The organism is Flavobacterium sp. B330r, from assembly GCF_056824325.1.
In genome coordinates this window covers 2,479,873-2,537,543 of record NZ_CP124860.1, presented here as the reverse complement: position 1 = coordinate 2,537,543, position 57,671 = coordinate 2,479,873, and the positions used below count along the sequence as shown (strand labels likewise).

Sequence of the window (57,671 nt, the reverse complement as noted above, 5' to 3'; positions counted from 1 at the left end):
ATGTGGGGAAATACACGAAAAACAGCCATTATTGGCTGGGAAGGTGCTCAAATAAAACCATAAAAACAAAATTCCAAATTTCGAATCCCAAATTCCAAATTTCAATGATTGATCTTCATTGAAAATTTCATAAAATATAATTGCCATGCAAACTATACAATCAAAAATCGCTTCTCAAGACTGGGAAAGCATCACCAAATCTATGCACGAAAACGGCTTTGCCATTATTCCAAAAGTGCTTAATAACGAACAATGCGAAGATTTAAAATTCGATTATGATAATCCGAATTTATATAGAAAAACCGTTGTTATGGAACGCTATCGATTTGGTTTAGGCGAGTACAAATATTTCAATTATCCGTTGCCTGATTTAATTCAAGATATTCGTTCTTCAATTTATCCGAAACTAGCTTCGATTGCTAATTCTTGGATGAAAGCATTGAACATCGATACCGTTTTCCCTAACAAACACGAAGAATTATTGAAAAAATGTCACGACAATAATCAGCTGAAAGCGACTGTTTTAATTTTAAAATATGGAAAAAGCGGATTCAATACTTTACATCAGGATTTATATGGAGATGTATATTTTCCTATTCAAATTGTGCTTTTTCTAAACGAACCTGATGAAGATTTTACTGGCGGAGAATTTGTGCTTACGCAACAAACTCCACGAGCACAATCGAAAGCCATTGTCTTAAAACCTAAAAAGGGAGATATTCTTGTTTTTACAACTAATTTCAGGCCAGTAAAAGGCACAAAAGGATATTATCGCGTGAATATGAAACATGGGGTAAGCGAAGTCCTTTCTGGCGAAAGATACACGTTGGGAATTATTTTTCATGATGCGTTAAATTAAGGTTCAAAGGTACAGAGGCGCAAAGTTTTTTCTCATTTTATGTCATTTCGACGAAGGAGAAATCTTCGCGAGAAGCTCGACAAAGATTGGACATTCGTTTCGGAGTTACTTGCGAAGATTTCTCCTTCGTCGAAATGACAAACTTTATAGAAACTGTATCTAAAAACTTTGCGTTTTCGCGACTTTGCGAGAAATTTATCCACTCAAAAGACGCATTGCAATGCGTCTGCACAACGTTAATCCACAAAGACATTTTTCTCGCAGATACCGCAGATTTAAACAGATTTTTAATCTTAATAATTCTTCTAATCTGTGGCAGATTAAAAACCAATCTTTGTGTAGACGCACTGCAGCGCGTCTCTACAATACAAAACTTATAACTTCATGATTAATCATCAAAAAATAACCGATTCTGAATTGCTTCGTAAAATTAAAAAAGGCGAAATTTGTTTCGGTGGCAATCAAAAACTAAAAATCTACGGAACGCTCAAATGCTCTTCGGGAAAAAGAATGAAAAGAGAAAATCGTGTTTTTTTTTTATCTGAAAATGACGCCAAACAAAATAGTTTCAGGCCTTGCGGGCATTGTATGAAATCGGAATATCAAAAATGGAAAAATGGACTTATTTAATCCTCAAACAGACGAAACAACCAATCTGCTTCCGAAAGATGGAACGGTGAATTATTATGGAAAATGCTTCTCCAGACAGGAAGCCGATTTCTATCGCGATGTCTTATTAAATACAATTGAATGGAAAAATGACGAAGCGGTGATCTTCGGAAAATTAATTTTAACCAAACGAAAAGTGGCTTGGTACGGCGATCAGGAATTTGAATATACGTATTCGAATACGACCAAAAAAGCGTTGCCTTGGACTCCTGAACTTTTAAAGTTAAAGAAAATCATTGAAGAGAAAACGGGAGAAACTTTCAATTCTTGCTTACTGAATTTATATCATACTGGCGAAGAAGGAATGGCGTGGCACAGCGATGCTGAGAAAGATTTGAAAAAAAATGGCGCAATCGGATCGGTAAGTTTTGGTGCCGAACGCAAATTTGCCTTCAAACATAAAGAATCTAAAGAAACCGTTTCTCTAATTCTGGAACACGGAAGTTTATTGGTTATGAAAGACGAAACACAAACGCATTGGCTGCATCGATTACCTCCAACAAAAACAACTCAAAAACCTCGAGTAAATTTGACTTTTAGAACTATTGTGAGATAAAATATTACTTCTTTTTTGTAGCAACATTTTCGTACGAACGTATTAAAGCGTCCTCGAACATTTCGGGTCTTACTCTTAAAAGCTCAACAATAGTCCAGCCTTGCGCTCCCCATTTATTTGGAATTGGATAAAAAATCTTTTCGCTTGACGCACAAAAAACCGATTGATCTATTTCGTTTAGTTTTAAAACCGCATGATTATTCTTTTCGTCAAAAGTGGCAAAAATCTTTTTTTTGATTCGAAAGGAAGTTTTCTCAAAATGGGGTTCTTCAGTCGCATCTGGAAACGACATTGCTAATTTTCTAAATTCTTCAATTGAAATCATATCGGCTTTTTTAGTTAGACCTAACAGTTTTTAAAAACCTGTTCGGTCTTCGTTATGTAAAATTTACCACCCTTGATTCAGTCCGTTTTTAAGCACCTCATCATATTTTTCTTTATCAAAAGAATATAAGTTTGGAGCTTTGTGTGCTACGTTACTTTTCTTTTCGTCCAATTTATTAAGAATTCCTATATTGGTGATTTTGCGTAAAAAATTTCGTCGGTCTAATTTTTTATCCAAAATCGTTTCGTACAATTTTTGCAGTTCTGGAATGGTAAATTTCTCTGGCAATAAATTGTAACCCACTGGCATTAAATTTAATTCTGTACGCAAAGTGTCTAAAGCTTTATCCAAAATTTCCTTATGATCTAGAATAAGCTCAGGAACTTCTTTATGATCAATCCATTCCACTATTTCGTATCTGCCTGTTGGATTTGGAAGAATTTTAGAAAAATCCACCAAAGCATAATATCCAATTGTAACAAAACGGCGTGTTAGCCATTTTCCTTTTTCTTCTTCAATTTGAAGATATTCCAAGATTTTTTTATCAAAATGCTGATGGTTACGATTTACTTTTCCAAACGTTGCAAATTGCCTTAAAAATACTCCATCAACACCTGTTCTGCCATTCAGAACCGTGATTGCAGCCGTATCAATATCCTGATCTACAGGAATAAAACCGCCGGGCAAAGACCATTTATTGGCACGTTCCACTTTAATCAATAAAACTTTTAACTGATTGTCATGAAAACCAAAAATAACACAGTCTATAGAAAGTCCTGGTTGATAATTTTCGTTATTATCTATAATGTCTTTTAACATCAGATTCGTATAAATTCTTTCTTTTAATAACACTGCAATTTACTTCATTTTTATAAAACTGAAATATATTAAAAAACAAAGCGCTGATTTTCATTAAAACAGAAGTGTTGAAACTACAATTTTAACGAAAATTTAAAATCAAATTTAAAAAAAATAAGTACATTGCGTCATAATAACACATTAATGATTTTAATTGTTAAAATTAGAATCAAATTCAAAGAAAAATAATACAAGCTGTTTCCATTTTTCTTCAAGTGAGCGTAGAAATTTAAACACAGAAGTTATGATTGCCAATCCTTTAAAAGACATCAATAAAAAAATTAGAACCAGAATCTGGTCTTCATTCGGATTTGTTTCGAAAACATATCTTCTGGAAGAATCTCTAAAATATAGCGAAGAACAGGAGAGAATTTTCAATGAAATGATCGTCGAAACTGATGCAAAAGATAAAAAAGCAAAGCGAGAAGCTTATGAAAAAGCTTTGTATGCATCTTATAAAGGAATTGGTGCAATGGATTTTATAAATAACGTTTTAAAATAAATACCTACACATTTTTATAATTTATAATGCTGGCCTCACTTCGGTGAGGTTTTTTATTATAAATTTTACACTAAAATGAAAGAAAATGGTCATTTATTAGTTATTTTAGCTGTTTTAAAAGTAAGAATATACCCCTACAGAACGAATACATGGAAAACATCATTGAATCAGAAAGTTACAAAATTCAAAAACCAGAAAACTGGGCTCCTACAATTAATGACGATCAACTTATTGACTATATAAAAGAATCCGATTTCTCAAAAAAGCAAGTTGAAGAAGGTCGTGATTTCTGCTACTTCTTAGATAAAATCTACTACACAAGCGATACTGAAAACAGCGAATATGCTTGCGTGGCCTACACTCTTAACGAGCCTTCAAATCTTGAAAACGCTTCGGTAAAAGATGTTGTTGTGGAAGAAAATGAAACTTATTTGATACACAGAATTAGTGTGCTGAGAGATGGTGTTTTGATTGATAAAATTCCTGATACTAAAATTAAAGTTTTAGATAGCGAAAATCAGAGTGAAGGCGGCATTTTAAGCAGTAACAAAAAAGTAAATATTACGATTAAAGATTTACGTCTTTATGATGTTTTAATTACTGAAGATTCGCGCACCAAGGTTTTTACTGATCGCGATTTTATGCGAAAAGAATTTCTTAAGTATGTGTACGTAACACCAAGCACTTATTGGGCTTATGGCAAATACAAGTTTTCTTTTATCAATGACAGAAAGGAAGCGATTACATACAAAAAAACATTCTTTAGAGATGAAGAAGGAAATGTTTTGGAACCAGAAATTAATTTCTTGAAAAAAGAAGAAAAGTTTGTAATCGAAAAAGAAGATTATATTAACTCTTTTGATTCAAACCGAGAAATTGCTCCTTTTATTGATTTTGCAACAGATCGCAACTGGGTTGACTTATCAAATTACATTTCTCCGCTTTACGAAGACATATACAGTAAAGCTTCTTTAACAGAATTTGCTCCAAAACTGGTAGAAAAATTGGATGCCATTGCAGATCAAGACGAAAAATTACAATTTGCAATTGATTACGTGCAGAACCATGTTTACTACATTTATAATGCGGATGAAATGAATGGCCATAAACCGCAAGAGCCATCAGTAACGTATGAAAATAAACAGGGAGATTGCAAGGCAAAATCGGTTTTACTTAAAGTGGTTTTAGATTATATCAATGTTGATGCTTCTGTAGTTTTGGTTAATTTCAATTCAGATCTTTACATTAAATATTACCTTCCGTCATTATTGACTTTTAATCATGTTATTGTAAAAATCAATTACAAAGGCGAAACTTATTTTGTTGATGCTACTTCAAGAGACGAATTCGGATTAATTGAAAATCGCGGCTATATCTATTTTATGCATTACTTGGAAGTAAAACCAAATCAGGAATTGCAGATTAAGGAGCCTTACAGATTTCCTTATTATGGAATAACTGAAAAAGCAGATTTTAGTGCTCAAAATAATATAGGAACGCTAAAATTGGTTTCGACTTACAAAGGAGGTCGTGCCAATTATATGCGTAAATATTTCAAAAACACAAACAAAAGAGAGATCATTGACAGCTGGAATAATTTCTTGTTCTATGCTTTAAATTATTCTAATGATCGAAACGGAACGGATATCAGAACCATTTTTAAAGATGCGACGATTGAACTTGTAAGTGATGATAAAAAGCTAAATGAATTTACGATTCAGTATAATGCTACAGTCGAAAATCCGTATTTTACAGATGCAGAAAAGAATCGCTTTTTAATGTATTTTGATCGCAATGTGGTTAAAAATGCTGCACGCGACTTTATGCACACGGATCTTTTGTTTTGGCATAATTTTGATAACGAGAAGTACGAAATCAATTTAACGACAGATCAAAAAATCGATACTCAGGAAAAATATACAATTCAGGAAAGTACGATCACAAATCCTTATTTTGATTTCACAAGCCGTAAAAAAGTAACCAAACATGGTGCTTCTATAATTGTTGATTATAAACCGTTAATCAACTTAGAAATTCCAAGTGAAGATTTTGAAGATTTTAGAAATGCACATCATGAAATTGCCGACAGTAATTATGGCGTTGGAATTGACATTATCGAACAAGGTTTAATGAATATGCTGAAATATAGTTTTAAAAAACGATTAAAATAATTTCGATATAAAAAAACGGGGCTCAAAAAGAAGCCCCGTTTTTTATTTAATTTACTAATTCAAAATCAGATCTTAATTTAATATCTGCTGATGAAGTTCCGATCATTACTTCAAAATCTCCTGGTTCAGCAACCCATTCTACTTTATCATTATAGAAAGAAAGTTTCTCTTTGTCAATTGTAAATTCGATTGTTTTAGATTCTCCTGCATTTAATTTCACTTTCTGGAAATCTCTTAATTCTAAAACTGGTCTTACAACAGATCCAAATTTATCTTTCAAATACAATTGAGCAACTTCTTCTCCAGCTACTTTTCCGCTATTTGTCAATTGGAAAGAAACTTTAATCGTTTCATTGCTTTTTATTTTAGTTGAAGATAATTTCAAACCTGAATAATCAAACGTTGTATAGCTCAAACCATATCCAAAAGGATATTTTGGAGAGTTTTTCAAATCGATATAAGCCGAAACATAGTTTGTTGCGTTTTCGTCTTTAGCAGGTCTTCCTGTACTAAAGTGATTGTAGTAAATTGGAATCTGCCCTACTTCTCTTGGAAAAGTCATTGGCAATTTTCCAGACGGATTGTAGTCTCCAAATAAAACATTTGCAATAGCATTTCCAGCTTCAGTTCCTAACCACCAAGTGTATAAAATTGCTGGAACATTATCTGCAGTCCAGTTGAAAACCAAAGGCCTTCCAGCATTTATTAAAACTACAACCGGTTTTCCTGTTGCCATAACTGCTTTTACTAAATCTTCTTGAACTCCTGGTAAATGCAAGTCGCTTCTACTTTTTGCCTCACCGCTCATGTCGCGTCTTTCACCAATACTCAAAATCACAACATCGGCTTGTTTAGCTGTCGCAACCGCTTCTGCAAAACCATCTTTGTTTGTTCCTTCTATTTCACAACCTTTTGCATACAATAATTTAGTGTTTTTGCCTACTTTATTTTGCAATCCATCCCATTGCGAAACGATCCATTTATTGTAATCAACTTCTGGAAGTTCTACAGACCAGAATCCCATATTTTCTTTATATTCTTTTACCATTGGACCAATAAATGCAATGGTTTTAACATTTTTTGAAATTGGCAAAGTTTGGTTTTCGTTCTTTAATAAAACGATACTTTTTTCAGCCATTTCTCTAGCTGCTTTTCTGTGCTCCGGATTGTTTAATGCTTTTTCAGCACGTTTTTCGTCTGAGTATCTGTAAGGATCATCAAATAATCCTAATTCGAATTTCTTACGAAGAATACGTTTTACAGCATCATCAATTAAATCAATAGAAACTCTACCTTCTTTTACCAAAGCTGCTAAATTGTAGCGATATGCATTACTTTCCATATCCATGTCGCTTCCTGCTGTAATCGCTGAATAAGCTGCTTCTTTAAGATCTTTAGAATAACCGTGTGCGACCATTTCTCCAATTGATCCCCAGTCTGAAACTACGAAACCTTGAAAGTTCCATTTCCCTTTTAAGATATCTCTTTGTAAATGTGCATTCCCAGTTGCTGGAATTCCGTTAATATCATTAAATGAATTCATAAATGTTGCAGCTCCTGCATCTAAAGCCGCTTTAAATGGCGGTAAATAGGTTTCCCATAACATTCTTTCGCTCATGTCTACAGAGTTGTAATCTCTTCCTCCAACTCCGGCTCCATAAGCCGCGAAATGTTTTACACAGGCCATAACAGAGTTTAAGTCTCCAAGTTTGTTTCCTTGAAAACCTTTTACTCTTGCGTAGGCAATTTTAGAACCCAAGTAAGTATCTTCTCCCGCGCCTTCCATTACACGTCCCCAGCGAGGATCACGACCAATATCTACCATTGGAGCAAATGTCCAATGAATTCCGCTTGCTGCTGCTTCTGTTGCCGCAACTCTTGCGCCTAATTCGATTGCTGCTAAATCCCAACTTGCCGCTTCCGCTAACGGAAGAGGAAAAGTCATTTTGTAACCGTGAATAACGTCTTGGCCAAACAACAACGGAATTTTAAGTCTTGACTGCATCGCCAATTCCTGATATCCTCTTGTGTATTTTGTTCCGATAACATTTAGCATCGAACCAATTAAACCTTGTTTGATTTCGTTTTGCTTGTTCGGATTAATCGTAATTGGTCCCGTTGCCTGATTGTCGCCAGTGTACTGATTTAGCTGGCCAATTTTTTCTTCAATTGTCATTTTTTTCAACAGATCATTGACTTTCTGATCTATTGACTGCTGCTGTGCCGTCGCAAAAAGCGAGAGCATAAACAGTGTAATTGTCGTTGCTTTTTTCATAGTTTAAGTGGTTTACCAAACGTAAGTAGCAACTGCTCCTGCGTTTAGTGTGGTTGTAGTTTGTTTGTCGTTGTATTTTATATTAAAAGTTTCTGCCGAAGTTCCGTCATTTTCTACAATTAAAACTGTTTGTCCTAACGGAGTCACGAAAGAAACATTGTGTAAATTTCCTACAATATTACTGCCGATTCTTACTGAACCTTCTGGAACAAATTTAGAAGCATGTCCGATAATATAATATCCTACTTCTCTTTTGATATTTTGATTTTGGTCAATCATCAAAGCACCTTTACAAGTTGAACATCCTCCTGGCGTGAAAGGTTTGTAAAACTCATCATTTGCTAATCCCCAAGAAAGTGCGTTTTTACTCCAGTTACGCATTGAACCAATTACTACATTTTTTACACTCCATTTCAAATCGGTTTCAAAATTAGTTCCGCTTCCGGTATATTGTTCTGTAAAATACAAATCCTTATTTGGAAATTCGTTATGAACAGTTGATAAAGCACTAATATCTCCTTCATACAAGTGAAAAGCTGATCCTGCTACAAACGGATTTGCTTTTGAATCTCTTAAAATCGTCAAAGGATATTCTGGTTTATTACAGTTGTGATCGTAAACAATAATTTTGGTTTTGATTCCTGCTTTCGCGAAAGCGGGACCCAAATTATTCCCAACAAAATCTGCTTGCTGTTCTGCCAACATTAGCAAACTTGGGTTATTTCCTGGGTGTAAAGGTTCATTTTGAGGCGTAATCGCATCAATTACAATTCCGTGCGATTTCATTGCTTGAATATATTTTACAAAATATTCCGCATAAACCTGATAGTATTTTGGCTGTAAACTACCGCCTTTTGAGCTTCCGTTATCTTTCATCCAAACTGGAGGCGACCACGGAGAACCCATTATTTTTATTTTAGGATTTATAGCTAAAATCTCTTTTAAAACCGGAATTACATCGTCTAAATCTGGACCAAGATTGAAATGTTCCAATTTTAAGTCGGTTTGACCTTCTGGCATATCATCATACGAAAAAACTTTTTCATTCAAATCTGATGCACCAATACTTATTCTTAAATAACTTAAACCAATGGCATCTTCTTTTCTAGAAAACAATTCCTGAAGCAAAGCTTCTCTTTTTGATTTGTCTAGCTTTTTAATGGCTTGCGCACTTCCTCCAGTTAATGAAAATCCGAAACCTTCAATAGTTTGGAATTTCTCTGAAGGATTTACTTCAATAGTTTGATTTGAATTTGTTTCTGAAGTGAAAACTAACTCAGGTTGTTTTTTAAGTTTTGAAGTTTCATCTGTTGTGGTAATCCAAGAAGAAACTTTTCCAGTATTTTTTACAGCATTTGTTGAAGATCCACAGTTGAACTGCATTGCAATTAATGGCAGCAAAACTAGGATCTGAAGTTTTTTGTTGATGTTTTTCATTTTTAATCTATTTCTATTAAGACAGGCAAATGATCTGACGGATATTTTAAATCTTTAGAATCACTTAACACTGCGTGTTTTTGAACTTTTAGACCACTATTTTTTGAAATAAAAATGTAGTCTAATAATAATGTTACGGGTTCATTGTGTTTGAAATCGTTGAAAGTTCCTGAAGGACCAAAAGGCTTTTCTATTGAAACATCTTTGGTATCATCCATCACTTTTTTGATTTCTCCAATTTGAGTTGTGTTTGGTTCAGAATTGAAATCACCCATTAAAAAAGCAGGATAATTTTTTGTGTTTAATTCTTTTATTTTAGAAAGAGCAAGCTGTACGCCTTTTACTCTTGCTTCTTCCCCCATGTGATCTAAATGCAAATTGAAAACCCAAAATATTTTTTTAGTTTTTAGATCTTTAAAAAGTCCGTATGTACAAACTCTATTGCAAGCAGCATCCCAACCTCTTGAAACCACATTTGGAGTTTCAGACAACCAGAAAGTATTAGATTGCTCTACTTTAAAACGGTCTTTTTTGTAGTAAATCGTACACGCTTCACCTAAACCTCCTTCTTCTCTTCCAACTCCGAATTTGTTATAATTTGGCAAAGCCGATGCAATATCTAACACTTGGTTTGGCGTTGCTTCCTGAACTCCGAAAATATCTGGACTGTAAAAACCAATTTGAGATGTAAAATAATCTTTTCGGTTTGTCCAAGCATTTTCTCCATCTGAGGCAACATCCAGACGGATATTATAAGTCATAATTTTTAAATTCTGACCATAAAATGAGTTCACGCTCAAAAGCAGGATTACTGCAAAAACAAGTTTGTTTATCTTTTTCATGTTAAAAAATTTTAATCTTGTAAAGCTAGTGTTTACGAGGCTTTAAAGAAAAAAATCTGTTTAAAAATTATGTTAATTATATACTCTTACATAATCAATTTCGTAGGTTGCTCTTTGAAAGTTTGGATCGACAGCTCCTCCAAAATTTCCTCCCATTGCAAAGTTTATAATCACAAAGAATTTATCATTAAATGGAGTTGTACTAGAGTTTTTGTAGCTATAAAATAAATTATCATCTACATAAAAATTGATGTTTTCTGCACTCCATTCGGCAGCATAGACATGAAACTCGGTTGTCGAATTTGGAGCCGTTGTTGTTTTAGTATCTGGCGTATTTCCTGAGCGTCCTGGTGAATGCAAGGACGAATGGATTACATTTGGATTATTACCAACTGATTCTAAAATATCTATTTCTCCGCATAACGGCCAACCTGCAGTATCTATATTATCTCCAAGCAACCAGAAAGCAGGCCAAGTACCGCCACCAGCTGGCAATTTTGCGCGAATCTCTGCTCTTCCGTATTTAAAAGAAAACTTCCCTTTGGTTAGCATTCTTGTAGAAGTGTATTGGCTTCCTTGGTAATTTTCTTTGATTGCCGTAATTTTCAAAAGACCTCCTTCGATTTTTACATTTTCAGAACGATTGGTGTAATATTCCAATTCGTTATTTCCCCAGCCATTTCCTGTTCCTAAATCATAACCCCATTTTGAACTATCAGGCGCTCCATCGGTATTGAATTCATCTGACCAAATTAATTTTCTGGCTACGAAAATATTTACTGTTGCAGAAGTATTCGTATACTTTATTCCGTTAAATGCTGTAACATCAATCGTATAGGTTTTGGTTCCTGGCTGCGTAAATTCATATGTAAAACTGCTAGTTGTAAACTCTTTTGTTTCGTTGTTTACCACTACCTTATATGACTTTGCATTAGGAGCTTCAATTTTTAAATTAATTTTTCCGCTTCCGTCTCCATTTGGCATTTCGGCGGTTTTGCCCACTACATCAACTTGTACAGAAATTTTATCGGGAGCTACAACAACAGGAGTATCTGTCGTATCGTTGTTACTGCTGCAAGACTGGAATACAAACAATAGGATTAAAGTAAGAACTCCAGCTCTATTTGCGAGATTAATCATTTTCATCTTTTTATTATTTAAATGGTTTAGTTAATAAATTGAATATCAAGATAAATATTATTTCTTCTACTTTTTGTTTTTGTTCATAACAAAGTCAAAATAGTTCAAATTAAAACCTCCTTTTTCAAATACAACTTTTACTTTATTTGAACCCGATTTTAATGCTACCGTAGATAAAACTACAGTCTTCCATTTGTTATCTCCAGCTGTTGCGGGAAGCGTGATTTCATTAGATTTTGTTCCATCAATTTCTAAGTGCAATTTTCCTTCAGCTTTCTCGCTAGAATAACGAATGGCAACATTGTAAGTTCCTTCTTTTGCATCAACCGTATATTGAATCCATTCTCCGTCTTCAATAAAAGAAACTTGATAACCGTTTGAATCTTTGTCTTGGCAAGGCAAAATATCAACTCCATCATTTCTCATACTGTTACCGCGATTCCATTGATCATCTTTTCCGGTAACGCTTCTATAATTTACAAAATCAGTATCTGAATAGGCTTTTCCATTGGTTCCTAAATCGTAATGCGTTGCGGCAATTTTTCCTGGAACAGTATTTTTCTTGTATGGTTTTGTATCATCTGTCTGAACTTGCCTAAACATGGCATCTACAACATCTGGCTTAACGGTTACATTTTCCATTTTGTAGTTGTCGGCCATTTTCATCAGCGCCTTTTTTGCAAATTCTGGAGATGGTTTTAGACCACCGTCTTTCCAGTATTTCAATAAAACATCATATTCGCGAGTTTTAGTAACAGAAGCTACTCCAGCAATGTTGTCTATTTTTTTCATTGGCCAGAATGCCCATCCGATATTATGGTTTTCTACTAAAGTCAGTACGTCTTTAAACCAGACATTCGAATTTTCTCCGCTTTCTCCCATCCAGATTGGTACATTGTATTTTTCTCTGTACTCTAACATCTTTTCGATAGAAGCTTTGTCGTTATAGTTCCAATATTTATGAAAACTTAAAGCCAAATTATCATCCCATAACGGAAAAATTCCGTTGTAGTTATTTCCCCAGCAATTTCCTTCAATAAAAATTAAATGATTGGTATCGACTTCGCGAATGGCTTTTGTAACTGCGACCATTAAATCTCTTAAAGGTCCGTTTGAATTTTCGTCACAACCATTCTTGTTTGATCCTGTAAAATTCCAGTTGGGTTCGTTGATAATATCATACGCTCCAATCCAAGGATTATCTCGGTAACGAGAAGCCAATTTCTTCCATAAAGCAATCATTTTTTTCTGATTGGCTTCGCTCTGCCAAAGCGCTGGTTTTGTAGTATCAAAATCTGAAATTGCAGCATCGTTTCCTTGTCCTCCAGGAGCTGCGTGCAAATCTAAAATCAGATATATTTTATTCTCTGCGCACCATTTCAACAAATTATCGGTCATGGTAAAACCTTCTTCTATCCAAGTGATTTCACCATTTTTTTCCTGCTCGATTGGCGGTGTGTACAGATTGTAATGCATTGGAAGACGAATCGAATTGAATCCCCATTTTGCCAAAGAATCAATATCTCGCTTTGTGATCCCGTTTGCTTTATAGGCTGCGTAGAATTCTTTTGTTCCCTCTACGCCTATTACATCTTCTATTTTTTGTTTTATCTGATATTGCGGACTAGCAAATGGCTGGGTCTTCAACATATAACCTTCCTGCACCATCCATCCGCCAAGACCTAAACCTCTTAAAAGAACATTTTTACCATTTCCGTCTACTATTTTTTGTCCGTCTCTATGCAAAAAACCTTGTCCAAAAGAGGCAATCGAAACAAAAAGCAGCGATGTTAAAAGTATTTTTTTCATATAAAATAGTTTTTCAATTATTTCCATGTATAAGTTCCGACAGATCCTCCTTCAAGTGAAGTGGTTACCCATTTTCCATTGAATTTAATATTGAAAGTTTCTGTTGCAGATCCATCATTTTCAACAATCAATACTTTTGAACCTGAAGGGGTGATAAAAGCGACATTTTGCAAGCTACCACCAGAATTGCTCTCGATTCTAGTAGATCCCATTGGAACAAATTTTGAAGCATGAGCAATAATATAATACGCCACATTACGCTGAAAACTATCGGCTGAAGTTATCGTGATAGCCCCTTTACACATTGTACAACCACCATCAGTATGCGGGCCAAAATTTTGATTGTTGGCCACATTCCATTCTAAAGCATTTTTACTGTAATTTCTCATTGATCCGATAATTACATTTCGAAGATGCCATTTTAAATCGCCATCAAAACTACCTTCAGAAGAAGTCCATTGTTCTGTAAAATATACGTTTTTGGTCGGATAAGAATTGTACACATTGGTTAGCGCACTAATATCTCCTGCATATAAATGAAAAGCCGATCCGTCTACAAAAGGAAAGGCATCTGCATCTGCCAAAATTGCTTTTGGATAATTTGGATTATCGCAATTGTGATCGTAAGCAATAATTTTTACATTTAGATTTGTGGCTTTAAATGCAGGCCCCAAACTATTTTTAATAAAACTTCCCTGATCAGCAGCAGACATATACATACTTGGGTTATTCCCGTCATGCAAAGGTTCGTTTTGAGGAGTTACAGCATCAATGGTAATTCCTTCTGCTTTCATTTGCTGAATGTATTTTACAAAATATTTAGCGTAAACATCATAGTATTCTGTTTTCAGTTTTCCGCCTTTAAAACTTGCTACATCTTTCATCCAAATAGGTGCAGACCAAGGTGTTGCTAAGATTAATATTTTAGGATTAATTGCCACAATTTCTTTCAGCATGGCAATTAGATTTTTGTCTTTTTCTAAACTGAATTTCTCTAGATTTAAATCTGTTTCTCCAGCTGCAAGATCGTTGTAAGTAAATGGTGTTGCATTTAAATCTGAAGCTCCGATACTGATTCTAATATAACTCACTCCAATTGAGTTTTCTCCATTACCGAATAATTCCTGCAAAAGAGCGGTTCTTTTAGCAGCGTTTAATTGGTTTATAACATCTACACTTCCTCCTGTCAAGGTATATCCGAAACCATCGATAGTCTGGTATTTTTGAGCAACATTCACTTCAATATTAGCATACCCATTTGCTGTTGTACCAAATCCTAATGTCCCTGATTGTTTTGCCAATAAAACACTTTGATTGCCTTTTGTAAGCCAAAAATCAACATCGTTTGTTACTACTACTGGAGGGTTTACAACCGGTGGATCTACCGGCGGATTTTCTACTGGATCACTTGAAGAAGAGCATTTTACTTGAGCCAATACGGCTGTAATAAAGAAAAATACTTTTATAGAGTTCTTTAAATTAAATTTCATATTTCGTGGTTATTTAGTTAGCTGACAATTAATATACAATTGTCTGTATAGCGTGTGCCGGAATTGTAATTGTTGTTTTTTCTTTTTGATTTTCTAAAGAATAAACAATCTCTTTTTCAGATTGATTCATTACGATCGTAATCAATTTTCCGTCAGAATTTTTAAAAGAAGTACTTAACAACGATGTATCGTTTACAGTTTCAAGTACTCTTTTTGCATTTGGTCTAATGAATTTTGAGAAATGTCCAATATAATAATACATTGGAGTATAGATTAATTCATCTTTTGTGGTGTCGGCATGAATAGGCGCAAAACAGAAATTACCAACATGGTTAGGCCCTCCGTTCTGGTCTAAAAGAATATTCCAGTCTGTCCAGCCCACAGTACCGTTATTAAAATCATGAATTATATTGGTTCCGTAACGTTCTGCATTTCCCCAAAACTGATATTTTGCAGCATCAAATTTCTCAATACATCCTTCGGTAAAAAGGAGATTTTTATTTGGAAATGCTTCATGAACTTTCGCTACAGATTCGAATTGAGGTGGGCCTCCATTCCAAGTTTCATACCAGTGAAATCCAATTCCCCAAGCATATTTAGAAACTTCTGGATCTGAGAAAACAAGATTGGCTCTTTTTTCCAACATATCTCCCCTATTATGATCCCAAATAATAACGTTTTTAGAACCCAGCCCTTCTTTTTCTAAAGTTGGACCAAGATGATTTTTAAGAAAATCTCTTTCTGCTTCTGGAGTGTAAATACAAGATTCCCATCTTTGTTTAGCCATTGGTTCGTTCTGAACCGTTAATCCCCAGATTGGAATTCCTTCTTTTTCGTATTCTTTTATAAACTTAGCATAATACAATGCCCAAGCAGGAGCAAATTCTGGCAACAAAACGCCGCCGTGCAAAATATCGTTATTGTCTTTCATGAAAGCTGGGGGACTCCAAGGGCTGACAAATAAGGTTAGTTTCCCGCCGGCTGTTTCAATTGCTTTTTTAATTAATGGAATTCTATATTTGCGATCGTGGTTTATATTAAAAGTCTTTAATTCTTTGTCTCCTTCTGAAACATAAGTATAGCTGTCACTGCTGAAATCACAGCTGTGAATGTTTGTTCTTGCTAAAGAATATCCAATGCCTTTGTTTTTATCGTAATAAGCAGTTAAGAATTCCTGCTGTTTTTTCGGCGATAATTTTGCGAAGACTTCTGCGCTTGCATCTGTAATTGCTCCTCCTATTCCAAGGAAAGTCTGGTCTGTTTTTTCAGTATTTATTCGAATAGATACTGTTGCTATTTTTTGTTGTGTAGTGTTGTTTTTTGAAATTAAATCGTTTGATAAAGTCAATTTCAAATTGGTGTTTTCGGCTGTAGTATAAACCTTTATTTTACTGTTTTTTTGAGCTGTTATTTTTGAGCTAAAACCGCTTAATTGTATTAAGACAAAGGCTGATAAAAATATTTGAGAGGTAACTTTCATGTTGCTTAAATAATCGTTTTAAAATTAAAAGCAAGAGAAGACTAAGATGGATGATTCAAATTAGTCCTCTTCATTACTTTACTGCAAAATATTAATAAACAAGTGTTTGTATAGCGTGTGGCGGAATTTTTACTTCTGCCTTTTTATCTCCAATAATCAAATTGTAGGTAAGGTCGTTTGCCGATTGGTTCATGACAATTGTTGCCATTGTTCCGTCAGCATTTAAAAAAGAGGTGCTTAATAAAGCGCTTTTGCTTACTGCAGTACTTACTCTAACTGCGTCTAAACGGATGAATTTTGAAAAGTGTCCGATATAATAATAAGATGGTGTGTAGATTAATTCTCCTGTTGTAGTATCTGCATGGATTGGTGCAAAACAGAAATTTCCAACATGATTAGGTCCTCCAAACTGGTCTAAAAGAATATTCCAGTCTGTCCAAGCTACTGTTCCATTATTAAAATCATTTATCATATTGATTCCGTAACGCTCTGCATTACCCCAAAATTGATATTTCGATGCGTCAAATTTTTCGATACATCCTTCGGTAAACATCAATTTTTTATCTGGATAAGCTTCGTTTACTTTTCCTACATTATCAAACATCGGCGCACCGCCCGACCAAGTTTCATACCAGTGAAATCCCATTCCCCAAACATATTTTGACGCTTCTGGATCTGAGTAAATTACGTTTGCACGATAGTTCATTAAATCGCGGTTATGATCCCAAACGATTATTTTTTTATTGCCAAGGTTCTCTTTTTTCAAAGTTGGTCCAAGGTAATTTTTGATAAAGTCTCTTTCAGCTTCAGCTGTGTAAATACAAGATTCCCAAGTCTGCACCGCCATTGGCTCATTTTGTGTAGAAGTTCCCCAAATTGGAATACCTTCTTTCTCGTAGGCTTTAATAAACTTTACATAGAAATTTGCCCAAGTCTGGTAGTATTCTGGAAGTAAAGTACCACCTTTCAATACATTTTTATTGCTTTTCATAAAAGCATTTGGAGACCAAGGCGCAACGTATGTTGTCAATTTTCCTCCCGCTTTCTGAATGGCTTGTTTGATTAAAGGAATACGATACTGTCTATCATGATCAATAGAAAAAGTCTTCAAATCTTTGTCACCTTCCTCGATGTAAGAATAGCTTCCACTGCTAAAATCAGAACTTTGAATTGTTGTTCTTAGCAAAGAATAGCCAATACCTTTTTGTTGATCGTAGTAGGCATTTAAAAATTCTGCTTGTTTTTCTTTTGAAAGTTTAGCAAATATTTCGGCGCTAGCATCTGTAATAGCACCTCCGATTCCCATAAATGTTTGAAATTTTTTAGCTGGCTGTACAAAAACAGAAGTTTCTATTTCTAAAGGCTGTTTTGCGGCAGAAAAAGTCAAATTGTCTGTGGTAGTTAATCGCAACTTAGAGTTCTCTGCGGTAGTGTAAACGGTTATTTTTTTGCCGTTGGTTGTAAACTCTTTTTTTGTTTTTGGCTGTTGTGCAAAAGCTGCAGCAGAAAACAAAAGGCATATAATTTTTAGGCTATTTTTTTTCATTCGCTTCCAATTATTGTGTGTTATTAAATTGAAGTTTAGAAGAAATCAAAAATCGAGTTCTACCCTTTGAAGGATTTAAAAAATAGCCCATACTCATAATGATTATGGGCTATTTACAACCAAACTTAAACTTAAACTTAACTTAACTTTTTATTTTCCTCTGAATTCAACCTTTGTGATAGTAATTGGCTCATTACCTGTAGCATTACATCCAGATCTAATTAAAAGGTAAATTGTTCCGCTTTCAGAGAATTTAACCACATTAGAAACTGTCTTAGTTACATCGTTTTTTACACATCCAATTCCAGATAATTTTCCTGAAAATTTAGATGTTCCGCAACCATCCCAAGTACTTAATCCCATCACTTTATTCTCTTTATACTCAACACCTGGTTGTGGTACCGATTTACCAGCATATACTTCAAAAAAAGTTTCTTTTAAACCGCTAGGGCAAGAGATTGACATGTCGATAGTATATTCTCTATCTTTTACAACCTCGATTGCTTGATAAATACCTTCCTGAGCCCATCCGCCTGGCGAATGAATTGTAGCACTGTTATTAGCATAAGACCAAAAAGCAGTACCAGATGGGCTTAATTTTGCACTTGTCCATTTAGCTTGATCTGCAGCTGTTGCAAAAGTTCCGCCTTGCACTAAGTTTCCTTTTGCAGGATCTGTCTGAGCAACCACAATCTGCTGAGAAGAAGTTCCCATAGCAGCTCCAGCTCCAATAGCAGTATGTGTAACTGTATACGTTCCTGCATCAGGTAAAGAAATCACTTGATTCATTTTTCCCGGACTAGCACCGTCTCCAGTATCCCATTTTGAAGAAATAACTCCTTTAGTCTGTGCCGTTAGAAGATACGTATTCATTGCGCCAGCAACTGGTGTAATAGTAAACGCAGCATCAACATTAGTAGCTACAAGAGGATTTTCATTAACTTCTTCGCTGCAGCTATTTAGTGTTCCTAATGCTAAAGCTAGCATTAGGTATACACTTTTTCTAAAATATATATTTAGGTTCATTTCTTTTTGTTTTGGTTAATTAGTAAATACTATTGGTAATTAGGATTTTGTTTCAATTTAGTACCGTTAAGTTCTGTGTACGGAATTGGGAAAATCTCATCTGTTCCAGCATCAAAACCTCTATCAGATAAAGCTGCCGCTGCATCTCCCCATCTTACTAAATCGAAGAATCTATGTCCTTCACCTGCTAACTCCATTCTTCTTTCATGCTTGATAGCTGCTAATGTTACAGGAACTGGATCTAGTCCTGCTCTTTTTCTAACTGCATCAAGTAATTGCTGTGCTCTTGTTCCAGATCCTAAAGCTTCTGCTTCCATTAAGTAAGTATCTGCAAGTCTGATTATATAAGAATTTTGTTTGTAGTTCAACTCTGAGTTACCTCCACCAGTACTAACATCTGACTGTCTTGGAAGGTATTTGTTCAAGAAATATCCAGTATCTTGGTAAGCTGGAATATAATCTGCTTTTCCTGCTGCTTTTAATGCTTTTAGATCAAGAATTGTAGCTTCTAAACGTGGATCACCTTGCATTGCATCATATAATTTTTGAGTTGCAACGTTAAATGCCCATCCCGCAGGAAGATTTGGTGCATCAGAACCTTCTGGTCTAGAATATCCTCTAGGTCCAACCATGATATTTAAAGAGTTACCTTCGTCTCTACCATTCCCCCAGAAAGTCCAATCAGAGTTTCCTGCACTACTGTGAGATACTTCGATTAATGATTCTGCGTTGAATTTGTTTGATGTAATCCATAAGTCACTAAATTTATCTAACAATTTATTGCCATATTGATTTACTCCTCCTGGAGTACCATTTACTTCTGCTAAAACAGCTGCTGCTTCAGCTTTTTTACCTTCAAATAAATATACTTTTCCTAATAGTGCTTGAGCTGCTCCTTTGTTAAATCTTCCAGCTTCAGTTTTTGCAACTACCGTATTTGGTAAAACTGCAATAGCCTCTGTTAAATCTTTTTCGATTTGAGCATAAATTACCTCTGGTGCAACTTGCTCAGGTGTAAAGATTGTTTCTGTTGTTAATGGCTCTAAAACTAATGCAATGTTTTTGAACAATCGTACTAAGTTAAAATAGTAAAATGCACGTAGTGTTTTAGCTTCTGCAGCAAATCTACTTCTAACTGCATCATTCATTGAAGCAGCTGGTAACTTAGCTAACAAAATATTTGCTCTAGAAATACCTTGATAGTGATCGTTCCAGTAGCTTCCTGGAATAGTGATTGAAGAAAGTGAGTGTGTAGAGAAATTTTGAATTCCTGTTCCATCTGTAGAACTACCTCCACCAGCATAAAAATCGTCAGAACCAGCATTCAACATTGCTACTAGGTTTTCAAAACCACCTGTGTTTTTTCTAATTGGATCGTAAACTCCAATTAAAGCCGCATAACATTGCTGCTCATTAGAAAAGTAGGTACTTGTATCAAATTTTCCTTGTGGATCGATGGTCACAAAATCTTCAGAACAAGATCCTAGAACAGCCATTGCCACAGCGATATATATATATTTAAATTTTATCGTTTTCATGATTCTTTAATTTTTTTAAAATTGAACGTTAGCTCCAAACAGAATAGATCTTGCTTGCGGATAAACTCCTTTATCTACACCATAAACCTGACCTCCAATTTCTGGATCAAATCCAGTATATTTTGTAAAAGTGATTAAGTTTTCTCCAGTTAAATAAAAACGTAATTTATCTGCTCCAATTTTAGATGATAAACTAGCTGGCATTGTGTAACCAAGAGTTACAACTTTTAGACGCAAGTAGTTTCCATTTTCAAGATAAAAATCAGACATGTTAGTGTAATTTTTATTTGGGTCATTATTTGTCAATCTTGGATAATCGTTTGAAGTTCCCTCTCCAACCCAACGCTCTAAAGCTTTAGTCTGATAGTTTGCATTAAGCACATCTAATCTTCTTAAACCTTGGAAAATTTTACTTCCCGCAGCTCCTTGAGTAAATGCCATAAAGTCAAAGTTTTTGTAATCTAAATTTACTGTAAAACCAAAAGTATATTTAGGCAAGTTTGTTCCTAAGAATTGTTTATCGTCCTCAGTAATATTTCCGTCACCATTTGTATCTACCCAACGGAAATCTCCAGGTCTTGCATTTGGTTGGATTAAACCACCTGCTGCATTTTTGTATGCTGCAACTTCAGCTTCATTTTGGAAAATACCTGCTGTTTTAAAACCATAGAATTCGTTAAATGAGTGCCCAACTTGTGTTCTAGTTACTGGCCCCATAGATTGGAAACTAGCATCTCCAACAATGAAATTAGTAGATGATCCTACATAAGTAATTTCGTTTTTCAGGTAAGCAACGTTGGCATTAACACCTAAGTTAAAATCGCCAAGTCTTTTCTTGTATCCTAATTCAAGCTCAAAACCGCTATTGTCCATATCTGCGATATTTGCAGAAGGCGCATCAACAACTCCTACATATCCAGGAATTACAATGTTTCTTAAGATTCCTTTTGTTGTTTTTTTGTAGTAATCAGCAGTAAAAGTAAAATCATTAAATAATTTTGCGTCAAGACCTACAGTTGTTTGAGAAGTTTCTTCCCATCCTAAGTTTGCATTTGGAAGAGTAGAGTTTCCGTATCCTGTTGTAATATCTCCTGTATTTCCTACAGCATAATTGTAACCTCCAACTACTAATGCTCTATATTTAAAATCATCAATATTATCGTTACCTACAACTCCATAACCTCCACGTATTTTTAAAGTATTAACTACATTGTTTTCTTTCCAGAAACCTTCTTTAGAAAGTACCCATCCAAGAGAGAATGAAGGGAAAACTCCCCATTTGTTATTTTCTCCAAAACGAGTTGAACCATCACGACGAACAATACCAGTGAAAAGATACTTTTCCATGTAATCGTAGTTTGCACGTAAGAATAGTGAAGATAATTTGTGCTCTACTTTATCGCTTGTTCTTGTTGATCTATCTGTTTGAGGAATATCAAAATTCCAAGAAGCATCTTTGTAGCTTGTAATTGGAAGACCAAACATTGTTGTTCCAAGTGTAGTACCAATATTCTCAACATAAGCACCTTGTCCTGCTAAAACACTAAAATTGTGATCTCCAAATTTGTTAGCGTATGTTAAGATATTTTCAAGAGTCCAAGAAAATGATTTCTCATTGTTTTGGTTATAGTTGTTTCTATCCGCTTTCATATTTGGGTTTAAGAAGTTAACCGGAGTAAACATCTCATCTCCCCAATATGCAATCTTACCACCAAGTGTAGTTCTAAATTTTAAATGACTTGTAATGTTCGCTTCTAAATAAGCATTACCAACAAAATCATCTGACCAGTTGTAACCTCCTAATCTTGTTTGAGTATATGCTAGAGGGTTTGTCATCTCTTGCTGCACTAAAGAAGAAATTCCGTAAGGATTTCCGTTTGCATCTCTAATAACATTTGGGTTTGTATAGAAACCTGTATTTGCTACAGCAGGATCAGTAACCACTAGTGGAGTAAGTGGATCTAAGTTAATTGCAGAGCTTAAAGGTCCACCAAACTCACTGTTTGTATTACCAATGCCTTTAGACTTTTGGTGTGTATATCCGAAAGTTTGTCCGAAAGTAAAGTAATCAGAAATTTTGTGTGTAGAGTTTAATCTGAAGTTTTTCTTTGTATAGTTAGAAATTTGAGTAGCTACGATACCTTCTTGATCTTGAATTCCAAAAGAAGCATAAAAAGTAGATTTTTCACCACCACCGCTAATGCTTAATTCATGTGTGTATCTGAAAGCAGAATCATTAAAAATGGCATCTTGCCAATCTGTACCTTTACCGAAAGAAGCTGGATTTGCATATTTAATAGCACCACCATCATTCAAAGATTTTTCATTCATAAGAGTTGCATACTGAGTAGCATTCAACATATCTAATCTTTTAGCTGGAGCAGAAATACCTGCAAAACCATTATAATTTACAGAAATTTTTCCTGATTTTCCTTTTTTAGTAGTAACTAAAATAACCCCAGTTGCAGCACGAGTACCGTAGATTGCAGCAGAAGCAGCATCTTTAAGCACCTCGATAGACTCGATGTCTGATTGATTGATGAAACCAATTGCACCAGCATCTACAGCAATACCGTCAACAACCCATAAAGGATCATTTCCGCCTTCTCTAAATGTAGTGATACCTCTTACACGAACTTTTGATGCCGCACCAGGCTGTCCAGAAGTTGCCGCTACAGAAACCCCTGCTACTCTACCTTGTAGCGTCTGCTCGACTCTTCCGTTTGGCACTTTTTCAAGATCAGCTGCTTTTACACTAGAGATTGCTCCAGTTACAACAGATTTCTTTTGAGTACCGTATCCAACAACAACAACTTCATTTAAAGATTGTGATTCTGGTTTTAATTGAATAGTAATTTTTGTTCTTCCGTTTACCGCTTCTGTTACTGTAGAGTAACCAATAAACGTAATTGTTAGTGATCCGTTTGAAGGTACCTGCATCTGGAATTTTCCGTCAAAGTCTGACGCAGTAGATTTAGTAGTACCTTTTAATAAAATTGTTGCACCTGGAACAGGCATACCAGTTTCATCTTTAATTATTCCATTTACTGTGACATCCTGAGCCACAGCGATAACCGAGAATAACAAAGATGAAATACAAAAAACAAGTAATTTTGTTAATTTCATTTTTCTAAAAATTTTGGTTAATTAATTAGTAATTTGATGCAATACTAAAACTAAATTTTTACTTTTCACATCTAAAAGTCATTACAAAAACACATCAAAAACAAAAAAATAATATTATAAAAACACATCAAAAAAAGTATAAATATTTGATTATTAATGTTTTGATAAAACAAAAAATAGTACTAAAAAAAAGTTAATATTAAAAAATAACACTACATCAACTTTTTAGCTGAATAGTTTATTAAAAAACATCAAAACTACAACGTGGTAGTGCCTACTATTACGTTGTAAATAGCTATTAAATAAACAATTAGAAGAATAAAACGTTCATTTTTACTAAAATCAAAAAAATAGAGAATATCGTTTTTTTACCCTACTTTTTTTACATTATCAGCAATAATTTTTATTATAAGAAAAAACTTATTTTACTAAATTTTACCAGAAATTACTTTCTTTTAAAAGGCTTTACGAATCAAAAAAATGAGAAATAACGCCTTAAAAAATGGGGAAAACATCATTTTTTAGCGCAAATGAGAAAAAGCTTGGTTTTTTCAATGAATTTTAATCTCGCAATTGGGCTTTCTATTAAGCCTTTTCAGGACAACTATAATTTTATTTTAAAGAAGACAGAAAAGAATCTTCCAGAAAAGCTTTAAAAAGCTTCAAAACACCATTTTTACATGCTTAAAACTATCCTATACTGCCTTAAATGAAAATAAAAAAGAGTTGTGTTGGAATACGGCCAAGAAATTGGATATAAAGAGCGTTTTTAAGGCATTAGAGAGCATATCAATCATAATCAAAGTGTATAAATTCTAGGAAAGTAATAAGCAAAAAAATAGCCCATAATCGAAATTATGGGCTAACCAGGCAATAAACTTAACTTAAACTAACCATAGTTTAAATCTTAAATACACTTCTTTCTTAGAATGAAGCATAAAAGGTTTGAAATTCGAAAAAGGAATCTTTTAGTCTTCCTTTTTCGAAATAACTAACACAAAATATTATTCAGGTCTGTATACAAATGTCCAACCAGTTCCAGCATCTTTTAAACTTCTTGGCACATATAAAACCAATTTATCTTCTGTAAGTGTAACAATAGAATATTCGTTAGCTGTATTTCCTGCCTCATATCCTAAAATTTTTGAATTAGTGATAAATAACTTTTTATTAGCAATATCCATAACAAAGCTTCCTTTTTCAGCTGTTGCAGAAGCCGTTTGATAATGATTGTAATTCGCAGCCCCATTTAAGTCAAAATGCATTTTGCCATCAACGTCTAAAGGAGGACAACAATCTCCCGCATTCCACCAAGCAGTCATGGCTGAATCAGGATTATCTGGAGGAGACATAAACCAATAAGCTTCACCTGTACCTGCAGCACCATCAAAAACCCATGTCTTACCTGCCGCAGTATTAGTACTAACTAAATCATACCAATCTTGATCTAATGGAGTATCAAGTTTGTCAACTTGTACATCTATCGTTTTTGTAAAAAATTCTCCTCCTAAAGTTCCTATGAATGTAAAAGTAGACTTACCAGGAATTGGATAAACAACAGTTACTTCATTTGTAAGCGCTTTTCCTAAATTATAGTCCCAATACCCCGTAACACCAGGCGTATCCATACTTAAAGTAATTTTATTTCCGCCAGGAGGGGTTTGCACACTTTTTAATTGAACACCTGCAACGTCTGTAGAATTCTGTAAATGCTGTTCATCTACAATTGGGTCACATGCCGAAAAGACCAGCATAAATGCAGCAATTAGTAAATATTTTATATTATGAATTTTCATCTTTCTAATTATTAATAGTTATTAAATATTACCAACCCGGATTTTGATTGTAAACTCCATTCAATAGTCTAATTTCAGTTTCAGGAATCGGAACCAACCCTTTAGTTTCGGTTCTGTATTTTACACTATAATTAGCATCAACACCAGAATTTCTAACTTGAGTTACATCATTAAAAGCGGTTTCAACATCTCCCCAACGAACTAAGTCAAACCAATGTAAACCTTCAAAAGCCAATTCATGCAAGCGTTCTGTTTTAATATTTTCAAGAGAATAGGCAACTGGTCCAAGATGAGCTCTTCCTCTTACTGCATTCATACCGTCAGCTGTTTTAGTAATTTCAGAGTGCATTAATAATACATCTGCAAAACGCATGAAAATAAAGTCTTGAGCGTGCATTAACTGCATATCTGTAATTGACCAAGCATACATTTGAACAAACATACCAACATATGATCCTTTACCATTGTCATGCTGTAATGAAACATATTTTTTATTAAAATACCCTGTTTCATGGTCCCCTTTATCTGCTGCATAGCCATCTGTTCCTTGATCCGCTTTACCCACTTCAAGTATAGAACCTCTTTTTCTTGGGTCAGCATCATCCCAGCCACTATACAATCTTGGGTTTACGGTACACCATCCCCAACCTTCTCCAAAAGGTGCCAGTGAGTTACCGCGTAATGAATTAAACAGGGCAAGTCTATTAGTATAGCTCTGACCATTTGTCCAATCCCAGTTACCAAAAGAATATCTTTGTACAAACATAGTCTCTAAATTTCCTGTGCCAAATGTTGGTGTAACGCCATCTTGGCCTACCCATGACAAACCTTCTGCAGCAGCCCAAGGCAATACACTATCGCTTTTTGCACTTTTATTCACATAAGAATACGGCCAAAGGTTTCTGAAATCAGATGCTAGCTTATGACCACTATTATTGATACAATCATCTAAATAAGAGGCAACCTGCGTTCCTGTTAAAGAACCGCCGCCCACAAGAGGTAAATCTGCGGTTGCTTTCTTTTCGATATTGCTCATGTATCCAGTATAAAACAAAAATACACGTCCTAAATAAGCTTCAGCAACCCATTTATTAGCATGTCCATATCTAGAAGTCGGAATACTTGTAAATGGCGTAGAAGGCAAGGTTTCAATAGACAATTTCAAGTCAGATGCAATTTGTGCAAAGGTCTCCTCATAAGTTGCTCTTGGCACTAATCTATCTGCATCATATGTTACAATCAATGGAACTCCTCCAAAGAATTTAGCTAATCTGAAATAAAAGAAAGCTCTCATAAATAAAGCCTCACCAAGCGCTTGCTTTTTAAAATCGTCTGCTTCTTGTGGTGTATTAAAATACTTAGAAAAATCTGCCGTTGGAACTTTTTCTATAATAGCATTTGCTCTAGAAATTCCATTGTACGATTGTTTCCACATGTCGCGATAAGTATCTTCAGCAGGGTCTTCAAAATTATCTACCCACTTTGCAGATTTATCATCAGGACCTCCTCCACCAAACATCATATTATCCATCAAGTTGGCAGCAACCTGTTCTTCACTATGAACATTCGCTGTATAGATGGCATTGTAAACACCTGCCATGGCTTCGTTTATATCAGTAGGGCTCTTATAAAAACTATTTAAACTCTTTTCTGAAAGGTTCTCGGTATCCAGATAATCATCACAGCTTGATACTGCAAAAATTGCTGAAATTGCTATTATATATCTTAGTTTTCTCATTGTCAATGTTTTAATATTAAAAATCTGCACTTAATCCAAACATTACTGTTCTCGATTGTGGATATAGACCAAGATCTACCCCAGAAGCCCATGAATAGTTTGTATTATCTCCTCCCCAGCGCACCTCTGGATCCATACCATCATATTTAGTAAATGTGTACAAGTTATTTACAGCAACATAAAATTTAAGATTCGAGATAAATTTAAAATCTTTCAGTATTTCATTAAAGTTATAACCTACAGTTAAATTATTAATTCTCAAATAATCAGCATTGTGCATGTATATATCAGAAATATAATTTGTATTTCTGTTTGATACAGAACTTAAACGAGGCATTTTGTTTGAAGTTCCTTCTCCGTGCCAACGATCAAAAACATCTGAAGTATAATTTTGTTTCGGGCTATCAGCAAATGATCTGTAAGATTGCATTACCTGCATTCCGTATTTCCCTGCCATTGTAGTGTTTAAATACACATTTTTATATTCGAAGTTTAACTGAATACCTAATTGGAAATCAGGATTTGGATCTCCTAACATTGTTTTATCCTTTTCGTCTATAACACCATCATTATTTAGATCGACAAAACGAACATCTCCAGGACGCTGATCATTAAAATATGGCTGACCTGTAGGACCTACGTAAGCCTCAACCTCTTGTTGGTTTTGCAAAATTCCTGCTGTTTTAAAGCCATAGAAAGAACCAATCGCGTAACCTACTTGTGCTCTTGAAATCTCTGAGGTTCCTTGAGATAGTACGTGCGATAAACCGTTAATGATACCATTACCGTTTGCAATTCTTGTAACTCTATTTTTATTGAAAGCTCCACTTACAGTAGCACCATATTTAAAACCACCAATTTTATCTTTCCAAGTAACAGAAAGCTCATAACCAGTATTTTCAATATCTCCTCCATTAATATAAGGATCATCGGCACCAGCAGTTCCAGGGTATTGTGCTTTAACCAACCAGTCTTTTGTTGTTTTCTTGTACCAGTCAAATGTTACTCCTAATCTTGAATCGAAAAAACTTGAATCAAATCCGAAATCTAACTGTTCTGACGTTTCCCAGCTAACATCTGGATTTGGCACTGTTGAAGGATATGCAGTCTGTCCAGAAACTGGTTTTGTATCTCCAAAGAAGTACCCAGGGAAAGCATATTTAATACTAGATGAGTAATAGAAAGCATAATCAGTATATTGATTACCGTTTTGCCCCCAGCTTGCTCTTAACTTCAAAAAATTAAGATATTTTGAAGTGCTTGCCATAAAATCTTCTTTTGTCACAACCCATCCTGCAGATACTGACGGGAAATTACCATACTTGTTTCCATCACCAAAGTTTGAAGATCCGTCACGACGTATAACTGCAGAAAGAAGATATTTCTCTTTATAATCGTATTGTGCACGTGCAAAATAAGACATAATAGCACCACCACCCGCTGCTTTATCAAAGCCTGTCGTATTAATATCGGCAACAGTTCCAGGGCTCTTAGTGTTATCTAAATAAGAATACTTTGGATCATTTGGAAACAATAAACCGTTTCTTGAACCATATACATTATTATCAACAATTCTTTGCCATAACTCTGTACCAATTACTGCATTAATATTATGATTACCAATTTGTTTCTGATACGCAGCTGTATTTGTCCATGTTGAGTTAGCACCAAAATACTGAGATTGCGTAGCGCCATCAATAGCATCATTGTACAGTACTCCCAAATGATAGGTTGGGTTCATTGTTCTATTGTATCCAAACCATGAATCGATTCCATAAACTGATTTAAATCTCAGGTTAGAAATTGGCTCAATCTCTACAAATACATTCCCAATAATTTTATGATCTTTTGGATAATTGTAATTACTTCTGTAATACATTACCGCCAAAGGGTTGGTTTGATTTGTATTTAATCCATCTAATGTAGGAGTAAATCCGTATTCGTTGATATTTCTATCAATCGCTGTCTGCCAATAAGCAGGCTGTAACGGGTTTTGTGTAAGAGCATTATGTAAGTCGTTTCCATAAATGTTTCCATTTGAAACATCTCTCTTTTGAATATTGGTATAAGTTAAATTCTCTCCAATAGTGATAATATTATGGCTTTCATTTTTTTTCAAAACCATTTGGGTATTCATCCTTGCGGTTAATCTTTTAAATCCAGCATCTACTATATTTCCACCTAGTATACCGTCTTGATCAAAATAAGAAACCCCAAATGAATACGTAATATCTTCAGTTCCTCCAGTAATATTAATCGAATGATTCACTACAGGAGCATCCTTTTTAGACATTTCATTGATCCAGTTCGTTCCTGTCCAACCATTTTGCAGTTTATTCCAGATCTCTTCTCCAAGCTGTGTTCCAGCTCCAGGATAATTTCTTTCTAACCAATCGTTGGTAGTTAACATTGTTTTCCAATCATTTGGAGCAAGACCATCATTTACTCTTCCTTCATCCATGATGTACATGTATTCTTGTGCATTTAAAGGATCCAGATTTTTGTAGATGTTCTGAATTCCAAAATAAGTGTCATAAGAAATTTTAGCTGGTCTTCCTTTACGTCCTTTCACTGTAGTTACCAAAACAACTCCATTTGCTGCCCTAGAACCATAGATCGCAGCAGAAGCCGCATCTTTAAGAACATCTATAGATTCGATATCTGAAGGGCTTAGATAATCAATATCTCCAACAGCAACTCCATCTACGATATACAAAGGATTTGAAGATCCAATGGTACCGATACCACGGATAACAACTTTTGTTCCAGCTCCCGGTGCACCACTATTTCTTGTAATGCTAATACCTGGCGCAATACCTTGAAGAGCTTCCATAGCCGATCCCGTATTCAATTCCTTTAGTGTTTCTCCTTTTAAGTTGGTAGAAGCACCCGTAATCAAAGCTTTCTTTTGCGTACCGTATCCGATAACTACAACTTCATTTAAACTTTGAGATACTGCTTTAAGAACAATAGTAAGTTTGGTTTTTCCTCCTATTACTTCATTTACAGTTTCAAAACCAACGAAACTAATAGTCAAAGTTCCGTTAGAGGGAGCACTAATCTGAAATTTCCCATCAAAGTCAGATGCAGTTGCTTTATTAGTCCCCTTTACTAAAACCGTCGCACCTGGGACGGGTAATCCACTTTCGTCATTAATGATTCCATTTATTGTCACATCCTGAGCTAATGCGACAACAGAAAACAGTAAAGACGAAACACAAAAAATAAATAATTTTGTCAATTTCATTTTTCTAAAAATTTTGGTTAATTAATTAGTAATTTAATGCAATGATAATGTTAAATTTGAATAAACTCTTATTAAAAATCTTTACAAAAACACTTCAAACTAAATATTAATACACTACAAAAACACAACATTTATCTTTTAAAAAATTGATTTACTGCGTTTTAATTTTTAAAAAAAATTGTTATAAAAATGTTAATTAAAAAAAACGTATATTACATGAGCAGAAGAGTAACTATTACGTTATAATTTATAAAAAAATCAAAAAACAAGATTTATCGTGATTGATAAATCAACAATTTAAAATCAAAATAAAGCATTTCTAATAAAAATATATTTAAAATTTTATGAAATACATAGTTCGAATTTTTACATTAATTTTGTTATTATTCTTACAAATTAAAGGTTTTTCGCAGGTAAAAAATATTGGAATTCCAGATATAAAAAATTATAAACGATCAGAATATAAAGGAGGAACTCAAAACTGGAGTATTGATCAGGATAAAAATGGAAATATTTATTTTGCAAACAACAGCGGTCTAATTCAATTTGACGGCTCCAACTGGCATAAATACTCTTTACCGAACAAATCTGAGATTAGAAGCTTAAAAATTGATGCTTTAGGAAGGATATTTGTCGGAGGAAATAACGAATTTGGCTATTTCAAAAACGACGAAAAAGGAATTTTAAAATACCATTCTCTTTACAATCTATTGAGCCCAATAGACAAAGAAAACATTAATCTAATATGGAGAATTCACATCTTTAATGGAGAAGTTATCTTTCAGTCTTTCAGCAAAGTATTTTTTCTGAAAAATGAAAAAGTCACCACACTTACAGCTCCTCATAAATTTCAATTTTCATTTTTAGTAAACAATCGACTTTATTTTCAAGACAAAACATTAGGCGTACTCGAATACAAAAACAGAAGACTTACTGCAATAAAAGGTACCACTGTGTTTAATGACAAAGAGATCTGGTCACTTTTCCCGTTGTCTAACAATAAGTTATTATATGCTACTTTAGAGAAAGGACTTTTTGTATCCGAAAATGGCATTATTAAACCTTGGGCAACTGAAGCCAATGAATTCATAAAGAAAAATACTTCGCTGGGTGGATCTATCATCAAAAATAAATTTATAATACTTAATTCGGTGTTAGACGGAGCGATTATCTGCGATCTAAACGGAAAAATAATCCAACATTTAAACCGCCAAAAAGGAATTCAGAACAATACAATTCTAGCTTCATTTGTTGACAACAAAAGTAATATTTGGCTCGGACTAGATAATGGTATCACTTTTATAAATGAAAATTCTCCATTCTCCTACTTTGATTACAGTTATAATATAGGTACCGTATACGCCTCTACGATGTATAACGGGAATCTGTATGTCGCAACCAATCAGGGTTTATTTTATCACAATTGGGGAGGTTCTTTTAAAGACAGTCCGTTTACAAGAGTAGAAGGAACAATCTCTCAAGTTTGGAACATTCAGGTTTTAAATAATGTATTAATATGCGCCAGTAATAGTGGAGCCTTAATTATTGAAAACAATAGGGTATCAAAAATACTGGACAATAAAGGATATTTTGGCTTCAAAAAAATACCTGATCATGAAAACTACATTATAGGTGAAAGTTATAATGGATTTTCAGTCTTTAAACGATCAGCAACTGGATACGATTATTTACATCAAGTAAAAGGATTTGATGAAACGACCAATAATTTTTCTATAGAAATTGATGCGAACTATCTATGGCTAAAGAAAAACCCTTTCTTGTACCAAGTAAAATTATCTGAAGACTTACAGCGCTTTGATTTCATAAAAAAGCACGTCAACATATCAGAAAAATACAAAGGAATAAACAGTCTGCAAAATATAAATGGCAGAGTCTATTTTCAGGTAAAAAATCATTTTTACAGATATTCTGTCGAGCAGGAAGCCTTTTTTGAAGATAAAAAAATAACAAACTTATTCAACGGAATTCCTACTATTAATACCTTAATTGAAGATTCTGCCGGAAACCTTTGGTATGCTTTTAACGAATCTCTTGGCGTATTAGTCAAAAACAAGAACGGAACTTTTACGAAAAAACAAGCTATTTTTTCAAATTTAACTGGGAATTTGGTTAACAATTACATATCTGTAAATGCAATAGATCCGCAAAATGTTTTTATAGGATTAACAGATCGTTTGGCTCACTATAACTCCATTATTCCAAACACTTTTATGACAAAGCCAAAAGCTTTTATTGAAAGCTTTACGAATCCTGGAGATACAATTTTGACTGGTAATTTGGCCAATAAACTAGAATCCTACAGCATACCGTATAAGTACAATCGTGTCAAATTTACTTTTGCGTCGCCAACGTATGAAAACCAAGAAAACGTAATGTACTCATACAAGTTAGAACCTTTTGAAGAAAATTGGCGCGGATGGTCATCGACAGCAATAAAAGAATATACCAATCTAAGAGAAGGCAATTATGTAATGAAACTAAAAACCAGAAATAGCTATGGTATAGAATCTAGTATCACAGAAGTAGAATTTACCGTATCTCCACCATGGTACAGACACTTTTTGGCTTACTTATTTTATTTAGTGCTCATTTTGCTTGGCGCGTATTTAATCTCTGTTAGAATTAAACTGAAGATTAGAAAAAACAGATATTATGAAACCATTGAACAAAGAAGACTATATCTTGAAAAGGAGTCTAAAATTAGACATGAACAACATGATTTGGAAAAAGAAATTGAAAAGCTAAAAAACGACAAGCTTCAAATCAAAATCTTAGCAAAAGATAAAGAACTGGTAAACAACTCTTTACAGGTTGTAAAAAAGAACAAAGTTTTAAACGGAATCATTCATAAACTGAAAGATATTGACACTGGAATTTTAGACGAAACAACCAAATCCGAGTTTAGCAAATTACATAAAAGCATTGTAAAAGAAGTAAATACCGACAAGAGCTGGAAAGACCTCGAAAAGCACATTAAAAACGTTCATTTTGAGTTTTTAAAGCGATTAAAAGGACAATATCCAACCATTTCTCCAAGAGAATTAGATTTATCTACCTATTTATTGATGAATATGTCTACCAAAGAAATAGCCGAAATTATGAACATTTCTACAGGTGGAGTCGAGTTAGCCCGTTATCGTTTAAGAAAGAAATTAGGCTTAAACAAAAAGGAAAACCTAATCGGATTCTTAATGAGTATATAAAAGAAAAGCCATTCAAATTTGAATGGCTTTTCTTTTATTAAATATAATCTAAAGTTCGTTCTAAGGCCATACCTCGTGAACCTTTTATCAATATCATATTATACTCAAAACGGAAGGTCTTTAAAAATTCGGCAAAAGTATCGAATGTTTCAAAAAATTGAATATTTTCACTCGAAATCTTATTCGCAAAAAAAGCTTTTCCTATTAGAAAACATAAAGCCTGTTTTTGATCTGCTAAAGAATCAATTATAACTTTATGCTCGTGAAGACTTTCATCTCCCAATTCGAACATATCGCCAAGAACCATAATCTTATTTTTCTTGTCCAATTGCAAAAAATTGGTAATCGCCACTGCCATACTACTCGGGTTAGCATTATAAGCATCTAAAATAATCTCATTTGAGCCTTTTTGCATCATTTGAGATCTATTGTTAGCCGGAATATAATTCTCAATAGCGCTCTTAATATCACTTTCTTTTACCTCAAAATATTTTCCGATTGCTGTAGCCGCATTTATATTATTGGCATTGTAAAGACCAATTAAATGAGATTCTATTGAAAAATCATTGTATTCAATAGCAACAAAAGGATTTGCCGTAATATTCTCGATATTTAAGTCTGCTTTTTCTTTTTTTAATCCAAAAGTAAAAGACTTTATACCTGCTGATTTCTCAATCTGAATCGGATCTTCTAAATTTACAAAAACAGTTTTCTGGTTTGCAGAAAGATATTGGTACATTTCGCTTTTACCTGCGATTACACCCTCAACTCCGCCAAAACCTTCCAAGTGCGCTTTTCCAAAATTGGTTATATAGCCAAAATCAGGCTGTGCAATCTGACATAAAAATTCAATTTCTTTTTGATGGTTGGCCCCCATTTCTACAATTCCGATTTCGGTTTCCTTTGTAAAAGAAAGCAATGTTAACGGAACACCAATGTGGTTATTTAAATTACCAACAGTCGCTTTTGTCTTGAACTTTTTTGACAAAACAACATTGATTAATTCTTTTGTTGTCGTTTTTCCGTTACTACCTGTTAAAGCAACAATTGGGAGCGCTAAATAAGTACGGTGAAACTTTGCCAGTTCCTGAAGCGTCTCCAGACTGTTTTTTACCAAAATAGTCCTATCGTCTATAAAATAAGATTCGTTGTCAATAACAACAAATAAAGCTCCTAAATCTAATGCTTCTTTCGCAAATGTATTAGCATCAAAATTCTCTCCTTTAATAGCAAAAAACATCGAGTCCTTTTCGATTTTTCTTGTATCGATAGACAAAGAACTGCACTTTAAATATAAGTTATGAATGTCTTGAATATTCATTTATAATTTTTTTAATATGTCATAAAAGTAGAAAAAAAACAATAAAAAAATTCCAAATTCCAGACTGAATATTCAGCTTTTGGAATTTGGAATTTTTATTATTTGAATTCCTAAATCTTAGTTTCTAGGAGATTTTCTTTTTTCAGCTTTAGAACCTACTCTAGACATTGCACATCTGAAACCAATGTAATCAGTTGCCATATCTTGTGGGAAGTATCTTCTTTGAGCTGGATCTAACCAGTAAGCTCTATCTCTCCAAGATCCTCCTTTGTAAACTCTTACTTTATCATCGATCAAAGTAGTACGCTTACTAGAGTTATCGTATTTTCTGATCATTTTTCCTAAACTGTCTGTTGTAACATTATGTTTAGGAGAGTTGTACATTGCCTGTTCTGTTTTAGATCCAGACTCTGAGTCACCAAAATCAAAATATCTAGAAGATTGTTTATCACCATCTCTGTAATTGATATTGTCGCTTGTGCTAAAGTTTTGTCTCAAATATGTTTCTTGTTCGTCAACTGGAATCTGAGCAATTTCTCCTGGAAGGTTTCTTGCAATAACTTTACCGTTACTTAAAGTATCATATTTAATATTAGCAGTAGAAACGATTTCAAGTTTACCATCTTTACCAATTTTGTTTTTAGCATATTGATTTCCTCTGTAGTAGTTAAAATCATTTGCTTCATTATCAATAATAGGTCTGTAAACGTCAGCTACCCATTCTGCAACGTTTCCTGCCATATCATAAAGACCGAAATCGTTTGGTGCGTAACTTTTTACTTCATTCGTAATATCAGCTCCATCATCAGACCAACCTGCAATTCCACCGTAATCACCGTTTCCTTGTTTAAAGTTAGCCAATTGATCACCTTTATTTTTACGTTTGTTAGAACGTGTATAATCTCCAGACCAAGGATATTTCTTTTGCCCTTTGTAGATGTTGTATTCTCTTTGTCCAACGTCTGCAGCAGCTGCATATTCCCATTCTGCTTCAGTAGGAAGTCTATATTCTGGTAAAATGATACCAGAAGAACGCTGAGCATAAACGTTTTTCTCTTCAGGAACTACACCGTCTTTACCAGCTCTAGGTTTTCTTCCTGTTGGATTTTTCTTCAATACTAACTCTTCGTTTCCACCATAAGTAGTAGATGGAGAAGCTAAATAAGCCTCAGTATTAAACAAGCTTTCTGCACTTACATCTGCAGTTTTAGCTCCTTTTTTAAGATAACCACTTTTTTCAAGAACAGCCTCATTAACACGGTCTGTTCTCCATTTACTAAACTCAACTGCTTGAATCCAGTTAACACCAACTACAGGATAGTTAGCATAAGATGGGTGTCTTAAATAGTTATTAGTCATCGTTTCGTTGTATCCTAAACGATTTCTCCAAACTAATGTATCAGGAGATGCTCCTTCATAAATATTCTTGTAATTTTCTTCTGTTGGTGGAAAAACTTTCTTTAACCACTCTAGGTATTCTAAGTACATACCGTTCGTAACTTCGGTTTCATCCATATAGAATGATTGAACGTGTTGTTGAGTCGGCGTGTTATTCCAATCATGCATAACATCATCCTGTACTTTACCCATAGTAAACGTACCTCCTTCAACAAAAACCAAACCAGGACCAGCCTGTTGTTTTTTACCTGCATTTCTGGCAGCAGTTCCATTCTGACTATCTACATCCCAGCCTGTAGCTCTAGAAGCATGGCTCGAACTCGATTTTTTGCTACAACTAGCCGTGCCCAACATCAATACCATTGACATCATTAACTGCAAGACTACAATTTTGTTTACTTTCATACTCATTCTTAGGTGATAAATTTAGGTGCTGCAATATAATAATTAACATTTAATTGGCAACATCTGTTCTAATAATTTTATTTAGCTGTTTTTTCCAGAAAATAACCTTTAGTTACGAACGCAAAAATATACTTTTTATTATTTACTGTAACATGAAATACTATATTTTTACTTACTAATTATTTTTTAATTAAATTTCGGTTTTTTAACTCATGAAACAAGCAATTCTTATCTCTCTTTTACTGATCCCAATTCTTTCGTTTTCCCAGATAAATGGGAGTATAACGATAGATTGGCAAAACAAAAAAGAGGTAAATTATGGCGAAAATAAAATTACAATTCCATTCTTCTCAGGAAGTAGTTTTCGCTTCGACACTACAAAAAAAAACATAATGTTCCTGCAAAATCTGAATCAACCTAACGCTTCAGGCAGTAGTTCGGCACAAATTAGTAATGTCATTTATGAGTCGGTTTCTAGAGCAGATTTAGGAGATTTAACACTTGAAAACATTCCAGAAAAACCAAATGAATCCTTAATAGTGACCAATGCAAGAGACATAAGATATACTTTTCTCTCCTTATCTCCTATAATTAAGGAAGGAAACAGCTACAAACGCATCAAATCTTTTTCTTACTTTATTAGTAACACAACAGGACGAACGGCGTCTACTTCTTCCTTTCAAAAATCGGCAGCAATTTCAAATTCGGTCTTAGCATCTGGAGATTGGTATCGCTTTTATATTCAGAAATCTGGTGTTTACAGAATAAACCGATCTTTTTTACAAAGCCTAGGATTTGACGCTTCTAAAGCTGACCCGAGAAAAATTAAAATCTATGGAAATGGCGGAAGAATGTTACCTCTTCCTAATGACAGTTATTATCCTGATGATTTAACAGAAAACACTATACAGGTAATAGGTGAAAATGATGGCGTTTTTAACAATGAAGATTACATTCTTTTTTATGCCGAAGGCCCCGACAATTGGAGTTCTGAAAACCAAACTAACTTAAATTTATACGACACCAAGTCCTATTATTATATTACAGCTTCTGGCGGAGACGGAAAAAGAATTCCAAACTTAAATCAGCCTTCAGGAAATAGCACCTTAGAGCTAAACACGTTTGATGACTATCAATATCATGAAATCGACCAAACCAACATTGTCCATCTTGGTCGTCAATGGGTCGGCGAATCGTTTGATATTAATCAGGAACAGGAATTTTCTTTTACTTTTCCAAACCTTGATACCACTGTGCCTGTAAAAATAGAAGTAAGTGCAGCATCTGCGTCTTTAACCAACACTTCTTTTTCAATAGCTGCAAACACACAAAATGCGGGATCTATAAGCTTTCCTGCTTTAATTGCAAACTCTGACACTAAATATAGGACGGGAAAACTTCCAGCTAATACCGAATTTACTGGAACAGACAATATCAAAATAAAGCTTACCTATAATAATAATGGTGTTCCGGGATCTAAAGGCTATTTAGATTATATCAATCTTACTGCCAAACGAAAACTTTTAGGAACAGGCAAACAATTTCATTTTCAATACAATGATGCTGGCTCTAAAGCAGGAATTGTCAATTACACCATCGGAAACGCATCTGGAATAACACAAATCTGGGACGTTACTGACCTATATAATGTATATAAAATCGAAAATGCCAATCAAACCTCTTTTAGCTTTAAGGCCAATTTGGGAGAAGTTAGAAAATATATCGCAATAGATGCTTCTGATTATTATACTCCATTAAAAGAAAATCAGTCAAAAGTTGCCAACCAGAATTTAAAAGGGACGATTTTCAGAAACAATCAAAGTTCTTTTCAAGATATTGACTATGTAATTATAACTCCAAAGGCATTAGCGTCACAGGCCGAAAGATTGGCAAGTTTTCACAGAACCAATTCCAATTTAAATGTAAAAGTGATTGCCTTAGAAAATATCTATCAAGAATTTTCTTCTGGCAAACAAGATATTGCCGCTATTCGAAATTGTATCAGATATATTTACAATAATGCTTCTTCTCCAGAAAAAAGATTACGTTACGTAAACTTATTTGGAGACGCTTCGTTTGATTATAAAGATCGTATCTCAAACAACACCAATATTGTACCTATATATCAATCTCTAATAAGCAATACAGTCGGAGAATCTTCATTTGCTTCTGATGATTTTTACGGATTAATGGACCCTAACGAAGGAATTATTATTCCGTCTCTTGCAGGAATAGACATAGCCGTAGGAAGAATGCTAGTTTCAGATAATGCCCAAGCACAGGAAATGGTGAACAAAGTCTTTGAATATTATGACACAAAATCATACGGGAATTGGAGAAATAATGTGGTTTTAATTAGCGACGATTCAGACAAAGCTGGCGATCAGACGTTACAAGCAAACCAAAATTCTCTTGCAGATCAAATTGCAACAGAAAAGCCTTTTTTTAATATCGATAAAATATTCTTAGACGCTTACACACAAGAAGCTTCTGCGGGTGGAGCGCGATATCCTAAAGCAAGAACCGACTTTTTTAATGCTTTTGAAAAAGGTGCTTTAATATTTAACTATTTAGGTCATGGTGGAGAGGACGGTCTGGCAAGCGAAAGAATCTGGGAGAAATCGGATGGGCAAAACTTGACCAATCAATACAAATACCCTTTATTTATTACCATTACCTGCGAATTTTCTCGTTTTGACGATCCGACGAGACCAACTGCTGGCGAATATGTTTTCTGGAATCCAAAAGGAGGAGCTATTTCAATGCTGACAACCATTCGCGAAATCGGGCAGGCAAACGCAGAAGAATTCAATAGAACACTCAGCAAAAACCTTCTTTCTTATGGCTCAAATCAATACAACACTATTGCAGAGTCTTTAAGAATATCCAAAAACGAAAACCCAAGCTCTTCCAGCAATGTGGTCTTTTATTTAGGAGACCCTGCTTTGATGCTTGCTATTGCAAAACCACGAATTAATTTAACTAAAGTAAATGATATTGTGATTTCGCAGGCAATTCCTGATTTAAAATCATTGTCAAAAATTAAAATTTCAGGAGAAATCACAGACGAAAACAATACGCTTTTAAGCAATTATAACGGAGAATTGGCAACGGCAATTTTCGATAAATTAATCACAAACACCACTTTAAACAACGACGGATTTAGCCCTCCAATGCAGTTTAAAACTTTGGGAGAAACCATTTTTAGAGGAAATGCATCTGTTACCAACGGACAATTCGAATTTAGTTTTGTTGTCCCTAGAGACATTAGAATTCCTGTTGACAACGGCAGAATCAGTTTTTATTCAAAGAAAAACGAATCGCTAGAAAACCAAACAGGATACAACAATACGATCAAAATTGGAGGAATTAACGAAAATGCACCTCAGGACAATATAAGTCCAAAAGTGAAGTTATATATGAACGACGAAACTTTTGTATCTGGTGGAATAACGAATGAATCGCCTTTTCTTTTGGCTTTTTTAGAAGATGAAAACGGAATTAATACAGCAAGTGGAATCGGACATGATATTGTCGCTATTTTAGACGGAGATGTGAGTAATCCTTATATTTTGAATGATTATTACCAAACAAAATTAGACGATTACACTAATGGAAATTTACGTTTTCCTTTCCGAAATTTAGCCCCTGGACTGCACACTATAAGCTTTACCGCTTGGGATGTTTACAATAATCCCGTAACGAGTGAAATCCAATTTACAGTGGTAGGAGACGATTCCTTGACACTATCACACGTTCTTAATTATCCAAATCCATTTTCAACTTATACCCAATTCTGGTTTTCACACAATAGGCCCTATGAACCATTAGACGTACAAGTACAAGTAATGACTATTACTGGAAAAGTAGTTTGGACAAAAAATCAAACGATTACAACAGAAGGTTTTTTATCTAGAGAAATAACATGGGACGGAAGAGACGATTTTGGTGACAAAATCGGAAAAGGAGTGTATATTTACAAACTGACTGTAAAATCTAATTTAACAAATAAAAAAGCAGAAAAATACGAAAAGCTTGTCATCCTATAATATTATATATATTTGCACCACCAAAAACATTAGTCCCATAAATGAAAAAACTATCACTTTTATTAATTTGTATTTTTAGCATTTACAATTCTAGGGCTCAGGAATCAAGACCTATTGTTACCGGAGTACCTTTTTTATTAGTCGCTGCTGATGCTAGAGCAGCAGGTTTGGCAGATCAAGGTGTCGCCACTTCTGCAGACGTTTTCTCTCAACAATGGAACCCTGCTAAGTATGCATTTTCTGAAGATGCACAAGGGCTTTCTATCAGTTACACTCCTTATTTAACAGATCTTGCCAATGATATCTCATTAGGCCAGATTACGTACTACAACAAAATCAACGAAAAAAGCGCCTTTGCAGGAAGTTTTCGCTATTTTGGTTTTGGAGGAATCGAATTAAGATACACTGGAGACCCAAATGAGGCCGTAAGAGAAGTAAATCCAAACGAATTTGCCTTAGACGGATCTTATTCATTAAAATTAAGCGAGAAATTCTCGATGGCTGTTGCCGGACGTTTCATCAGTTCAAACTTAAAAGTTGCTTCAGAAGAAGTTGATGCTACATCTGCAAGATCTTTTGCTGTTGATGTGGCAGCTTTTTACCAATCTGAAGAAATTGCTTATCAAGATTTCAATGGTAGATGGAGAGCCGGTGTTAACTTCCAAAACATGGGACCAAAAATCAGCTATGATAATGACGACGTAAGCACAAACTTCTTACCTGCAAATTTAAGATTAGGAGGAGGATTTGATTTTATCTTTGATGATTACAACAAACTTACTTTAAGTGCTGAGCTTACTAAACTTTTAGTTCCGACTCCTCCAGGAATTGGAACACCTGTAGACGTAAACGGCGATGGTGATTTTGACGATCCAGAAGATATTTCTCAACAAGAAGCAACAGACATTGGTTATAAAAATTATAACGACATTGGCTGGTTTCAAGGAATCTTTAAGTCTTTTGGAGATGCACCAGGCGGATTTAAAGAAGAAATAAAAGAAGTAACGTATAGCGTAGCTGCAGAGTATATGTATCAAGATGCTTTTGCAATGCGTTTAGGATATTACCATGAAAGCCCAGAAAAAGGTGCTAAACAATTTTTCTCTTTAGGAGCAGGATTCAAATACAACATTATGAAAATCGATGTGTCGTACTTATTCTCAGCATCTAAAATAAAAAATCCTTTAGAAAACACACTTCGTTTCTCTTTAACGTTTAACTTTGGAGACAAATACGAAACGTATTAATAGAGAAAGTTTAAAATAAAAATAATTCAATCCAAATTCCGGCATTTTAGGAATTTGGATTTTTTTTCCCTTAAAAACAGATGAAAGAAATCAATATAACAACGTCATTTACCATATTTGATACCCTAAATGAACTTCCAACTGAAATTCAGGATTTAATGCATCAAGCTATTGAGGTTAGAAAAAAAGCTTATGCACCCTATTCAAAATTTAAAGTTGGAGCCGCTTTGCTTTTAGATAACGGAAAAGTTATTTTAGGTTCTAATCAAGAAAATGCCGCTTATCCGTCTGGACTTTGTGCAGAAAGAACTGCGATTTTTTACGCAGGAAGTACGTATCCAGAAGCAAAAATCTTAAAAATGGCAATTACAGCAGCTTCAGACATCAATCAGACCACTGCCCCTATTCCGCCTTGTGGATCTTGTCGACAATCAATAGCAGAATACGAAATAAAACAAGACACCCCTATTGAAATCTATTTTATGGGAGAAATTGGTGAAATTTATAAATCATCATCCCTAAAAAATTTACTCCCATTGATGTTCGACAAAAAGTTCTTGTAAAAAAAAGCCAAAAAGTATCGTTTTAATTTTAGTTCTTAAATGTAATGTCTTATTTTTGCATCCCGACCTTTCGGGCGCAAATTTGTGGGAGGAAACTATTTTGCGTTACAGGCACAATAATCGATAACACAAACAACTTTAGCAAAAGAAAGAATTCAGATGAAAGAAGTTACAAAAGAGGTATATTTAAAGTGGTATGAGGACATGCTACTTTGGAGAAAGTTTGAAGACAAACTTGCAGCATTATACATTCAACAAAAAGTTAGAGGTTTTCTACACCTATATAATGGTCAAGAAGCTGTATTAGCTGGCGCACTGCACGCTATGGATTTGACCAAAGATAAAATGATTACTGCTTACAGAAACCACGTTCAGCCAATTGGTATGGGAGTTGATCCTAGAAACGTAATGGCAGAACTTTTAGGAAAAGCAACAGGAACTTCTAAAGGTATGGGAGGTTCTATGCACATTTTCTCTAAAGAACATGGTTTTTACGGAGGACACGGAATCGTAGGTGCTCAAATTCCTGTGGGAGCTGGTATTGCTTTTGCAGACAAATATTTCAACACTGGCGGTGTTACTATGACTTACTTTGGTGATGGTGCTGCTAGACAAGGTTCTCTTCACGAAGCTTTTAACATGGCTATGTTATGGAAACTTCCAGTTGTATTTATCGTTGAAAACAATGGTTACGCAATGGGAACTTCTGTAGAAAGAACTGCAAACCACACTGACATCTGGAAATTAGGTTTAGGTTATGAAATGCCTTGCGGACCTGTTGACGGAATGAACCCTGTAAAAGTTGCTGAAGCAATGCACGAAGCTATCGAAAGAGCACGTCGCGGAGATGGACCAACTTTCCTTGAAATGAAAACGTACCGTTACAGAGGACATTCTATGTCTGATGCTCAATTATACCGTTCTAAAGAAGAGGTTGAAGAGTATAAAAAAATCGACCCAATTACTCAAGTTCTTGACGTAATCTTGGATCAAAAATATGCTACACAAGAAGAAATTGAAGTAATTGACCAAAGAGTTAAAGACTTAGTTGAAGAGTGTGCGAAATTCGCTGAAGAATCTCCATACCCAGACTTACAACAATTATACGATGTAGTATACGCACAAGAAGACTATCCATTTACACCTCATAAATTATAATATCATGGCGATTAAAGTAACAATGCCTCGTTTGAGCGATACTATGACTGAAGGAACGGTAGCAACTTGGCTTAAAAAAGTAGGCGACAAAGTAAGCGAAGGTGATATCTTAGCTGAAATCGAAACAGACAAAGCAACAATGGAGTTCGAATCTTTTAACGAAGGAACTCTTTTACATATCGGAATTCAAGCTGGAGAAACTGCTCCAGTTGATTCATTATTAGCTATCATTGGTAAAGAGGGAGAAGATATATCTGCTCTTTTAGCTGGTGGTGATGCTCCTGCTGCTGAAGCTCCAAAAGCGGATGCTCCTGCTGCTGAAGCAAAAACTGAAACTGCTGCTCCTGCAAAAGCTGCTGAATTACCAAAAGGTGTTATAGTTGTAACTATGCCACGTTTGAGTGATACAATGACTGAAGGTACTGTAGCAACTTGGTTGAAAAAAGTTGGCGATACTGTAGCTGAAGGAGATATTTTAGCAGAAATTGAAACAGACAAAGCTACTATGGAGTTTGAGTCTTTCAATGCTGGTACATTATTATATATCGGAATTCAAGAAGGAAACACTGCTCCTGTTGACAGCTTATTAGCGATCATTGGACCTGCAGGAACTGATATTTCTGGAGTTGCTGATAACTTTACTGCTGGAGGCGCTGCAACTGCAAGTGCTCCTGCTGCAGAAGAAAAAGCTGCTCCTGCTGCTGAAAAAGCACCTGAAGCTGCTGCTGAAACTTCAAACGGAGGAAGAATTTTAGCTTCACCATTAGCTAAGAAAATTGCTTCTGACAAAGGAATCCAATTATCTCAAGTTAAAGGTTCTGGAGAAAACGGACGTATCGTGAAAAGCGATATCGAGAACTTTACTCCATCTGCTCAAGCGCAAACTGCTTCTGCACCTGCTGCTAAACAAGAAGCGTCTGCTCCTGCTGCACCAAAAGTTTTTGTTCCTGCTGGAGAAGTTTACACAGAAGAGATCAAAAATTCTCAAATGCGTAAAATCATTGCAAAACGTTTGGCAGAATCTTTATTTACTGCGCCTCACTACAACTTAGTGATCGAAGTAAGTATGGACGAAGCAATGCAAGCAAGAGCTGCTATCAATAGCGTTCCAGATACAAAAGTATCTTTCAACGATATGGTAATCAAAGCTTGTGCTTTAGCATTGAAAAAACATCCAAAAATCAACTCTCAGTGGAAAGAAGATGCTATCATCATCAACCACCACGTAAACATTGGTGTTGCTGTAGCAGTTGAAGACGGATTAGTAGTTCCTGTATTGAAATTTACAGATGCTATGAGTTTATCTCAAATTGGCGGTTCTGTAAGAGATCTTGCTGGAAGAGCTAAAAACAAAAAATTAGGACCACAAGAAATGGAAGGAAGTACTTTTACAGTATCTAACCTTGGAATGTTTGGTATTACTGAATTCAATTCAATTATCAACCAACCAAACTCTGCTATCCTTTCTGTAGGTGCAATTGTTGAGAAACCAGTAGTTAAAAACGGTCAAATCGTAGTTGGAAACACAATGATGTTATCATTAGCATGTGACCACAGAACAATTGACGGTGCAACTGGAGCTCAGTTCTTACAAACATTAAAACAATACATCGAAAGCCCAGTTACAATGTTGGCATAATTTCAAATTGCCAGCCTGAGCGAAGTCGAAGGTATCCATAATAAAATCCCGTCCCGAAGTTTTTCGGGACGGGATTTTTTGTTTAATTTTCATCCTCAAATTCAAAACCTCACAAAATGAAGAAACTAATTCTTGTTACTTTATTTCTGACAGCAATTGCCTGCCAGAAAAAAGAGCAAACAGAAAAACCAACCAACGTTGTAGACGAACACAGTTATTCTAAACCAGAACTTGCTGTTGTAAAACATCTTGATCTTGATATTAAAGTTGATTTTGATACACAGACAATTTCAGGAAAAGCATCTTGGACAATTGATAACATCTGCAAAGGGAACGAAATTATTTTCGACGAAAACACTTTAGACATCACAAAAGTAACTTTAGGCGATGACGAAAAAGAAACCAAATTCGAACTTGGGGCAGCCACTGAATTTCACGGAAAACCGCTTCATATTACAATCGAACCCAATACAACCAAAGTAAATATTTACTACAACACCACTAAAGATGCTGTGGCATTGCAATGGTTAAAACCAGAACAAACTGCAGACAAAAAGAAACCTTTTGTTTTCTCTCAAGGCGAAAGTGTTTGGTCACGCACATGGATTCCGTGTCAAGATTCACCTGGAATTCGTTTTACTTACAATGCAAAAGTTACGGTTCCTAAAGATTTATTAGCCGTAATGAGCGCTGTAAATCCGCAGAAGAAAAATGATACCGGAGTTTATACTTTCAAACAAGACAAAGCAATTCCTTCTTATTTAATGGCAATTGCCGTTGGAGATATTGATTTTCAAGCCATCGACAACAGAACTGGAGTTTACGCAGAACCATCTGTTCTAAAAAGCGCTGCTTATGAATTTGCTGAATTAGGAAAAATGGTAAATGCTGCCGAAAAACTATACGGACCATACCGCTGGGGACGTTACGATGTTCTAGTTTTACCTCCAAGTTTCCCTTATGGCGGAATGGAAAATCCAAACTTGACTTTCTTAACTCCGGGAGTAATTGCTGGAGATCGTTCTCTTACGAGTTTACTAGCACACGAATTGGGACACAGCTGGAGCGGAAACTTAGTTACAAACGCAACTTGGGATGATATTTGGTTAAACGAAGGTTTTACTACTTATGTTGAGCATAGAATTGGAGAAGCAATCTTCGGGAAGAAAGAATTTGACATGCAGAATGTTATCACCAATAAAGAATTGGTTGATAATGTTGCCGAATATGGAGATACAAATCCAGACACAAGATTAAAAGTTAGCTTGACAGGAAGAAACCCTGATGAAGGTATCAGTATGATTCCTTACGTAAAAGGATATGCTTTTTTAAGAGTTATTGAAAATGCTGTCGGGCGTGAAAAATTCGATCCGTTTATTAAAAATTATTTTGATTCTCACGCTTTTCAATCTATTACAACAGAAGATTTCGTTAAATACATCAACGAAAACCTTATTAAAGGCGACAAAGCTTTAGCAGATAAAATCCAATTAGACAACTGGATTTACAAACCAGGAATTCCGTCAAACATTCTTCCTGTAAGTTCTGCAGATTTTGATGCCATTGATGCTATTCAAAAAAGCTGGAGAGAAACTGGCGTTGCAGGTTTAAGCAAAAAAATCACAACTACAGCAGAAAAACAGCATTTTATTGATCATCTTCCTGTTGATATTACTGCAAAAGAAATGGAAGCAATTGATAAAGAATTCAACTTTACTAAAGGCGGTAATTTCATCATTAAACGCCAATGGTTTGTTCAGGCAATTCGTCATCAATATAAAGCAACAAATCCTGCAATTGAACAATTCCTAATTGGAAGCAGCAGAACTGGCTCTATTATGATGCTTTATAAAGAAATGGTTAAAACTCCAGAAGGAAAAATTTGGGCTAAACAAGTATTTGACAAAGCTAAATCTGGCTATCATGCAACTACAATTCAGGATGCTGAAGGTGTTTTGAAATAATTTTTTCAAGATTATAACTCTAAAAAGTGGCTGTTCTTTAGGAATAGCCACTTTTTTTTTACGCCTTATTTGTCATTTCGACGAAGGAGAAATCTTCACAAGAAGCTCGACAAAGATTGGATTCTCATTGCGGAGTTACTCGCGAAGATTTCTCCTTCGTCGAAATGACAAGATTGTGTTAATTGTTTGCAGAATTTCTAGTGCGATCCTTCCTTCATCAGGATGATAAATAAACGAAAACAATCTTATGAAAATGAGTGTTCTAGCCCCGATAGAAGTGAAAATCCTTTTGTACCGGGGTTCGGCACAAAAGATTGCAACGGATAGCGGGATTAGCTCCTGAAAACCACTGGGAAAAATTATCCATCACATAGCGTACATTCTCCATGTTTTAAAATCTGTAATCGTCGCAACTTTGTAATGTCAAAAGACAACAACAAATAATAGCAATTAAATATTAAATAAAATGACACGATTAACAGCTTTAAACCCAGAAGAAGTAACAGGAAAAACTAAAGATTTATTCAACGCAGTTCAGGCAAAATTAGGCGTTGTTCCAAACATGATGAGAACAATGGGAAATTCTCCAGCCGTTTTGGAAGGATATTTGAATTTGAGCGGTGCATTAAGCCACGGAAAATTAAGCGCAAAAACAGGTGAATTAATTGCATTGGCGGTTTCAGAAAGCAACTCTTGCGATTATTGTTTAGCAGCTCACACCTTTATTGGAGAAAAATTGGTAAAAGCAGATCCAGCAGTTTTAAAAGCAGCAAGATCTGGAAATTCTGATGATGCGAAAACAGAAGCGATTTTACAATTGGCTAAAACACTAATCAGCAAAGGCGGTCTAGTAAATGACGAAGATGTAAACAAAGCTAAAAACGCAGGAGTTTCTGATGCTGAAATTGCAGAAACTATCGCTCATGTAGCTTTGAATGTATTGACAAACTACTTTAACAATGTAGCAAATACCGAAATTGATTTTCCAGCAGTTTAATCAAGATTTGCACATTCACTATAACAAAAAACAATTTATAAAGATAGTTGTGAATTTATTTCATAACTATCTTTATATTTTCAAAAACAAGACCGAATATGAGCGCTCAAAATGTTTTCACTTTAATAAATCCGCAGAATGGAAATTTGGCCTTTAAAATCCTTCCTTTTGAAGACAACAGCTATTTTGATCATTTGCAGCGAAACAATTATTACTCTTTAATTTGGGTAACCAAAGGAAAAGGCAAAGTAAAAGCCGATTTTGCAGAACATCATTTTGAAGAAAATTCACTTCTCGCCTTTTCGCCTTACCAGCCTTTTATGCTTTGTGTAAGCGAACCAATTGAAGGAATCGCAATCCATTTTCATTCTGATTTCTATTGCATTCACATGCATCAAAAAGAAGTTTCTTGCAATGGCGTTTTATTCAATAATATTTATCAGCCTCCGTATGTTCAGGTTACAGAACAAGCTTCACAAACTTTTAATATGGTAATTGATCAGATGAAAGCTGAAATTCAAAATGCAGAATTGGCGCAGTATGAATTATTGATTTCTTATTTGAAAATATTTCTAATTACCGCTTCAAGATTAAAAACAGAACAATTGGAAGAAATGAAATCGGTTCCAGATTCTAAAGAACCCGTAATTCTCCAAAACTTAAAAGATGCCATTGAACTGAATTTTAAAACGAAACATTCTGCTGGAAACTATGCTGAATTATTGAACATTTCTCCAAAAGCCTTGGCAAAATTATCTAAGAATTATTTCAATAAAACCTTAACAGATTTAATTTCGGAAAGAATCATCATTGAAGCCAAAAGGGAATTATACATGACCAACAAAACGGTCAAAGAAATTGCATACGAATTAGGTTATGATGATGAACATTATTTCAGTCGTTTCTTTAAAACTAATGCCGATGTTTCCCCACAAATTTATCGCGAAACGGTAGGTTTTGGAAAAATGGATGCTTAGTTTAGAGCCGCAGTTTGCTGATTACTGTAAAACTGTTACTAATTACTTATTTTTCGCTTCTATCCATTTAGACATGTATCTCGTACTTGTATAAGCGTGATGCTGGAGCAGATTTCCCATGAAATTATGAAGACGATGGCTTTTAGAATCTATTAAAAGTGAATTTATCAATGAAATCAATTGACTTGAATAAGTGCCTTTCTGATAGCATTTATTAATGATTTCGATTCCGTTTTTTTGAGATTGTTTCCAAAGATTTTCGTCTTGATAAAGTGCAATTGCTTTTTTTGCAAACTCAACCGAATCATCTTCAATAAAACCATTCCAAGGCAAATTTTCATGCATTGCTTCAGAACCAATTGACGTTGTCGCACTTGGCGTTCCACATTGCATGGCTTCTAAAAGTTTACCTTTTAAACCCGCACCAAAACGAATTGGCGCTAGAACTACTCTAGCTTTTTTCACAACTTCATTGGCATCTTCAGCCCTTCCCATTATATAAAAACCATTTTTTGGCTGATGCAATTGCAGTACTTTTTGTGAGGGATATGCTCCGTAAACTTCCAAAATGGCTTCTGGAAAATCTCTTTTTATAGAAGGCCAGATTGCTTCTTTCAAATATTGAACGGTATTCCAATTTGGTTCATGAAGAAAGTTTCCAATGAAAATGAAATTTTTTCGTTCATCAAAAGAAGGCAATTTCAAAAGTTCTTCTTCTTTCATTTCATCCACCAAAAAAGGAAGATAAAAAAATAAGTCTTCATTAATTTTGAAAACATCTTTTAGAATATTCATTTCGAATTCAGAAATAATCAAAGACAGATCACATCTTAAAATACTGGCAATTTCTCGTTTTGCCACTTCTTCAGATAACAAATCTTGGATTTCAAAAATGCGATTTTCCTTGAAAGCTTTTTGCCTCGCCGTTCTTAAACAATGCACATCTTCTGTGTCTAAAATTCTAATCGCTTTTGGGCACTTTTCAATTACGCGCCACCCAAATTGTTCTTCAATCATAAAGCGATCAAACAAGACAACATCTGGATTTAATTCCAAGATAAAATCATCAAAAGTGGAAGAATTGAGCTCGATGTTCTTTTTTATTACTCCAAACTCAGACAAATCAACCATAAAATTACTATCCTGAGCCGCACTTGCAAAAGTAATTTCGAATCCATTTTCTTTGAAAATAGAAATCAATTGCATCATTCTTCCACCTGCTGCAGAAGACTTTGGCTCGGGCCAGACAAACCCTATAATTAAAAGTTTTTTGATTTGATTCATAATCTTTGTTTCATATTACAAAATAATACTATTTTCCGCGGATTTGCACCCAATTTCCTGAAATTCGGTCGTAAAAAAACACTAATTTTGCAAAATCTAAATGGTCGGAAATTATGTTGGGATTAAAATTAGCTACAGACCCTCGCTGGGTAAATATCGTTGAGTCAAATATCGAAGAAATTTTAACGGATCATGCCTGGTGCGAACAAAAAGCGGCTTCAAATGCGATTAGTATAGTTACTTACAACTCTGAACTCGAAGAATTGGTAACCGAAATGCTTGAAATTGCAAGAGAAGAACTGGAACATTTTCAGATGGTTCATAACATTATAAAGCAACGCGGACTTGCTTTAGGCCGCGAAAGAAAAGATCATTACGTAAATGTACTTTTTAAATTCATGAAAAAAGATGGTAGCCGTAGAGATGCACTTTGTGATCGATTATTGTTTTCTGCAATGATCGAAGCTAGAAGTTGCGAACGCTTTAAAGTACTTTCTGAAAACATTAAAGATGAAGAATTAGCAAAATTCTACCGCGATTTAATGATCTCTGAAGCTGGCCATTACACTACATTTTTAGGATTTGCCAGAAAATATCAAGATAATATTGATATCGATAAACGCTGGAAAGAATGGATTGAATATGAAGGTTCGATTATTACTAATTATGGTAAAAACGAAACCGTTCACGGATAAATTACGCTCTTTTTTATTACTCTATTTTCATATTTAAACACCACTATTCGCTATGCAGAAAAGTAAATCCAGATCAATCGTTTTTAAAATTGCGAAGTATTTCGGAATAACTTTCGCGGTTATTATAGGATTATTATTTTTAACGCCTATCGTCTTTGAGGATCAAATAAAAGAGCAAATAAAGAAAACAGCTAATGAAAGATTAAGCGCAGAACTAAATTATTCTGACGTTTCTGTCTCATTCTTCCGCCATTTTCCTTCTCTTACTTTAACTTTAGATAATTTAAGTTTAAATGGTTCAGCTCCATATACAAACGAAAAATTTATCACTGCAAAAGAGGTTTCTTTTGGAATCAATGTAGCGAGTCTTATTTTCAGCAAATCGGTAAAAATTGACCAGATCTATTTATCCGATTCTTTTATAAATGTAAAAGTGAATCCAAATGGAGAAGCCAATTACAACATTTATAAATCTCAAGAACAGGCTTCGCAACCAAAAGACAGCTCCGACACTGCCTTAAAACTAGAGCGAATTGAGATTTTGAATAGTAAAATTATTTACGACGATAAGTCGACAAAAGTCCATTTTGATGCTTACGGATTTAATTATTTAGGAAAAGGAGATTTGAATAAAGCCGTTTTTGATTTGTATTCGAAAGCTAAAATCGAGAAATTGAATATCGTTTATGAAGACGAACCATATTTAATGAACAAAAAAATTGATGCTGATTTGATCACAAAAGTCAACATCAACTCGCTTTCTTTCTTTTTCCAACAAAACAACCTTAAAATCAATCAGCTTCTGGTGGACTTTAAAGGAAAATTTGACATTTTGAAAGATGGTTACAACATGGATTTTGTTATTAAATCTGACAATAGCAATCTATATGATGTTTTTACCGCTTTTCCTCCAAAATACATTACTTGGCTTTCTAAAACCGAATTGAAAGGAAATACGAATCTTTTACTGACCTTAAAAGGAAAGTATATTGCTTCGGAAAATATTGCTCCAGATTTGAACTTAGATGTAAAGATAAATGACGGTTTTGTCAATTATAACAAAAGCGCATTCCCTGTTTCAAACTTAAATTTAGACATCAAAACTAAAGTTCCGTCTTTAAATCCGGATCTGGTTATTGTCGATGCAAAAAACCTTTCCTTGAACATTAATCAGGATTATTTAAAATCTACATTTTTGGTTAAAGGAATAAACACACCCGAAATTAACGCCGATTTCAAAGCTAAAATTGATCTTGAAAAACTAACCAAAGCACTCGGAATTCCTGATATTGAGCTAAAAGGAGCTTTGGCTGGAGATGTAAAAGCAAACGGAGTATTCGATCAAAAAAACAAGCGTTTTCCTGTTACAAACGGAATCATTAATTTAGAAAATGGTTATTTAAAAACACCGTATTACCCAAATCCGATTACAAACATCACTATTAAGTCTAAAATCGAAAACCAAAAAGGAACTTTTGAGGATTTAAAAATAAACTTAACCCCAACTCAATTTACTTTTGAAGGAAAACCGGTTTTTGTGCAAGCTTATTTAAGCAATTTTGACGATTTAAATTACGACATAAAAGCAAAAGGAGAATTGGATGTGAGCAGAATTTATAAAGTTTTCTCGCAAAAAGGCCTTGATCTTGACGGTTTCGTAAAAGCAGATTTGTCTTTGAAAGGAAAACAAAGCGATGCCGAAAAAGGAAATTACAGCAAACTAAACAATAAAGGAACTCTTGAATTAAGAAACATCGGAATTGCTTCTGAATATCTTCCAAAGAGATTCATTATCAAAGAAGGAATTTTCAAAATCAATCAGGATAAAATGTCGTTCAATAATTTCTTGGCCGCTTACGGACAATCTGATTTTAAAATGAATGGTTATTTACAGAATGTTTTCAATTACGCCATGACCAATACAGGCGTTTTAAGAGGCTCTTTTAAAGTTACTTCTCGATATATCAATATTGACGAATTTATGTCGAGTGTAGATCCTAATACACCTGTAACACAAAGTCCAGCTCCAAAAACAGAAGCCAAACAATCAAACAACACCCAAACTGGCGTTATTATCATTCCAAACAATTTGAATTTACAGTTATTCGCAAATGCACAAAAAGTTAATTTCGACAAACTAAATCTGCAAAATGCAACTGGAAATTTAACCATAAAAAATGGTAAATTAACTATGCAAAATACTGGTTTCAACCTAATTGGATGCAACGTTTCTATGAACGCCAATTATCAAGCTGTAACTCCGCAAAAAGCAAATTTTGATTATGCTATAAAAGCTACTGATTTTGATATTAAAAGAGCGTATAATGAAATCGAAGTTTTTAGAAAAATGGCCAGCGCTGCAGAAAAAGCACAAGGGATTGTTTCTTTAGATTATCAATTAAAAGGTCGCTTAAATGCAAATATGGATCCTGTCTATCCTTCTCTTGTAGGTGGCGGGACACTTTCTGTAAAAGATGTAAAAGTGAGAGGTTTGAAAATGTTTAATGCTGTAAGCAAACAAACAAATTCAGAGTCTATGAAAAATCCAGATCTTTCTAAAGTAGATATTAAAACAACCGTTAAAAACAATATTATAACTGTAGAGCGCTTTAAATTTAAGTTTGCTGGCTTTAGACCAAGAATCGAAGGAACATCAAGCCTAGACGGAAGACTTAACCTAAAAATGCGTTTAGGACTGCCTCCTTTCGGTATTTTTGGAATTCCATTAACCGTAACAGGAACACAGGATAATCCAAAAGTAAAAGTGGGAAGAAAAACTGAAGACTTGGAAGAAACTAAGGATACTGAAGATTAAAAATTTCAAATTCCAAACTCGATCTCAACATATCAACCTTTGTCATAGTGTAAAATTTTGACAAAGGTTTTTTTATATAAATTTGATAAAGTTTTACTCCCTTAAATCATGGCTATTCCGACAAACAAAGAAGAATTGCAAACTGCAATCAAAACCAATTACAGTAAGCTCAAAAAAGAGTTGTCTAAAACTCCTGAAGAATCCACCACAATTCCAAATTTACAGGGGCATGCAAAAGATACATTAATGAGCATTAACAATCTTGTTTCTTATTTAATAGGATGGGGAGAATTGGTGCTAAAATGGAACACAAAGAAAGAACTAAACGAAACGGTCGATTTTCCTGAAACAGGTTACAAATGGAATGAATTGGGAAAACTGGCACAAAAATTCTATAAGGATTATGAAAAAGACGACTTTAATACCTTATGCACTAAACTAAACAATACCGTTCAAAAGATTCTTTCTTTAATTGAAGAGAAATCTAATACAGAATTATATGAAACCGCTTGGTATGAAAAGTGGACATTAGGCAGAATGATACAATTTAATACGGCATCTCCTTACAATAATGCAAGAGGCAGAATTCGCAAGTGGAAAAAAGAAAACAATATTTTATAATTTCAATTAAGAAAAGACAAATTTAGAAACATACAAAATCCCTTTGCCCATCAACCACAACAATAAAGCAAGTCCCAATAATTTCCAAGCCCAACCTCTTCCTCTTTTCCAATTTGAGAAAAAAGAAAAAACTTCCATATACTTTATTATTACAAATAAGGTTGATCCTATAATGGCAAACCAGATCACTTCGTATAAACCAAAATAAAAACCATACAGAAAAACCGCACCAAGAAAAAGGAACGTTACCAATTGTATAAAATAATAATTTCTAAAACTGTATTTATGATTCATTTTTAATGACAGTATTAAAAATGAAAAAATCTCCAAACTTATGAATGCCGCAATAACATTATAAAAAACAGCATTCCATTGCAGCACAAGAACAATAGTCAAAACAACCGCTACAACTGTACATGCAGCTAGAGAATTGACACTTCTTTCTCTATATACTTCATTCTTAAAAGGAAATAAAATTGGATACATAAATTTTTCCAATGTACGCCAAAACGGTAAAGCATAAATTGCAGCAATTGCTGAAACCACAATTTCGTAGTTATAAAAAATATCTGTGGGAACTTTATACAATACATACCAAAGAGCCAATGTAACCAAAACAGCTGGCAGACATATTGTTTTTATGGTCTCCCACGGATCTTTTCCCCAGAAATTACTTCCGATCTCAAAAACGTATTTTTTAACCCAATATTCTCTAGTAAACAAAGCCGTTGACTGACTCCATAATAAAAATAGTCCCAAATGAATACTTACTGTTCGCACTACAAAATCCTCAACAGAAACGGCATAAAAGATACAAGCGACTCCTACTATCAAAAGTTCAAAAGTCAACAATAAAGGAGAAAATAAATATCTTAAAACAGGCTCTAAACGCTTGAGAAGAAATCCAATCCACAAACTCCAATATTTTTTAAAGAGCGCAATAACCGCACAAATAGCTATAAAGGCCGACAAATAAAACATCCAGTTCGTAAACAATTGAGTCTGCATCCAAATTTGAACTCTGGAGTTTTTTTGAGGTTCGTAGATTACTTTGGAATTTTCAAAAATCTGCTGCGCTAATTCATCTCTCGTTTTAGAATCAAACTCTGGAAACAATCTTTTGTTTTCCTCCCAAAATTGATCTGTTTTAAAGCCATTCCTTTTTAGAACTTCAAATTCATATAAAGTTTTTTTCTGTTTTTCATTTAAAGAACTTAAATGACTTACAATATTTTCCGAAGGAGTATTTGCATAAGCGCCAAGACAGCACAACAAAAACAATATTAAAATCTTTTTCAAACTTTTTTATTTAAAGAGGCTAACAAATGTAAGTTTTAAAGTCTTTCCAAAAAAGTCATAGAAATAAAAAAACCCGATCATTTCTGAACGGGTTTTTTATAAAAAGTAATCTTTGATTATTAAGCCTCGAAAGGAATAATAGATACATAAGATTTGTTATCTCTTTTCTTTTGGAACTTAACAACTCCAGCAACTCTTGCGTGAAGAGTGTGATCTTTACTAATGTAAACGTTTTCACCTGGATTATGTTTTGAACCTCTTTGTCTAACGATGATGTTCCCAGCAATAGCAGCTTGTCCACCATAAATCTTAACGCCTAAACGTTTTGATTCTGATTCTCTACCATTCTTCGAACTACCGACACCTTTCTTGTGAGCCATGACGTATGAGTTTAAATATTGTTATTATTCTTTAGTAGCTTCTTTTTTAGCTTTTGGAGCTGCTTTTTTAGCTTTTGGAGCTTCTACTTCTTCAGTAGCTGCTTCTTCTGCTACAACCGCTTTTTTAGCTGCTGCTTTTTTAGTTCCTCCTGCTGCAGTAATACCTTCAATTACAATTTGTGTAAGATATTGTCTGTGACCATTTCTTTTTTTGTATCCTTTTCTTCTTTTCTTTTTGAAAACGATAACTTTATCACCTTTTAAGTGTTGTAACACTTTAGCTTCTACTGAAGCACCTTCTATAGCTGGGGCGCCTAAAGTTACATTTCCATTATCATCTAATAAAAGAACTTTGTCAAAAGAAACTTTTGAACCTTCTTCATTAGCTAAACGGTGAACATAAACCTTTAAGTCTTTGCTTACTTTAAATTGTTGCCCTGCTATCTCTACGATTGCATACATATCAAATTGATTTATTGAATTTTAAGGTTGCAAATATACAACTAATAATTTACTATGCAACCCATACAAGCAAAAATATTTTTACCCGAAAAAACCTTGTTTTTCAAGTAGTTCTGCACATAAAACACAATTAATTTAAAGTAAAAGATTGTTAAAATCGTATTTATTTAAAAACAAATCTACAATTCGTAATTAAAAAAAACTATTTTTGATGTAACCAAAATCAACTCTTGTCTACCTACTATATGTTGATATTTTAAAATTATTAATCTTTATGAAAAAATCAGTAATGATGTTAAGTGCTGCATTAATGCTTGGCGGAGTGGCTCATGCCCAAAAAGTAGCTTTCGAAGAATACGACTTAGACAATGGCCTACATGTCATTTTACACAATGACTCTTCTGCCCCTGTCGTTATCACTTCGGTAATGTATCATGTGGGATCAAAAGACGAACGTCCTGACAGAACTGGATTTGCTCACTTTTTTGAACATCTATTATTTGAAGGAACCCAAAATATAAAACGTGGGGAATGGATGAAAATTGTTACTGCAAATGGAGGCGTAAACAACGCCAACACATCTGATGACCGAACTTATTATTATGAAGTTTTTCCTTCTAACAGTTTAGAACTTGGTTTATGGATGGAATCTGAAAGATTAATGCATCCTATTATTAATAAGATTGGAGTTGACACGCAGAATGAAGTCGTAAAAGAAGAAAAAAGAATGCGTTATGACAATC

The 57,671-nt window shown here is 34.4% G+C and carries 41 protein-coding genes (2 of these 41 only partly in view); 19 read left to right on the top strand and 22 right to left on the bottom strand.

Annotated elements, in window-relative coordinates:
- The 4 genes from QLQ95_RS11375 to QLQ95_RS11360 all read left to right on the top strand — a co-directional run.
- On the top strand, window positions 1–63 hold the 3' portion of the coding sequence (locus tag QLQ95_RS11375; protein WP_482503874.1) for a bifunctional helix-turn-helix domain-containing protein/methylated-DNA--[protein]-cysteine S-methyltransferase. The gene continues 780 nt to the left of window position 1, outside the view; 63 of the gene's 843 nt are visible here — the last part of the coding sequence; its start codon lies beyond the left edge, outside the window; it ends in the stop codon at window positions 61–63.
- A gap of 82 nt (window positions 64–145) precedes the next feature.
- Window positions 146–859, top strand: coding sequence for a 2OG-Fe(II) oxygenase (locus QLQ95_RS11370; RefSeq protein ID WP_482503873.1), 714 nt, complete (start codon window positions 146–148; stop codon window positions 857–859).
- Between the two features lie 384 nt (window positions 860–1,243).
- Entirely contained in the window at window positions 1,244–1,489 is a 246-nt protein-coding gene (locus QLQ95_RS11365; RefSeq protein ID WP_482503871.1) for an Ada metal-binding domain-containing protein, read from the top strand.
- A complete protein-coding gene (locus tag QLQ95_RS11360; RefSeq protein ID WP_095927994.1) occupies window positions 1,476–2,084 on the top strand; it encodes an alpha-ketoglutarate-dependent dioxygenase AlkB family protein in 609 nt (202 codons plus the stop codon). Before QLQ95_RS11365 ends, QLQ95_RS11360 begins: the two co-directional genes overlap by 14 nt.
- 4 nt (window positions 2,085–2,088) lie before the next feature.
- Here QLQ95_RS11360 and QLQ95_RS11355 read toward each other — a convergent pair whose 3' ends face one another.
- Together QLQ95_RS11355 and QLQ95_RS11350 are read right to left on the bottom strand one after the other, a co-directional pair.
- Complete coding sequence (locus tag QLQ95_RS11355; protein WP_095927995.1) at window positions 2,089–2,409, bottom strand: MmcQ/YjbR family DNA-binding protein; 321 nt, start codon at window positions 2,407–2,409, stop codon at window positions 2,089–2,091.
- A 63-nt stretch (window positions 2,410–2,472) separates the two neighbouring features.
- Window positions 2,473–3,228, bottom strand: coding sequence for an NUDIX hydrolase (locus QLQ95_RS11350; protein ID WP_095927996.1), 756 nt, complete (start codon window positions 3,226–3,228; stop codon window positions 2,473–2,475).
- A gap of 283 nt (window positions 3,229–3,511) precedes the next feature.
- Between QLQ95_RS11350 and QLQ95_RS11345 the strand changes: the two genes are divergently transcribed.
- On the top strand, window positions 3,512–3,769 hold the full coding sequence (locus tag QLQ95_RS11345; protein WP_482503869.1) for a hypothetical protein: 258 nt from the start codon (window positions 3,512–3,514) through the stop codon (window positions 3,767–3,769).
- A 149-nt stretch (window positions 3,770–3,918) separates the two neighbouring features.
- A complete protein-coding gene (locus QLQ95_RS11340) occupies window positions 3,919–5,940 on the top strand; it encodes a hypothetical protein (protein ID WP_482503868.1) in 2,022 nt (673 codons plus the stop codon).
- 46 nt (window positions 5,941–5,986) lie between these two features.
- On the opposite strand, the gene QLQ95_RS11335 is transcribed toward QLQ95_RS11340, so the two are convergent.
- From QLQ95_RS11335 to QLQ95_RS11270, 14 genes are all read right to left on the bottom strand, one after another.
- Entirely contained in the window at window positions 5,987–8,215 is a 2,229-nt protein-coding gene (locus QLQ95_RS11335; RefSeq protein WP_482503866.1) for a glycoside hydrolase family 3 N-terminal domain-containing protein, read from the bottom strand.
- A gap of 12 nt (window positions 8,216–8,227) precedes the next feature.
- Window positions 8,228–9,652 carry a glycoside hydrolase family 30 protein gene (locus QLQ95_RS11330; RefSeq protein ID WP_428238833.1) on the bottom strand — a complete coding sequence of 475 codons (1,425 nt, stop codon included), beginning with the start codon at window positions 9,650–9,652 and terminating at the stop codon, window positions 8,228–8,230.
- Window positions 9,653–9,654: 2 nt separating this feature from the next.
- On the bottom strand, window positions 9,655–10,494 hold the full coding sequence (locus QLQ95_RS11325) for an endonuclease/exonuclease/phosphatase family protein (protein WP_482503864.1): 840 nt from the start codon (window positions 10,492–10,494) through the stop codon (window positions 9,655–9,657).
- Window positions 10,495–10,566: 72 nt separating this feature from the next.
- Window positions 10,567–11,640 (bottom strand): glycoside hydrolase family 16 protein, encoded by a 1,074-nt coding sequence (locus QLQ95_RS11320; protein ID WP_482503863.1) that lies wholly within the window; start codon window positions 11,638–11,640, stop codon window positions 10,567–10,569.
- 60 nt (window positions 11,641–11,700) lie between these two features.
- A complete protein-coding gene (locus tag QLQ95_RS11315) occupies window positions 11,701–13,443 on the bottom strand; it encodes a cellulase family glycosylhydrolase (protein ID WP_482503861.1) in 1,743 nt (580 codons plus the stop codon).
- A gap of 17 nt (window positions 13,444–13,460) precedes the next feature.
- Window positions 13,461–14,933, bottom strand: a complete 1,473-nt coding sequence (locus QLQ95_RS11310) for a glycoside hydrolase family 30 protein (RefSeq protein WP_482503859.1) — start codon at window positions 14,931–14,933, stop codon at window positions 13,461–13,463.
- Between the two features lie 28 nt (window positions 14,934–14,961).
- Complete coding sequence (locus tag QLQ95_RS11305; protein WP_095928004.1) at window positions 14,962–16,413, bottom strand: glycoside hydrolase family 30 protein; 1,452 nt, start codon at window positions 16,411–16,413, stop codon at window positions 14,962–14,964.
- 91 nt (window positions 16,414–16,504) lie between these two features.
- Entirely contained in the window at window positions 16,505–17,959 is a 1,455-nt protein-coding gene (locus QLQ95_RS11300; protein ID WP_095928005.1) for a glycoside hydrolase family 30 protein, read from the bottom strand.
- Window positions 17,960–18,109: 150 nt separating this feature from the next.
- Window positions 18,110–18,985, bottom strand: a complete 876-nt coding sequence (locus QLQ95_RS11295; protein WP_141248111.1) for a hypothetical protein — start codon at window positions 18,983–18,985, stop codon at window positions 18,110–18,112.
- 29 nt (window positions 18,986–19,014) lie between these two features.
- Window positions 19,015–20,523 (bottom strand): RagB/SusD family nutrient uptake outer membrane protein, encoded by a 1,509-nt coding sequence (locus QLQ95_RS11290; protein ID WP_095928007.1) that lies wholly within the window; start codon window positions 20,521–20,523, stop codon window positions 19,015–19,017.
- 15 nt (window positions 20,524–20,538) lie between these two features.
- Window positions 20,539–23,649 carry a SusC/RagA family TonB-linked outer membrane protein gene (locus tag QLQ95_RS11285; protein ID WP_482503857.1) on the bottom strand — a complete coding sequence of 1,037 codons (3,111 nt, stop codon included), beginning with the start codon at window positions 23,647–23,649 and terminating at the stop codon, window positions 20,539–20,541.
- 1,004 nt (window positions 23,650–24,653) lie between these two features.
- Window positions 24,654–25,445, bottom strand: a complete 792-nt coding sequence (locus tag QLQ95_RS11280) for a hypothetical protein (protein ID WP_095928009.1) — start codon at window positions 25,443–25,445, stop codon at window positions 24,654–24,656.
- Between the two features lie 28 nt (window positions 25,446–25,473).
- The gene (locus QLQ95_RS11275) at window positions 25,474–27,183 is read right to left on the bottom strand and encodes a RagB/SusD family nutrient uptake outer membrane protein (protein ID WP_482503855.1); all 1,710 of its coding nucleotides are present in this window, start codon (window positions 27,181–27,183) and stop codon (window positions 25,474–25,476) included.
- A gap of 16 nt (window positions 27,184–27,199) precedes the next feature.
- A complete protein-coding gene (locus QLQ95_RS11270; protein WP_482503853.1) occupies window positions 27,200–30,430 on the bottom strand; it encodes a SusC/RagA family TonB-linked outer membrane protein in 3,231 nt (1,076 codons plus the stop codon).
- A gap of 344 nt (window positions 30,431–30,774) precedes the next feature.
- Here QLQ95_RS11270 and QLQ95_RS11265 point away from each other — a divergent pair, with 344 nt between their 5' ends.
- On the top strand, window positions 30,775–33,654 hold the full coding sequence (locus QLQ95_RS11265) for a helix-turn-helix and ligand-binding sensor domain-containing protein (protein ID WP_482503851.1): 2,880 nt from the start codon (window positions 30,775–30,777) through the stop codon (window positions 33,652–33,654).
- 37 nt (window positions 33,655–33,691) lie between these two features.
- On the opposite strand, the gene QLQ95_RS11260 is transcribed toward QLQ95_RS11265, so the two are convergent.
- Together QLQ95_RS11260 and gldJ are read right to left on the bottom strand one after the other, a co-directional pair.
- Window positions 33,692–34,975, bottom strand: coding sequence for a UDP-N-acetylmuramoyl-tripeptide--D-alanyl-D-alanine ligase (locus QLQ95_RS11260; protein ID WP_482503849.1), 1,284 nt, complete (start codon window positions 34,973–34,975; stop codon window positions 33,692–33,694).
- A 117-nt stretch (window positions 34,976–35,092) separates the two neighbouring features.
- Window positions 35,093–36,778, bottom strand: coding sequence for a gliding motility lipoprotein GldJ (gene gldJ / locus QLQ95_RS11255; RefSeq protein WP_095928014.1), 1,686 nt, complete (start codon window positions 36,776–36,778; stop codon window positions 35,093–35,095).
- A gap of 212 nt (window positions 36,779–36,990) precedes the next feature.
- Here gldJ and porU point away from each other — a divergent pair, with 212 nt between their 5' ends.
- From porU to QLQ95_RS11215, 8 genes are all read left to right on the top strand, one after another.
- The gene (gene porU / locus QLQ95_RS11250; protein ID WP_482503847.1) at window positions 36,991–40,827 is read left to right on the top strand and encodes a type IX secretion system sortase PorU; all 3,837 of its coding nucleotides are present in this window, start codon (window positions 36,991–36,993) and stop codon (window positions 40,825–40,827) included.
- Window positions 40,828–40,868: 41 nt separating this feature from the next.
- Window positions 40,869–42,074: a type IX secretion system outer membrane channel protein PorV gene (porV, locus tag QLQ95_RS11245; RefSeq protein WP_320493367.1), complete on the top strand. Its 1,206-nt coding sequence runs from the start codon at window positions 40,869–40,871 to the stop codon at window positions 42,072–42,074.
- Window positions 42,075–42,154: 80 nt separating this feature from the next.
- Window positions 42,155–42,637 carry a cytidine deaminase gene (gene cdd, locus QLQ95_RS11240; RefSeq protein WP_095928017.1) on the top strand — a complete coding sequence of 161 codons (483 nt, stop codon included), beginning with the start codon at window positions 42,155–42,157 and terminating at the stop codon, window positions 42,635–42,637.
- A gap of 159 nt (window positions 42,638–42,796) precedes the next feature.
- Window positions 42,797–43,795 carry a pyruvate dehydrogenase (acetyl-transferring) E1 component subunit alpha gene (gene pdhA, locus QLQ95_RS11235; RefSeq protein ID WP_095928018.1) on the top strand — a complete coding sequence of 333 codons (999 nt, stop codon included), beginning with the start codon at window positions 42,797–42,799 and terminating at the stop codon, window positions 43,793–43,795.
- A gap of 4 nt (window positions 43,796–43,799) precedes the next feature.
- A complete protein-coding gene (locus QLQ95_RS11230) occupies window positions 43,800–45,434 on the top strand; it encodes a pyruvate dehydrogenase complex dihydrolipoamide acetyltransferase (RefSeq protein WP_095928019.1) in 1,635 nt (544 codons plus the stop codon).
- A 116-nt stretch (window positions 45,435–45,550) separates the two neighbouring features.
- Window positions 45,551–47,398: a hydrolase/aminopeptidase gene (locus QLQ95_RS11225; RefSeq protein WP_482503845.1), complete on the top strand. Its 1,848-nt coding sequence runs from the start codon at window positions 45,551–45,553 to the stop codon at window positions 47,396–47,398.
- Window positions 47,399–47,864: 466 nt separating this feature from the next.
- Window positions 47,865–48,395 carry a carboxymuconolactone decarboxylase family protein gene (locus tag QLQ95_RS11220; protein WP_379795917.1) on the top strand — a complete coding sequence of 177 codons (531 nt, stop codon included), beginning with the start codon at window positions 47,865–47,867 and terminating at the stop codon, window positions 48,393–48,395.
- 98 nt (window positions 48,396–48,493) lie between these two features.
- A complete protein-coding gene (locus tag QLQ95_RS11215) occupies window positions 48,494–49,372 on the top strand; it encodes a helix-turn-helix domain-containing protein (RefSeq protein ID WP_320493371.1) in 879 nt (292 codons plus the stop codon).
- Window positions 49,373–49,414: 42 nt separating this feature from the next.
- Here the strand turns inward: QLQ95_RS11215 and QLQ95_RS11210 are convergent, their stop codons facing one another.
- A complete protein-coding gene (locus QLQ95_RS11210) occupies window positions 49,415–50,656 on the bottom strand; it encodes a glycosyltransferase (protein ID WP_482503844.1) in 1,242 nt (413 codons plus the stop codon).
- A gap of 113 nt (window positions 50,657–50,769) precedes the next feature.
- Between QLQ95_RS11210 and QLQ95_RS11205 the strand changes: the two genes are divergently transcribed.
- The 3 genes from QLQ95_RS11205 (at window position 50,770) to QLQ95_RS11195 (ending at window position 54,787) form a co-directional block, all read left to right on the top strand.
- Window positions 50,770–51,351 (top strand): MiaE family protein, encoded by a 582-nt coding sequence (locus QLQ95_RS11205; protein ID WP_095928023.1) that lies wholly within the window; start codon window positions 50,770–50,772, stop codon window positions 51,349–51,351.
- A 52-nt stretch (window positions 51,352–51,403) separates the two neighbouring features.
- Window positions 51,404–54,166 carry an AsmA family protein gene (locus tag QLQ95_RS11200; protein WP_482503843.1) on the top strand — a complete coding sequence of 921 codons (2,763 nt, stop codon included), beginning with the start codon at window positions 51,404–51,406 and terminating at the stop codon, window positions 54,164–54,166.
- A gap of 108 nt (window positions 54,167–54,274) precedes the next feature.
- A complete protein-coding gene (locus tag QLQ95_RS11195) occupies window positions 54,275–54,787 on the top strand; it encodes a ClbS/DfsB family four-helix bundle protein (RefSeq protein WP_095928025.1) in 513 nt (170 codons plus the stop codon).
- Window positions 54,788–54,793: 6 nt separating this feature from the next.
- Here QLQ95_RS11195 and QLQ95_RS11190 read toward each other — a convergent pair whose 3' ends face one another.
- From QLQ95_RS11190 to rplU, 3 genes are all read right to left on the bottom strand, one after another.
- Window positions 54,794–56,086: a hypothetical protein gene (locus QLQ95_RS11190; protein ID WP_482503842.1), complete on the bottom strand. Its 1,293-nt coding sequence runs from the start codon at window positions 56,084–56,086 to the stop codon at window positions 54,794–54,796.
- A 119-nt stretch (window positions 56,087–56,205) separates the two neighbouring features.
- Window positions 56,206–56,466, bottom strand: coding sequence for a 50S ribosomal protein L27 (gene rpmA / locus QLQ95_RS11185; protein ID WP_012023622.1), 261 nt, complete (start codon window positions 56,464–56,466; stop codon window positions 56,206–56,208).
- Window positions 56,467–56,490: 24 nt separating this feature from the next.
- A complete protein-coding gene (gene rplU, locus QLQ95_RS11180) occupies window positions 56,491–56,928 on the bottom strand; it encodes a 50S ribosomal protein L21 (protein WP_073412831.1) in 438 nt (145 codons plus the stop codon).
- A gap of 274 nt (window positions 56,929–57,202) precedes the next feature.
- Here rplU and QLQ95_RS11175 point away from each other — a divergent pair, with 274 nt between their 5' ends.
- Window positions 57,203–57,671, top strand: partial view of a M16 family metallopeptidase gene (locus tag QLQ95_RS11175; protein ID WP_482503840.1) — the 5' end (the start) only. Its footprint extends 854 nt past the window's final position; the window shows 469 of its 1,323 coding nt (coding positions 1–469); its start codon is at window positions 57,203–57,205; its stop codon lies off the right edge, out of view.

Bases quoted from the DNA above. Each gene is read 5' to 3' on its own strand.
- QLQ95_RS11370 (WP_482503873.1), top strand. From the start codon at position 146: ATGCAAACTATACAATCAAAAATCGCTTCTCAAGACTGGGAAAGCATC.
- QLQ95_RS11365 (WP_482503871.1), top strand. From the start codon at position 1,244: ATGATTAATCATCAAAAAATAACCGATTCTGAATTGCTTCGTAAAATT.
- QLQ95_RS11360 (WP_095927994.1), top strand. From the start codon at position 1,476: ATGGACTTATTTAATCCTCAAACAGACGAAACAACCAATCTGCTTCCG.
- QLQ95_RS11355 (WP_095927995.1), bottom strand. From the start codon at position 2,409: ATGATTTCAATTGAAGAATTTAGAAAATTAGCAATGTCGTTTCCAGAT.
- QLQ95_RS11350 (WP_095927996.1), bottom strand. From the start codon at position 3,228: ATGTTAAAAGACATTATAGATAATAACGAAAATTATCAACCAGGACTT.
- QLQ95_RS11345 (WP_482503869.1), top strand. From the start codon at position 3,512: ATGATTGCCAATCCTTTAAAAGACATCAATAAAAAAATTAGAACCAGA.
- QLQ95_RS11340 (WP_482503868.1), top strand. From the start codon at position 3,919: ATGGAAAACATCATTGAATCAGAAAGTTACAAAATTCAAAAACCAGAA.
- QLQ95_RS11335 (WP_482503866.1), bottom strand. From the start codon at position 8,215: ATGAAAAAAGCAACGACAATTACACTGTTTATGCTCTCGCTTTTTGCG.
- QLQ95_RS11330 (WP_428238833.1), bottom strand. From the start codon at position 9,652: ATGAAAAACATCAACAAAAAACTTCAGATCCTAGTTTTGCTGCCATTA.
- QLQ95_RS11325 (WP_482503864.1), bottom strand. From the start codon at position 10,494: ATGAAAAAGATAAACAAACTTGTTTTTGCAGTAATCCTGCTTTTGAGC.
- QLQ95_RS11320 (WP_482503863.1), bottom strand. From the start codon at position 11,640: ATGAAAATGATTAATCTCGCAAATAGAGCTGGAGTTCTTACTTTAATC.
- QLQ95_RS11315 (WP_482503861.1), bottom strand. From the start codon at position 13,443: ATGAAAAAAATACTTTTAACATCGCTGCTTTTTGTTTCGATTGCCTCT.
- QLQ95_RS11310 (WP_482503859.1), bottom strand. From the start codon at position 14,933: ATGAAATTTAATTTAAAGAACTCTATAAAAGTATTTTTCTTTATTACA.
- QLQ95_RS11305 (WP_095928004.1), bottom strand. From the start codon at position 16,413: ATGAAAGTTACCTCTCAAATATTTTTATCAGCCTTTGTCTTAATACAA.
- QLQ95_RS11300 (WP_095928005.1), bottom strand. From the start codon at position 17,959: ATGAAAAAAAATAGCCTAAAAATTATATGCCTTTTGTTTTCTGCTGCA.
- QLQ95_RS11295 (WP_141248111.1), bottom strand. From the start codon at position 18,985: ATGAACCTAAATATATATTTTAGAAAAAGTGTATACCTAATGCTAGCT.
- QLQ95_RS11290 (WP_095928007.1), bottom strand. From the start codon at position 20,523: ATGAAAACGATAAAATTTAAATATATATATATCGCTGTGGCAATGGCT.
- QLQ95_RS11285 (WP_482503857.1), bottom strand. From the start codon at position 23,649: ATGAAATTAACAAAATTACTTGTTTTTTGTATTTCATCTTTGTTATTC.
- QLQ95_RS11280 (WP_095928009.1), bottom strand. From the start codon at position 25,445: ATGAAAATTCATAATATAAAATATTTACTAATTGCTGCATTTATGCTG.
- QLQ95_RS11275 (WP_482503855.1), bottom strand. From the start codon at position 27,183: ATGAGAAAACTAAGATATATAATAGCAATTTCAGCAATTTTTGCAGTA.
- QLQ95_RS11270 (WP_482503853.1), bottom strand. From the start codon at position 30,430: ATGAAATTGACAAAATTATTTATTTTTTGTGTTTCGTCTTTACTGTTT.
- QLQ95_RS11265 (WP_482503851.1), top strand. From the start codon at position 30,775: ATGAAATACATAGTTCGAATTTTTACATTAATTTTGTTATTATTCTTA.
- QLQ95_RS11260 (WP_482503849.1), bottom strand. From the start codon at position 34,975: ATGAATATTCAAGACATTCATAACTTATATTTAAAGTGCAGTTCTTTG.
- gldJ (WP_095928014.1), bottom strand. From the start codon at position 36,778: ATGAAAGTAAACAAAATTGTAGTCTTGCAGTTAATGATGTCAATGGTA.
- porU (WP_482503847.1), top strand. From the start codon at position 36,991: ATGAAACAAGCAATTCTTATCTCTCTTTTACTGATCCCAATTCTTTCG.
- porV (WP_320493367.1), top strand. From the start codon at position 40,869: ATGAAAAAACTATCACTTTTATTAATTTGTATTTTTAGCATTTACAAT.
- cdd (WP_095928017.1), top strand. From the start codon at position 42,155: ATGAAAGAAATCAATATAACAACGTCATTTACCATATTTGATACCCTA.
- pdhA (WP_095928018.1), top strand. From the start codon at position 42,797: ATGAAAGAAGTTACAAAAGAGGTATATTTAAAGTGGTATGAGGACATG.
- QLQ95_RS11230 (WP_095928019.1), top strand. From the start codon at position 43,800: ATGGCGATTAAAGTAACAATGCCTCGTTTGAGCGATACTATGACTGAA.
- QLQ95_RS11225 (WP_482503845.1), top strand. From the start codon at position 45,551: ATGAAGAAACTAATTCTTGTTACTTTATTTCTGACAGCAATTGCCTGC.
- QLQ95_RS11220 (WP_379795917.1), top strand. From the start codon at position 47,865: ATGACACGATTAACAGCTTTAAACCCAGAAGAAGTAACAGGAAAAACT.
- QLQ95_RS11215 (WP_320493371.1), top strand. From the start codon at position 48,494: ATGAGCGCTCAAAATGTTTTCACTTTAATAAATCCGCAGAATGGAAAT.
- QLQ95_RS11210 (WP_482503844.1), bottom strand. From the start codon at position 50,656: ATGAATCAAATCAAAAAACTTTTAATTATAGGGTTTGTCTGGCCCGAG.
- QLQ95_RS11205 (WP_095928023.1), top strand. From the start codon at position 50,770: ATGTTGGGATTAAAATTAGCTACAGACCCTCGCTGGGTAAATATCGTT.
- QLQ95_RS11200 (WP_482503843.1), top strand. From the start codon at position 51,404: ATGCAGAAAAGTAAATCCAGATCAATCGTTTTTAAAATTGCGAAGTAT.
- QLQ95_RS11195 (WP_095928025.1), top strand. From the start codon at position 54,275: ATGGCTATTCCGACAAACAAAGAAGAATTGCAAACTGCAATCAAAACC.
- rpmA (WP_012023622.1), bottom strand. From the start codon at position 56,466: ATGGCTCACAAGAAAGGTGTCGGTAGTTCGAAGAATGGTAGAGAATCA.
- rplU (WP_073412831.1), bottom strand. From the start codon at position 56,928: ATGTATGCAATCGTAGAGATAGCAGGGCAACAATTTAAAGTAAGCAAA.